The following is a 57,671-nucleotide window of genomic DNA, read 5'->3' on the forward strand; positions in this document are numbered from 1 at the left end:
GTTCAGAAGAAGATTCATCAAGATCCTCTAGCTCTTCAAACACCGCTTGTGGTTGATTAAAACGATCTCCAAGAAGGTGCTTTAATGCCGAGTGTATTGATTCAAGTCTTTTTGATATATAAGAACTAGGAGTCACATCACCGACCGCTTCATCTAATCGCTGACTGAATTCATTAAATGATTCCTTAGCGAACTCCAAATCCGTGATTAATTCTCGATAAAACGTATCAGAAGTCGACTTAACCGTAGTTGTAATTTCAGATAGCTCAACAGCCCCAAGCTCGACTCGATTTCGGCGCTTATCTTCGTCTAAGCGCTCAAGCTCTATAGCTTGCTGATATTCCCAATAGGCATAAGCTTGCTCCACGCCTAAGTCAGTCAATGGTATACAAGCAATTGGAAAAATAAGTGTTCCTTCACTATCGATACCATTGAGGCCAATAATCGCCGATATTCTTGTCTCAATACCATCTTCATCAGGCATTGGGTACAGATCATCCCAAAAGTTCTCAATTAAACTGGTTGCGAGTTTGTAGCCAACGCCCATACCACGAAAACCATACAATCGAGTTAGGGCTTCTATAAGCCAGGCAACAAATTCCAAATCTTTAGACTGATTCGTGAGTATTTCTGGGACATCTTCAATAAATACTCGCCATAAATTACTGTGGGTATAGATACTTTCTTCTTCTATAAGAGCATTACGTTCAGCGTTGCGGGCGGCCATACGCTGATCTTTCAACCGATAGTAAGCAGACTGTGGTGATACATCCTCTCTAGGATCAACACCTGTAGGATTTTCTTGAGATATAGGGGCCAACGCTTGTTCATACCAATCAAACATTTCATTACTCATAAGCTCTCCCTCTTAGAAAGACAGGTATTGTCGCGTCTTCTCTAGTTACTGTTTCGCACTCCGTTTGCGCTTGGCGAACTTTGATCAAAGCACAAGTTACGTTATCACTTGCGCCCCGAACCAAAGCCGAATGCATGAGCGCTAATCCAGCTTGGTTGACTGAGTCTGCATACAATGTCCGATGAATTTCCTCACTCGTAAGTTCCTTAGAGAGTCCATCGCTACAGAGTAGAAACTGATCGCCGTCAGCCAACTGCCCTGAAACTTGATCAATAGTGACACTTTCGTCGACCCCAACAGCTCTGGTAATAACATTTGCAAGAGGGTGAGATTCGGCATCTTCAAATGCCAATAAGCCCTGATCCACTAAGTCCATGACTTGACTATGATCACGTGTTTTTTGGACAAAATTACCACTTCTAAGCTGGTAAATTCGGCTATCACCCACCCAAAGACAGTGGTAATACCCATCCTGAATAAACAACAAAACAAGTGTTGTTCCCATCGTTTTACCGTCTAAGTGATTTTGTGCGTATTGGTAAATTTCTAAGTTCGCTTCTTGAACCACTCTTCGGATATCATCGATATTAGTATTGGAGACATCCTGCATGTGGCGCGCGACTCTATCCACTAGCATCTGGCTTGCTATATCGCCAGCACTGTGTCCACCCATTCCATCAGCAACCACCCAAATATGCTGCTCTGTCATATCCAACAGAGCATCCTCGTTATAAGGGCGTACTTTTCCTGCGTGCGATTTAGCAAAGGTAAAATAGTTCCAATTCATTCTTCTATCCTACCAATTCCACTTTTTCCAGCCGCCATCAAGCATGGCTGAAAACTGACCAATTGAAGGAAATCCACTCGTAATGAACATGCATGGTTCAACCTTCGTTGAACCTTCAGTCCACCAAAAACATGGTTTACTCAATTTCTCTTTAATGAGGAAATTCAAAAGCGTGTTTTGATCAGTATTGCCGTGATCATGAAAAACTGTAGATATTTGGCTTTGATAAAGAAACTCCAGAGGCCTCACTTCACTTGTCACATTCGCAACGAGGTCATTTTTTTCTTGAGTACTCTTATGCCAAACATCAAAGACAAAGTCGTCCTCAAGTACTGAAAGAGCAAGAGCGGCACTGTCCTCGGTCCAAGCTCTGTCACCCCAATATTGCGCAGCTTCACCTTTTACGGCACGAGCTATAGTAAAGAAAAAGTATCTACCGCATGCATCAACACTAGGAATCATGCTACCAATGTAGGTTGAGTCTTCTAAATAGCTAATATCCAAAGCAAAGTGCCACACAGGAGCCGTTAAAAAGTGCTCATTCCAGCTTTCGCCCAGTTGTTCCCTGCTGACTGCAATAACCGCCTGTTGCCAATCATGCCAACGCTCCGAGAAATCTTGTGATAAACCATCTTTCACAAAGTCCCCTTTTGCAGGCATTTTACCGATATAGCCCCAGCCTGATGTTATAAGGTTCGTGGACATCTGAACCTCTCCATTTCATTTGACCAAAACGGATTAATGGCACTAGAAGGAATAAGCTCTAGTTGCACCTTGTTTCCCTTTAAATCAATCATAACTATATTGTCTTTACGCGATTCTGGCCTTGCTTTAAGTGATTGATCCAAAAGCTTGAATATGCCCCACTCACCTTCATAGGTATGCGCAATTTCGCGTTTAGATTCAGGTGGTGTGAACACAATTCGAGTCTGATCTTGACCGGCAGGCCAACTCAACGATTTAGCTCTTGCTGGTCCATGCTTATAAACCAAATCTTGTCCACCCAACTCTAAGACAAATCGAGTAATGTGCTGGTCTAGATAAACAGGCTTCATACCAAACTCTACGCGTAATGAATTATCAGATTCAAAGAAAGACTGCCTGATACGTTGCGCTCTTTGAAAGACCATTAGTGTTTCTGGACGAACTCCAATTTCCTTTTCTAATCGCCAACGACTTTTCGAAGTATCCACAAACGGTTCGAGGTATTCTTGGAAGAATGCGTCAAGCGTGCCCCCATAACCAAAGAATCGCTTAAAGTCTTTCAATCTGACTTCTCTGCTCGCATTGGGCTCGAATGGATATCTGCCAGCAATAGTCCGCTGATAAGGGCGCACCACTTGTGTTACCCAAAGTTGATTTAGATGATCCTTCGAACCGCTCTCCGCAAACTTGACCGACTCTTGAGAAAGCTCACCTAGCCATTGATTAAATGGTCTCGGCAAAAGTTCTTTAGCACGAGCAAAGGAAGCTGCGACATCTTGTGTAACGGTTCCATCTAAAATACTTTTGTAGGCAATTTTCTGATTGTTACCAGAGCTTGATAAGTCACTTAAATACGAACGCAAGTTAATCATTGCTTGTTGAATATCATCAAAGTCTTGCTCACCAAGGCGTAAAATCTCTGAGAAATGTGATTCGACTTCTTTACCTGGCAGAGCAACATTGAAACCGTTTTCTTCAGGTAAATACATGTCTAGTCTATCTGCCGTATTTGAAAACTTAACTTTGGCAACTTTACCAGCAACTTCAGAAGCGGCTTTTTGATTTTCTGACAATGATACTTTTGATAGAGCAACCTCTTTTTGGATTGCTCTCAACAAAGATTCGATTGGTCTTTCAACTCCAGATAAAACCCTCGCTTGCTCTGTCGCAAGTTCTAGGCTCGGAGCCTGCTTCAATTGAATATCTTCGATCAACGTTTTCCATTCATTAACATAATCTTGATAGTATCGAGACTGAACGCCTTGGATGGCACTATCTTGATCAATTTCATGAGCCTTAAGATCGTCACCATAAACCCAGTTCTCTTCCATTAGGCTTTTTACTGTACGGTTGATCTGAATCTGAAAAATGCTATGAAAACCATTGTACGTGTAGAAACCCGAAATGCCTTGTGATAGCGGTTTTCCACTAGCTCGCTCGAACTGCTCAAGCCCTTTAGGTCCCAATACATCAGTCAAGCGAAATGAAGGTACATGACTCTTAGAAAATTGTATTTTCATTCGCTGATAAGCACGTTCAGGTAGAGACATTTGAGTCAACACTTCTCGAGCACTCGTCACGGCAGCAGTGTTGTAAGTAAAGCCTTGTCCATCGTTGCCTAATAAATATTGAGTGTGCTGTAGCAAGCGTCTTCTTAAGTCTGCGTTTAGCTCACCCGGATATTGACGTTCGAAATAAAAGTTAAACCAAGCCAACACTTCATCTTGTTGATATTTGTCTGGATTGAATAACATCAAATACGTTTTTAACGTTTCGTACAAATACTCACGATGCTGTTGATTGCTCTCCATTTCTGACACCAGGCTATCAAGAAGCAAAGGGGCGAAATATTGGGTCAAAGCATCAGAATATGCATTGTTTGCCGCCTGAGATACTTTGTCTCCTTGATAGAGACCAAACCTCTTTACAGAGTCGGCATCACCGTAGTTGCTTTGCTTTCCGAGAGGAAGCGTCATCAACCTATCTAATGTTTCTACAGCTGAAACAATATCCGCTTCAAAATCTAAACTTTGAGCGCCAATCAGTGCATCAATATGGCTAGCTTGTTCATTGGTATCGACAATTAACTGTGAGTTCCACTTATAACTCATAAACCAAAGCGCAGAAGCTCCTAGCAGTAGCGTTGTACATCCAATGTAAACACCTCGACGCATCCAACCTGACTGCTTTTGATAGTGACGATTAACTGTTCCTAACAGTTGCTCTTTGAAAATAACCTTGTCAAAAAGATTCTTTACGAAATAACTATGAGAACCAGTCTGACTCTTTGCTAGAGCTAAACGATTTAACCCAAGTCCATTGGTTGATTCATTCATCAGCTTATCGACTGGTAAGCCTTCTTGAACCGAACTCAACATAAACACACCACGAATCAAGGCAGGCTCTTCAAAACTGTTTTGTGCAAAAATTTCAGCTAAAAACTCGTCAAGATTAGCTTGTAGCACTCTTAATTGCTTTGGAAATTCAAAGATAAGCGCGCGTTTATCTAAATCGTCCTCAGTTTCAAGTATTCTAAGCATACGGGCATCAAGGCGCTCCAACATGCCATGAAATTCTTTGTTGAATAGAGAAATAACGCCTCTTTCATCATCCACTTCACGAGGGAACATGAAACCAAATAAATCATCTCGTTCTTCCTTACTTAAATCGGCAAAGAATTCATTGAAACCGGCAACTAAATCCATTTTGGTGAGCAATACGTAAATCGGAAACTGCATGCCTAACTGGTTTTTCAGTTCTTGAAGTCTCGACTTAATTGCTCGAGCATGAAGACTTCGCTCGGTTCGAGTCTGAGACATCACGCTGGCTAAACTTATCGTAACAATCGCACCATTAATTGGTCTTTGCGTTCTATACTTTTTCAACAATCCTAAGAAACCATGCCACGCTTTAGAGTCGACCTTTTCTTGACTGTCTTGTGTCGTATACCGGCCAGCCGTATCTATAAGAACTGCTTTATTTGCAAACCACCAATCACAGTGGCGAGTGCCACCTACACCGGCAATAGAGTCAGAGCCAAGGCTGTCTCCTAATGGAAACTCTAACCCCGACTGCTTTAATACGGTTGTTTTCCCCGTTCCAGGAGGGCCAATCAACACATACCACGGTAAGTCATACAAGCTTCTCTTGCCTTTGTGTGTTTTCGTCACTACTTTGACAGCTTGCTCAATACGCTCGCGCATTAAGTCAATTTCACTTGCTGCTTCTTTATCTGATTGGCTATCAACCTCAAGCAACGTTTGAATACTTTCGTCTTCTTTCACCTTTTGCTTATGCTGCTTGGTAACGTTAAATATCGCCCAAAGCAACACCAACACTAGAATAGTGACTAGCCGTTGAAAGTCACTCTTTAGGGGCTCATATCCCGCTATCGCAATAAGTGGACCAACAACCCAAATGAAAATAGAACAAGCAGCGACACCGATAAGACCGAGAAACCATCTTTGAGTAAATATTCTGCCAATTTCTTTAATACGCATCTCTATCTACCTATTATTAATTCGCGACAAGAAGGTCGATTTCAATCCGGCGGTTAATAGCTCGGTTTTCATCACTACTGTTTTCAACTAATGGTCTTGCATCCCCCAATCCCTCGGGTATCACTCGCCCTTCTAATGCACTATTCGAGATCAGTTGTTCAGACATAGCAGTGGCTCGAGCTAATGATAGGTGCCAGTTCGAGGGATATTTACTCGTGAAAATAGGCCTATCGTCGGTGTGACCAGTAACAATGATCTTGCCTTGGGTCGACTCCAATGTTCTCGCAAGCTTAGAAATAACGGGTTGGATGTAAGCGACAACATCAGCACTACCTGATTCAAATAGATCTTGAGACTTTAACGAAATTCTTACCCTGTCTTGCAGCGGCTCAACATTGATTAGCCCCTTACCGATCTCAGTTGCTAGATACATTGAAATCTTTTCTGCAATTGGCGCTGATTTTGATTCTGACGTTGCATCTTGGTTAAGTTGTTGCGGTTGAATCAAATTGACTAATTGAGAAAAGGTGCGATTGGATGCCTTATTTAGCTCATAGCTAAAATACATATATATGCAGACCAATAATGCCGCCGTTACAGAACATACAACCCAAAGAGGGGCTCTATCAGAAGCCTTTGAGCCATTCAAAATGTGTTGGTCGATACTATTACTTAGCTCCTGAGGGACTCCTCTCCCATAAGACTTAAGAGTAGCAATAACCTGTCTTCTCAATTTCCGGTGCGATTCCAGTCCATTTTTTTCTAAACGGTATTGACCCAGAAACCCGAGAGATAAGCACACATACATTAGTTCAAGCAAATCTAAGTTCGCATCTGGTTTCGCCATGCACTTATCAAGATGCTTAAAAAACGCTTCCCCACCTTGACTGCTGGCATAGAAGGAGCTAAGTAATGAATCGTGACTCCAGAATGAATGCCCACCCCAATTGGTGTTAAGGACAACTTCATCTAGTGAACAGCATAAACAATAACGAGCTGTATCAATGGTATCCAAATCAACGTCATGCTGACGTAATCGGTTCTCATAATCTCTAAGCTTTTGTGCCAATGTCTCTTTTAGAAACAACGGATCGGAATGAGTCGCTGTCGACCGAATTTGACCGATAATAGATAACAGGCCATTCGCCTCTGCTAGTAGAGAGTTATTCCCATAAGCGACCACTGAATCATTGTTCACCAATTCAGGGCTTTTTGAGATAACTACGGTATTATCCACAGACTTTTCTGATTGTGGTTTCGATGCGGGAGCTCTTCCACCCGGTGTTGGTTTTACTATCGTTTGTTCCATACAGAGCGCGCCTATTTATTAATACTCCAAAGCTCAAGTTCAGCATTCGGAAAATGCCCTGATAGGTGAAGCGCAATACCGCCACTATCTTTTAGCCTCATCCAAAATGGCCCTTTCTTGACAACTTCGAAATAGACATAACCCGTTTGGTAAGGAATCTGTCTCGGGACGACACTCAGCGGCACTACGTTTATACCGTTGATCTGATTATTAATTAGATCGCGAATCTGTTCTGCGGGGCCAAACTTGAGTTGCGCTGGGACCAGGCGTCTTATTTCATCTGTTGTGGTATCTGCTTTAATTGCTAGCACAAATTGGCATGACTCAAGCAAGCGTTTATCTGGAAGTGGCGTCACTTGAATACCGTACTGGCGAGGCTCCAACGGAAGTTTGGTCGCAGTTTGGTCAAGAACAACACTGAGGTACTGACTGAGTATCTGATTCAACTCGCTATAGACACTTGATACATCTAAGTGATCATACGCAAGCAAACTTGGGACTCTTTTAGTTTTATTAGAAAAAGTGGCTAACTCACCAATGTAACCTTTAAGTGTCGTCGCTAATTCCAGTGGATGTAACCTATCTAACTCACTGAAATGCTTTAACTTCGCCTCATATCGGTTCAGCATTTGGAGCATGATGAAATCAACAGCAGAAGCCGATGCAGATTTACCCTTAATCAAGCGCTGTGCAATAACGTCAGCACGCATCTTTGTCATCGCGATAACGTTACGTAGATAAGCTGACATAACTTTGTCGCTAAGGAGATTGATAAGCGGAGGAACGTACTCATCGTCTAGTATAACTTCCCCTTCAGGAGTTACCTCTTTGATCCTTAAGATAGGTAACTCCACATAACCCGCTAATTTGTCATTACTCGCTTTCAACTCTAGATTAAGGGCTGCAACTTGGATGGTTTCCTCATCTTGTCCTGTAAGGTTATCTATCACGGCGATATCTTGAAGTACATAACGAGAGACGATCGATTCGCTTACATCCGAAACGTTTTTACCTGTAACACTTGAAAGAGGGAGAGTTATTTTTACTAACGTATTTTCAGTGTTTTTATCAATAAGTAGAGGCGAAACTGAATCGTTGGATATTAACGTATTAACCAACGTCATATCTGGCAAAACAGCTTCAAGATGCTCAAGTTCAATAAGACCATCTTTTAGCGCGTGTTTTTTTACTCGACATTTCCAAACTCCCCAATTGTAAGCCCCACCTAACTGATGTAAGCCCTTGAATTCTTGAGAGGTTGCGCGTTCTTGTTGTTGGAAGTGCTGGGGACGTAAAAACATTCCTTCGCACCAAGCCGTCTTGGAGTATTGCGTCATTTATAATTAGCCAACTAAACGTTATTTAACGACCAAAGACAGATCTTCTAACAATACTTGATATGTGTTGTAACCGGTCTTATCCACTTTAATGACTTGTCGCCAATTTGAGTTTTCAATATCTCGAAACGCTACGACAATGCCTAAATATTCTGTCTTTGGAGACATACTTGCTTGATATGTTTCTTTCTGACCTGGAGTTAATGAAATTTCATATTTATTCACTAAATCAGGTCCTAAGACTTTTTCACTTTCTTCATAAATAGAAAAAAAGTCCTGGCTTTCGAAAATGGTATTTGACGTTAATTCAAATACATACACCACTACAGGAGAAGGCCTGCCGTTTGAATCAGGATTAATGTTATGACTTGCTGCTATTTCTAAATCTGAGTATGGATCAACAACTAGGTTCGCTGCTGAGCACCCAAATAAAGCCATTGAAATTAATAACAAAATATATTGGTAAAACTTTTTCATCACCCTAATTCCTAGCCTTTGTTTTTTAATGCTAATTCATAGTGCTTAGCGAAGTCTTCTAAATAGAACGGAGACTCTTTATTGATAATATCATCGGATAACTTTTCATGAATATCCTCAAACCTCTTCCAACTTTGAGCATATTTTCTAGCTGGAATAACCTTATTAATAACCGTGTCTTTCGCTAAAGCATCTGAGTATATAGAAGTAGGTTCAACAAGTGACATAACACTCGAAACCGTACCTTCAACACCTTTCATTAAGGCTTGCTCATGACTTTCGATGTCATTAAATGCTTCTTTAATGGCTGCATTTGGCTTTAAGAAGCTAGCGGTTTGACGGTTATATAAGTTATGAATCGCATCTTCTAAGTTTGCAGAAAACTTTAAAGGGTTATTTTCTGACTTACGAAATGCGGTATGACTAAGTCGATTTGTTTGTTTAAACACTGCTCTGTTATGCAGTGTTTCCATTAAACCAACTAGCATCAAAGAAAATGACTCCCCCAGTTGTTCGAACCATTCCTCTCGGTTATCGCTGGGAATCATCATTGGATCTATACCCACCCCTCTAACAAAAGCCGCAAGTTCACCCCCATTGGTATCAAAGTTGGGAGTCGATAGGTGTTCTGATTGTCGGTTAACTTTCGGTAAAGTTTCAGATACGGTGCTCTGTTTTTCGGGCTTTGGGATATCAATAAAATCATCGACTAAACCAATATCTAGCTGAAAGTCAGAAGGAACACTTTCGTTTAAGAGTTCACTAGCACTAAGGCCTAGGTCAACAAATTCTGCTTCCGATGGACTTGAGACTACTTCAGGGGGTGCGCTAGAAAGACTTTTACTTGTCTCAAGACTGAATACATCTGTATCTGTTTGAATAGAAACTGAAATTTGATAATCCCCTAAGCTAACCATATCGTCATCGCTTAGTGCTATTTCATTTCCTTGACCCACAGGAGTTACAGCATTATTTACAAAAGTACCATTAGTTGAGAGGTCTTTTATCAAGTATTTGTCACCAAACTTAATCAGTTCTCCGTGGGTTCCGGATACCACTCTTTCAGGATCTGGTAGTGTCCAATCACATTGTTCAGACCTACCAAATGTAACCTTGGCATGTTCATCACTTGATTCAAACACGAACTCACTCTCAATCTCTGGAGTAAATTTGTGAAAACTTGTTATGGTTAAAACCAACTTCATGTAAACCTCGCCAAAGACCTGCTAGATATTATTTTTAATTTTATTATTAACTGCTTTCTTATTAACAGTAAGATTAATAAAAACCTTAATACTGCCATTGAAAATCATGCACGGAATAATGAATCATTTTTTTATCAAAGCAATCACGTATTGTTCAACAATTTTAATTATCCAACCAAGTTCAAATTTTTGACACTTAGACTTTCATCAATAAAAAAACGAATGTTAGTTTGGCCGAGAAATTCTAACATAATGACTTTTCATTGAGCAGAAAGGTATATATTCCCCCATCATTTATACGGAGTTCTTGTGATGGAAGACAGTAATAAAAACAATTCTATAAATAACGAAGAAAGCGGAGATAAAACTAAAATTGTAAAGACTCAAAAACGAGACAATGCAATTAAATCAACCAAACTCACTAATAATGAAACCTCCGTTAAAAATAAAAATGAAACAAATACAAAACTGTCTCAAAAAGAAAACCCTCCGTTAGTTAATAAGAAAAAAAACAATAAAGATGACTCATTAAATAATAACAAAGATGTTATTAACGAAAGCTTAATAGGAACGACCGTTAAAAATCGGTATGAAATTGAGTCGGTTATTGGGCATGGTGGGCTTTGCGATGTTTACTTAGCTAAAGATAAGATTCTTGAATCTTCAGGTTCAGAAACACCCTACGTTGCGTTAAAAATATTACAGAAAGAGTTTGCTTCTCAACCAGAGACTGCACGCATGTTAATACGTGAAGCTCAACAAACTCAAAGGTTAAGCCACCCTAATATCATTAGGGTTTTTGATTTTGGTGTTGATGGCGAAATATACTTTTTAGTTATGGAGTATATTAACGGAGAAACATTAGAGAGTTTAATACAGCGTTCTAGGCCCCATGGGCTGAAGTTTAATGCAACTTTATCAATCCTAAATCAGGTACTCGATGCACTCTCATATGCTCACTCTCTTGGTGTAGTGCACGCCGACCTAAAGCCCGCTAATGTGATTTTAACGTCTGAGGGTAACGTTAAGTTGCTTGATTTTGGTGTATCTAAAACTCATCAATTAAAGCAGGATCAATATGCGGCTAAACGTAAATCCGAAAATGTTGAAACGCTTGGTTATACTCCCAACTATGCATCACTCAACCTGTTATCCGGTAAGGAACCGAACTTAAGCGACGATATGTTTGCTCTATTTTGTATTGCTTACGAGCTATTGAGTTGCAAACACCCTTACGCAAGAACTCCAGTTAATGAAGCTCTCAAAAAGAAGATCAAGGTCTCTAAACCAACTAACATGCCTGCATCTAAGTGGCCAATATTTTCAAGCGTATTTTCAACTGGCATCATTCCGAACGAGCTGACCCCTGAGCAGTTGAAACGCAAATTGAATATGCGCTATTGGCCTATCGCTAGCGGCGCGGCAGCGAGTATATTATTAGTTAGCGGCATTGTATTTGGTTATCAGCAGCAACAAGAAACCATCGCCAATTTGGAAACCGTTATTAGCAAGCAAAATGATCAAATTGCCGGACAAGAGTGGCAGCTTGATACGCCAGCAGAAAAAAGTTTGGCACTGATTGATAGTGAAAAAAGCTTACATCCAGTCGTTAAGGCTGGCTTATTACGCTTACACAAGACCTATATTCTCAGCGAGTTTGAATCTGAAATTGATCAGGTTTTGAATTCTGATGCCAACAACTACCCGAATTATGATGAAATTGAGTCCATACTTGATAAAGCAAAAACCTACTACCCTGACTCACATAAAATAGAAGTTCTTGCCTTAGATATTCAGTCAAGCAAGCACTCCACGTTACTTTCGATAGCAAGGCAAATCAACAGTCAACTTGAAAAGTCTCGGTACAGTAAAGAAGACGGCAGTAAATCCATCTATGAGCTCAAGGATGAGTTAAATCAGATTCATCAAGGTTATCCTTTCACGCCAAGTTCGTTATCTAGCGATGTTTTCGGTCAGCACCTCACTGAAGCACTCAAAAAGAAAGACGCAGCTGCACTTGTTGCTCTTATTAAGGTTGGGAACACCTTCTTTTCAAACGTAGAAGAGCATCAAGAGAACTTACAGATAAGTAATGCGATGAAAGATGCAGTGCTGGAAATGAAATTATATGAGACAGCGCTAGATTCCAACAGCCCTCTACCGTTTCCAGAAGATGCCGCTAGAATCCTGTTCCAAGAAGAGTTTGAAAACTTTTATTCTCGCCTAGAAAAGGCAAGGACGACAACTCATCTCGATAACTTGGTGAAGGATGTGGATCTGTTCTCGAAAAACTTTCCTATTGGTTTTCAGGATGTTAACGATTTAAGATTCAAAACTGCTGATAAATACTTACGCTTCTCCGATATATTGCTTAATAAGCGAAGGACTTCAAGCGCAAGACGCGCTATGAAGAAAGCCAACGAGCTTATGAAGCAAATAGAACAGGACTCTAAGCAAAGCTAGTAATACAAAAGGGACGCGAGTCCCTTTTTTGCCGTAGATTACTTGCCAATATGCAACTAGATTGCTAATTTATACTTGTACTTAATGAGGAGAGTTAGCCTTGACTGAAGGAATAGTCAAAGTTGGCGAACGTCTGGCGTCCGTATGTAACGATAGCCTTAAACTAGGACTGCAAGACACTTACCGACTCGGCGTTTTACTTGGAAACATCCCCTTTGCTACTTGTGTTAAAAACACGCGAGTTGAAGTTTTTTCATCCCTACATTTCGACCATTGCCGTTTGGATATAAGTCAAAATATCTTTAACAATGACTTTCTTTTTGTAAGTTTATCTCAAGCGACAAGCAAACTATTTCTGCTCAAATACTGGTTATGCCATTCATACCTTCGGCTAAGCCTTCATTATCCGAAACATTCCTCTACCTCAACGTTTAATAGGGGTATACATGATTAATTTTGATGTTCTCAATACATACATGGATAACGACGTAGATCTGATCGTCACTGTTTTTTCTACATACCTTGAAGATCACACGAATGATATAGAGCGTATAGATGAGCTATATGCAAGCAAATGTTGGTCAGAACTCTATCTATTAGCTCATAGTTTAAAGGGCATTTTAGAGAGTTTCGGAGAAGACACCGCGGTCATTGCGTTTCAAAGAATAGAAGAAAAAACCAGAAACGATACAGCGCCAGATAGCTCAGATATAGCTATAGTTACTAAAGAGCTAGCTGCAATTAATCAACAAATCTTCACTTACTTGAAGAATATGCAATAAAGAAATTCAAGGCTTAACTGGGGGAAATATGGCAATGAATAATAGCAATTTCAGGGAGTTGATTGAGTCTCTCAAAGACTTAACACCAACTCAAAAAAGGTACTTACTTAGCCGTACAAAGATGGCGCTAGATGATGAAAGTAATATGTTAAACATCAGTGATATTCTAACACCAGAAGAGTTGGAGGCGTTACTATCACCGGCACCAACAACGAATACAAAATAACAATGATATACAACGCAACCGTCAGATTAACGCTAGGGACCAAGTGAAGCAAATCGACTTTGCTTGGTTGTTAGTTTCTCTCCCTATTCCTTTTCACTACAACAAACGTATTGTTTTCGAAACCTTTTTCCAATGTAAACAGGTCAGATAATTGAGCGACTAACATCAGTCCGCGACCTGAGGAGGACCAACTATCGTCATCCATTAAGTTAGGTGCCTCAATCTGTTTATTTTTATGTTGGATGAACGTCTTTTCATTGATCGGCGCTCCGCAATCAGAGACTCTCAGTTCCACGAAACCGGACACTTGGTCATCCCCAACCCTACACTCCACTTCAATTGGTAGGCCTTCTATTTCACTGTAAGAATGAATATAAGCGTTATTCATGAGTTCAACGACACAAAGCTCCAATGATTGAATTGCATTTAAGGGGATTTGATGACCCATCAAAAACCGAACAACGTCTTTGCTCGCACTTCGTGAGTGAGTAAGGGAGCTCCCGTAAGTTCGTTTAAATTCGCTCTTTGACATTCTTTTCCTTAAAATCGAGCCTCTCACCATGCCATTTTACCTGTAAAAGGCTGGCATCATCATCAAACTCATCTTCGTTATGCCAAGATTGTACTTTTTTAAAGACGTCTCCCACTTGGTCTTCAACTGTCAGCGTGCAAACAGCTTTTATACTCGATGCCAATCGTTGTAGTGAAAACATCTCCTCACCCTGCCTCGCTTCAATCAAACCATCCGAATAAAGCCACAATGCATCGCCCTCATCCAGACTAATTTGGTTACCGATATATTCCATCGGCTGCATTGCACCAACGATAAAGTTATCGTCACCTATCTGTTCCATCGTTTTCGTACTCGTTCGCCAAACTAAGATCCTGGGGTGGCCAGCCGTGCAATAGCTAAGTTGCCCTGATTTTGTGTTAAGAATGGCGTAAGCCATAGTAAAGTAAAGTTGACTGTTTCTAGTTTGCTGATAACGCCGATTTAGCCGTTCAATCACAGATGCAGGCTCACTTACGCAATAGCCGTCATCTCTCAACTCCATCGTGATCGAATCAGGCCCCTGACTTTGAGATAGCGTCTGTTGAATAGAAAAAGCCATCAAAGCTGAAGAAATACCATGACCAGAAACATCAAATACATAAAACGCAACATGTCGTTCATCGAGCTCCAAATACCCCAACATATCACCACCAATCTGGGAGCATGGTTTGTAGACATAGCTAAAATTTACATTCTGAATAGTTGATTCAGCAGGGAGTAGTTGCTCCATCAGATGACTAGCAGACTGTAGGTCTTGGTGAATTGTTTGATAGGCCGCATCTAGCTCTTTATTTCTCTCAACGAGTTTGTTGTGCAGTTCTAAAGTACGAAACCCCGCACGGATTCTGGCCTGAAGTTCCTCTACAGACGTCTTCTTATCTACGAAATCATCTGCGCCAGCATCAATGCCTTTCACGATCGAACTTTGGTCATTTCTAGAAGACAGTAGAACAAAGAAAATGTAACGTTCGCTAACTTTAGATTTTAATTGGCGACACAATTCAATACCATTAATTCCAGGCATCATTAAATCACTCAGCACAAACTGAATATCAGGGCGGTGGGTTAGCACTTCGAGCGCCGCTCGTCCGTCTTCAACAGCAAGCACTTCATAGCCTTGCTTTTCCAATGCACTGCTGATGTAAAGCAGTACTGTTTTACTGTCATCGACCAAAAGAATGGGTTTCATCTTCCGCCTTAATACGGTTGCTTTACTGGCTAACGCAAAACACTAGTCACTGACTGCTCATTTCTAAAACGGCTGTAGTCTTCGGCTAATAATTGGTGTTGATATCGAGTGTAAGACAACGCTTCATTAGAAATTAGTATCTGATGCTCTTTTTCGATTAACTGACTTTGCAGCCTTTCAATCTGTTCATTCTGCTGTGTGTAATTGAGGTACAGTGCGAATAGACCAAAAACCGAAACCATTAACAGGGCGATTAGAATATTATTGATAGTTTTCACTTGAATACTCATGACCTCTCCTTGTCTATTATTAGACTTTCCATGATGAAAGAGAGCGTCTACGGACCAAGAGCTCAAGGCTCTAAAACGCAACGAAGCAAATTGAGGTTGTTTTTCCAATTATAGGCGATAGGAGAAAAAATAAGAAAAATCTGAAAAAATTTGAATATCCTGCTGAGTTAAGAATCGGTAAGGTGGTAGCAGCGAGCTATCATCCACTCGCTGCAATACATTAACTCTGAAATGCAGGTCTAGCTAAAATTTGGTTATACCATCGAGCAATGTTTGGCGACGTCGATAGCACATCAATTTCTAGGCCTTTAATTGCGAAACTGATCAAAATAAAGCCTGTTATATCGACGATAGTAAAATGGTCTACGGCGATAAAATCATTATGTTCAAGGCGCTTGTCTAAGACAGGCAGAAATTCGTAGACGCGTTGTTTTGATTCTTCGCCCCATGCTTCAACGCAACGTTCTCTGTCTCCATAAACTCCGGTCATGTTTCGAAACGCCTGAAATGCCGCATTTAGTCCTTGGAACTCCACCACACGATGCCACATTTCCACCTGAGCACGTTCAAGCTGGTTAGCACCAAACAGCGCCAGATCATTTTCAAACGCTTCATCTAGGTAGCGACAAATCGCCACGCTTTCGCAGATCGCTGTACCATCATCCAGTTCCAGTAAAGGCACTTTGCCGTTCACGCTTTTCGATTTAAACGGTTCAGATAGGTTATCGCCCTCACGAACGTTCAGCGCAATTCGCTCAACCTCGCCACCGATTTCCTTTAGAAAAATGCTAACTCGCTTACAACTTGGAGTCATTGCGGTTTCATAGAGCTTCATTTCACATCCTTTTATCTTTTTCTAACCGATTGGTTAGGATATACTGTAGCCAGTTTATAAACGATCAGTCAAGAACTTCACTATCAAAAATTTTCAAACAGTTGTGGGTCTGTTTGCTGAGCGAGATTTTTGATGCCGTTTGTGAGTTCACATGAATTTGGGGGCTGATACCCAAGAATAGATGGGTATTCATCATATTGGTTCAGTTCGAACGCTAGAGGTTCTCTGTACCATCCCTCCAAAGCAATTTAATTACCCGATAAGCAGACCCAGGCAGGTAATTTATGGCAAGAAAAGCCAACTTCGACCGAGATGAAAAGCTTCTCGTGGCTATGGATGTGTTTTGGCGCAAGGGCTTTGCGAACACGTCTATCTCGGATCTCACCGACGAGTTGAACATCAACCGCTTCAGTCTTTACAACACCTATGGTGACAAGCAACAGCTCTACTACGAAGCGCTCGATACCTACTTGAAAAAGGTCTCGCTACCGTCACTGAATGATTTGGAAAAAGACGACGCGTCTTTACCTGAGTTAGAATCGTTCCTCAAATCCTTTGCTGAGCTGCAGCGCAAACGTAACTGTGGGTGTTTTATCCAAAATGCGTTGATTGAGCACGCTGGCGAAGACGATGATGTGCTGCGTAAAGGGCATTTCTTATTTGACCATCTTATCGACATCATTGCAGATGCGCTGACCAATGCGCAAAAAGAAACCTTAGTGCCGAAAACGCTTAAACCAGAAGAGCTTGCTCGTTTTGTTCTCAACAACATGCAAGGCATGCGCGTACTTGGCAAAGCCAAACGTTATGCCGACTTGGATACGGCGCTTTCCTGCTTGCTGGTATTGATTAGGAAATAACATGTCGATTGAAGTGATAGCAGTACGTCTTACCAAGGGCATGGACTTAAAGCTGATCTTAGCGAAATTGGTCGAGCAGCATGGTATCAAAGCAGGCTCGATTGCCTCATGCGTTGGCTGTGTCTCTCACCTCAACCTTCGTTTGGCTGGTGCAGAGAGTACGCTCACCAAACAAGAGCCATTTGAAATCGTTTCGTTGATGGGAACCCTAACGCCTGAGCATCAGCACGTTCATATCTCGGTGTCTGATCGTGAAGGACGAGTTTGGGGTGGGCATTTGCTGGAAGGCACAGTGATTGATACTACCGCAGAATTGATCATCCATTCTTACTCAGAACTTGAGTTCACTAGAGCGATGGACGACTCGACTGGCTATACCGAACTACAAGTGAATCCTTCCAAATAGTAAAAAGCTCCAGAACCATACTTTGGTGTCTCTGGAGCTTTATTCGCATGTCCCTCACGCGAAGAATTCACTCATATCGAGCAAGCTAACTTCGGAGATCATTCTTCGACTAAATAACAAACCTGATTATCGTCAACCGTTACTTGCCACGTTTTTAGACAGTGCGCTTCGTCTTCTAAACACTGCCCGCTCTTTAAGCTGAAATGCTGTTTGTACAGTGGTGACGCAACACACATCTCTCCATCAATATCACCGACAATCCCTCGACTCATCACATAAGCCTTACCAATTGGGTCCCAATCTTGAACGGCGTAAACACCGCTATCTGGAATGTAGAATAGCGCAACGTGCTCGCCTTCAATCAATACAGTAGCACCGATAAACGGCATTAAGTCATCAAGCTGACACAATTTCACTTTGGTTAAAGCTGCCATTTACACCTCCTGTTTCACTGGAATACGCTGACCGCGCACACGTTGGTACGGCAAGACTTTGCTGCCCGACGTGCTGTTCAAGAAAGGACGGAAGCGTTGCAGTTTTTGAGGATTATCCAGCGTACTCTTCCACTCACATTGATAGGTATCTATGACTCGCGCCATTTGCTCATCCAATGAATCACATAGGTTGAGAGAGTCATCCAAAATCACTTGTTTAAGGTAATCTAGGCCCCCTTCCATGTTCTCCATCCACACCGACGTACGCTGCAAGCGATCTGCGGTGCTGACGTAGAACATCAATACTCGGTCGATCATGGTGATCAACTCTGATTTGGATAAGTCGGATGCAAATAAATCAGCGTGTCGTGGTCTCATGCCGCCATTACCACAAACGTATAGATTCCAGCCGTTTTCAGTAGCGATCACCCCAATATCTTTACTTTGCGCTTCTGCACACTCGCGAGTACAGCCCGATACGGCAAACTTAAGCTTATGGGGCGCTCGCAATCCTTTGTAGCGGTTCTCTAACTCAATGGCTAACCCAACCGAATCATCAACACCATAACGACACCAAGTAGAACCGACACAAGATTTCACGGTGCGGACCGATTTTCCGTAGGCGTGCCCTGTTTCAAAACCAGCATCGATTAAGGTTTGCCAGATTTCAGGAAGCTGTTCTAACTGCGCGCCAAATAAATCCACGCGCTGACCGCCAGTGATCTTGGTGTATAGATCGTATTGCTGAGCAACTTCGCCTAGCACGATGAGTTTGTCTGGTGTGATTTCACCGCCCGGAACACGAGGTACAATCGAGTAAGAGCCGTCTTTTTGCAGGTTTGCCATAAAGGCATCATTAGAATCTTGCAGAGATTGATGTTGAGGCTCCATGATGTGTTCATTCCACAAAGAAGCAAACACAGATGCTGCTGTCGGCTTACAGATATCACACCCATGCCCTTTGCCATGCAGTGCAATTAAGGTGTCGAAGTCTTTGATTTGTTCCACTTGGCAAATATGGAACATCTCTTGGCGACTGAGCTCAAAGTGCTCACAAAGGTGGTTGTTAACCTCTACCCCCATGGCTGCCAGTTGAGTATCCAATACCGACTTGACCATATTGCTACAGCCACCACAGCCAGTACCGGCTTTGGTGTTGGCTTTGAGGTCCGTCAGGTTGGTGGTGCCAGCTTGAATCTCGGCAACTAAGTCACCTTTTGTGACGTTGTGACAAGAACAGATGATGGCGCTGTCTGGCATCTCTCCGTCCAGCATTTCGGTATCAAATAGCAGGTTCGCAGCGTGGTCTGGCAGGACCGTTTTGTTCAAATAACACTGTAAGAGCGCATCGTAGTCGCTATTGTCACCGACGAGAATCGCACCTAGTAATTGGGTACCGCTCGCATCAACCACCAGCTTTTTGTAGATGCCTGCAACCGCATCTTGCAATACCATCTCCTGTGCGCCTTCGGTTTGCATTTGTGCATCGCCGATAGACGCCACATCCACCCCAAGTAGCTTGAGTTTGGTGCTCATGTCTGCACCTTTAAAACCTTCGCTTGGCATTCCAGTCAGGACATCGGCAGTGGTTCTCGCCATGGTGTAACCGGGTGCGACTAAACCAAAGATCTTCTGCTCCCAAAGAGCACATTCGCCAATCGCATAAATATTCTCATCGCTGGTTTGGCATTGGTTGTTAATCACAATACCGCCTCGCTCGCCTACTTCTAGCTCAGCCATTTTTGCCAGCTCATCTTGAGGGCGAATCCCTGCGGAAAAGACAATCACATCCACTTCGAGAGGATCTTTGTCTTTAAACACCATGCGATGCTTAGCCGTTTCGCCATCGCAGATTCGTTCCGTACCCGTTGAGGTGTGAACGGTTAGCCCTAGCGCCTCAATCTTCTCTTTTAGCACTAAGCCAGCACCATCATCTAACTGTACGGGCATCAGGCGAGGTGCAAACTCAATGACGTGAGTTTCTAGCCCCAACAGTTTGAGTGCGTTTGCCGCTTCTAAACCCAACAAGCCGCCGCCAATCACTGCGCCTGTTCTTGCACCTTCACATGCCTTTTTGATTTGTGAAAGATCATCAAGCGTGCGGTAGACAAACACGTTGTCGCGGTCTTTACCTTCAATTGGCGGCACAAATGGGTACGAGCCGGTCGCGAGCACGAGTTGGTCGTAACCCAGCACATCTTCACCATCAAGCAGAATGCGCTTTTGCTCTCTGTCGATGCCTGTTACTTGGCTGCCAAGTACGAGTTGGATGCCATGCATGTCGTACCATTCTTGGTTACTCAGCATCAAATCATCATGAGACTTACCCGCAAACAAAGAAGACAACTGTACACGGTCATACGCGATAAAACGCTCTGCACCAATCACGGTAATTCGGTGCTCCAAATGCGCGTTTTTCTGCACTAATTGCTCAACAAGGTGTTGCCCGACCATACCATTGCCTACCACAACGATGTGGCTCAATGCGTTCTTTACAGGGATCGTTAAAGGACTGTTCATCGCTGCCTCCTTATGCCGTTTGCGCTGCGGTTTTGGGTTTGTCTTCTTTCGAAGCAGGAATCTCGACTTTGGATTGCTTCTCGTAAAGGAACTTCAGCACCGCTTGTCGACACTTCTGATACTGCGCATCATCTGCCAGTGCGACACGCTCACGAGGGCGAGGTAGATTCACTTCTAACACTTCACCAATGGTTGCTGCCGGTCCGTTAGTCATCATCACGATTTTGTCAGATAGCAGCACCGCTTCATCCACGTCGTGGGTAATCATGATGACAGTGTTGTTTAGCTCGGCTTGAATCTTCATCAGTGCATCCTGTAGGTGTGCACGTGTCAACGCATCCAACGCGCCAAATGGTTCATCCATCAGCAAAACCTTTGGTTGAAGTGCCAGTGCTCTCGCGATGCCGACTCGCTGCTTCATACCGCCCGAGATTTCATCCGGCTTTTTGTGCGCGGCATGCTGCATTTGAATCAACTCCAAATAGTGATTCACTTGCTCCTGAATCCACGCTTTGCCCTTTTTGCCGGCAATTTGTTTTACTGCGAGCTCAACGTTTTGATATACGGTGAGCCAAGGCAACAATGAATGGTTTTGGAACACCACTGCGCGGTCTGGTCCCGGCCCTGCCACCTCTCGCCCATCGACGATCACGCCGCCGTCTGTTGGCATGTGTAGACCCGCAACTAAGTTCAATACCGTTGATTTACCGCAGCCAGAGTGGCCAATTAGGGATACAAACTCACCTTTATTGATTTGTAAATCGACGTTCTTAAGCGCGATGAACTCGCCATCTGGCGTTGGGAATCGCATCCCTAAACGCGTTAGATCTAATAATGCTTTTTCCATGATCTTTTCCCTTATCTCAACGCTTGTTGTTTATTCCAAGACAGCCACTTTTGAAGTTGCAACATGCCTCTATCGAGCATCAATCCAATAAAGCCGATTGTGATGACTGCAACCATAATACGACCCAATGATGCCGAGCTGCCGTTTTGGAACTCATCCCAAACAAATTTGCCTAACCCTGGGTTTTGCGCGAGCATCTCTGCCGCAATCAACACCATCCAAGCGATACCTAAAGAGAGACGTAAACCGGTGAAGATCATTGGAATGGCAGAAGGTAATACGATGGTGCGGATGTGCTGCCACCACGAAAGTTGGAGCACTTTGCTCACGTTGATTAAGTCTTTATCAACGCTCGTTACACCCACAGCGGTATTAATCAGCGTCGGCCATAAGCTACATAGCGCTACTGTGATCAGAGAGTTAATGAACGACTTAGCAAACATCGGGTCATCACTCACATAAGTGGCACTTACAACCATGGTAACGATGGGTAGCCAAGCTAAAGGTGATACGGGCTTGAGCAATTGAATGATTGGGTTGAACGCTTGATACAGCCCTTGATTAAGACCAAGCACGATGCCAAGCGGAATCGCGATAACCGTCGCCAGCAAAAAGCCCGCAGTTACGGTCACTAAGCTTGTTATAATTTGGTCGAAGAACGTCGGTTTACCTGTGTAGGGACGAATCTTCACTTCCGCGTCCGGGTTCTTGGCTAACTTCGCAGCATTACGTTTTTCCTGACGTTCGATAAACGCTTGTTCCTTTTCTCGCTCTTGCCAATGGTCATCGACAAGGTTGCTGAACTGCTGAAAAGTTTGCACAGGTCCCGGTAGCGTACCTAATGAAGTTTGCACTTCTCTCGTTGCTAAGTGCCACATTGCCAAAAAGATCAGCAAGCCAATGACGGGCAAAAGCACCAGCCGACTTCGGTTCACTACCTGCTTAGCAGGAAACAGGGAAATGACATTACTAGACATACTCACTCCTAAGAAATTTACATCCTTGTTGCCACAAGCGAATTCCCTCGCCTGTGGCGTTTATCGTTATGGTTAAACCTTGTCTTTTCCTTTAAGCCCGATAGAGAACTTCTCTAGATATTTATTTGGCTCGCGACCGTCATAAACGATGTTGTCGATAAAGTGTGTTTGTGGCACACGGAAACCATCTTCAGCACTAAAATCTGGGAAGTCTTTTTTGCTCAACACACCATCTTCAATTAGCGCTTGAGCTGCTTGTTGGTAGATATCTGGACGGTAAACCTCTTTCGCCACATCCATGTACCAATCATCGGATTTCTCGCTTGAGATTTGTCCCCAACGGCGCATTTGAGTCAGGTACCAAATCGCATCGCTGTAATACGGATACGTGGCGTTATGACGGAAGAACACGTTGAAGTCTGGCACGTCTCGTTTGTCGCCTTTCTCGTATTCAAATGTGCCGGTCATTGAGTTGGCGATAACTTCGGCATCGGCTCCGACGTACTCGCTTTTTGATAGCATCTTCACTGCTTCTTGGCGGTTGGCATTGTCGTTTTCATCCAACCAATGTGCCGCTCGAATCAAGGCTTTCACTACGCGAATGTGTGTGTTTGGATATTTCTCAGCCCAAGCTTTGGAAACACCAAATACTTTCTCTGGGTTGTTCTTCCAGATCTCGTAGTCGGTCACGACTGGCGTACCAATGCCTTTGAATACAGCTTGTTGGTTCCATGGTTCGCCTACGCAGTACCCTTTGATCGTGCCCGCTTCCATTGTGGCTGGCATTTGTGGTGGCGGTGTAACACTCAAAAGAACATCAGCATCCAGCTGGCCACTGTTATCGCCTGAGTCTGGTGCGTAAAAGCCTGGATGAATCCCCCCTGCCGCTAACCAGTATCGCAACTCATAGTTGTGCGTCGATACAGGGAACACCATCCCCATGTTGAACGGTTTGCCTTTATCCAGATAGCTGTCGACCACAGGCTTCAGTGCATCCGCTTTGATTGGGTGAACTGGCTTGCCATCTGGTTGCTTTGGAATGTATTGCTTCATCTGCTCCCAAGTATCATTGGAAACCGTGATTGCGTTGCCGTTCAAATCCATACTGAACGCGGTAATCACTTCTGCTTTTGTGCCAACACCAATCGTCGCGCCCAATGGCTGACCAGCAAGCATGTGCGCGCCCGCAAGCTCACCATCGATGACTCGGTCTAAAAGCACCTTCCAGTTTGCTTGCGCTTCTAAAGTGACGTACAAGCCTTCGTCTTCAAAAAAGCCTTTCTCATAAGCAACCGCCAGCGGTGCCATATCGGTTAACTTAATAAAACCAAACTTCAGGTCTTCAATTTCTGGTTCACCCAACTCTGCCTTTACGCTGACCGTGGTGAATACCGATAACGAAATTGCTGACACTTTCAGCATCGAACTCCATTTCATTGGTTTGCTCCCATAAAAAAAGCGCCACTACTCCGAAGAGCAGTAGCGCCGTTGCTAAGTCTACAATTACCGCCGTTGATAATTGAGATAAGCGATTCAACAATAAACCCAATTCTACTAATCCAATTACTGTGCCAACTTATTTTTCAAAGTAAATACAATAAATTAGTATATCTTGCCGTTTGTTATTCCCTGTTATTGCTTGCTGATAGTGCAACACGCACCACGTTAGAAAACGCACTATAACCCCAAAGTGGTAGAACGACTAATCAAGCACCTCCAAAGTAGTTATCAAATTCTTGGCAACTTGTGCGAGCGTTTGGCTCGATTGCATGGCCGAATTTCTAAGCGCTTTATAAGCCTGATCTTCATCAACGCTGTGCATCTTCATCAGCAGACCTTTGGCTTTTTCCACCAGCTTGCGCTCTTCAATCTTGTGGGTCAGCGATTCAATTTCCGATTGCATACTTTCGAATTTCGCTCTCACTAATGTCGCATGTTCAATCCAAGGTTGAAGTGCAAACTCACTATCATGTGGCATGAGAACATAGTCCATTTTTTCTGATAACCGATTGATATCATTGGATGATAATTGCTTTAAGACGATAAGAAGTGGTGCCGATTTTCTGCGGCAGAAATCGACGATCAAACGCAGTTCCGCGGTTGGTTGCTGCCATCCAACCACAACGCTTGCTGACGGTTCTCGTTGCATTAACGTTTCTAGTTGTGCCAATTGGCAACCCATGATGTTGTCGTAATCTTTGCTCAATAAGCCGGACAATCGAGCCTGCTCTTGGAGGCTATCGCAGCATACTATGATGGGTGTTTTTGACGTTGATTGAGTCATGCACATTCCTTGTTTATATCTCACTCACTAAGAGAGACATAACAAGGAATGTGCCAACTAAAGTAGACGCGCTTTAACTAGAGGCGAGATGTTCTTTGAAGAAGCCGAGTGTACGTTCCCAAGCGAGTGCTGCTTCTTCCGGTGCGTAGCGTGCTGTTGAGTCGTTATGGAAGCCGTGGTTGACGTTCTCATACATTAACGCTTGATACTGTGCGTCGGTTGCGATCAATTGCTGCTCATAAGCAGGCCATGTGTCGTTAACACGCTTATCGAGCCCTGCAAAGTGAATCATCAACGGTCCTTTGACTTGCTTTTGGATCTCTTGCGCCGCTGGTGTTCCATAAAAAGGCACACCTGCATCGAGCTCTTCAGGCATTACCGCTGCAAGCATATTGACAATGTATCCACCGAAGCAGAATCCAACCGCGCCCAATTTACCGTTGCCACCCTCGTATTGTTTGAGGAAGTTAGCGGCTGCAATAAAGTCTTGTTCGATCTTGGCTCTGTCCATCTCTTTCTGCATCGCGCGACCTTCATCGTCGTTCCCCGGATAGCCGCCGAGTGGATAAAGCGCGTCTGGAGCGAAAGCAATAAAGCCATCTTTTGCAAGTCGTCTTGCGACATCTTTGATATAAGGGTTCAGACCTCGATTTTCATGAATCACCAACACGGTCGGCGATTTTAAGGTCTTCTTCTGTGGCATCACCAAATAACCACGCCCTTCTCCATGCCCATTTGGAGATGGAAAGGTTTCGTAAGTTGCTTTGATGTCAGGATCGTTAAATGAAACTTGTTCTGCGAGTGCGTAATTCGGGGTTAACGCATCGACCAGTGCTGTCATGCTAAAGCCAAGCACCGCAAGGCCACCCAGCCTGTTAAGAAACTCACGGCGCGAGATTTTTCCGTGGGCGTATTCGTCGTACCAATCGAAGGCTTCTTGCGGGATCGGATGAGAAGCCTTTTCACTAGGAGTGGTATGCTTTAGAACCATTATCCATGTCCTCTGTGTCTTACCATATGGGATTTTCTCATTCTCAAACGCGAAGCTAAAAACGAACGCGATTGAGGCTAAAACTGCGGTTTCACCACTTTGATACGGAGCAAGGTGGTGAAACACATCATTGGCGAGCTAGGATCTTTTACCTTCTTCAAACAATAGATAATGGATTCAGATTCAACAACTTTGCGTCGTTGGTTTTACATTAATTGACAATAGTGCGTTATTGTTGGCCACAATAGGCTTGCCAGTAAGAGAAGGCACGTTCGAATGCTTTTTCTCTGTCGTGCATTTGTGCAAATAGCACCACTGTCATGGTGGCAAGAACCGTATTCGCCATTTGATTCATGTCGTCTTCTGACGTCCCAAATGGGCAATTCGCAGGCATTGGCACCTCAGACAGCATTTGCTCCGTCCAGTAGTGCGATGTCACGCCGCTTGTTTGGCTTAACCATACGGTTTGACTTACTTTCGGGTTGTATTCTGACTCACCCGACTGTCCTTTGAATGACACAACGGCATGAGCGGTTTGACCAATCTCGTATTCGACTTCAGCATGAAGTTGTTGGAATCCAGGATGGAAGCTACCACGAATACCAACCGTCGCCTGCCCCGGATTCAATGCACGAACCACGGTATTAATCGGCGTTCTAAGCCCATAACGATTCTTCCAACCGATCATGGTTTCTGCTTGGGGTGCAAACGAACTTAGCGGTAGATACACAATGTTTTGTGTTTCTAAGACACGCTTTGCGTCTTCTGCTGATTCCGCTTTCTTGATAGCAAATTTGTCGAGGTAACCTTCGGCATGCAAACGACCAGATTGACGGTCATGATAGCCGTGCATCAGCACTTTGTGGCCATTATCGGCAAGGATCTTCGCTGCCAACAGATGCCAAGGCTGACCTGCCGCTTCACGTTTGCCCGCATAACATGGCCAATCAATATCTGCACCAATAGCTGGCATGCGGGATTGGAATGCTTTCACAAAGCCAGCGATTTCTTGTTGAGTCTCGTTCTGTACGCGGATCAGCATCAATAACATCGCCATCTGATCATCATCGCACTCGCCGTTTAGGTATTCATCCATAACTCGAAACGCTTGGTCAAAGTTTAGTGGTTTTCTACCACGTTCGCCACGACCGACTGTTCTAATACATTCCAAAATGCTGCTCATATTCCCTCGTATTCCGTCACTGACTGTACGGTTTCTATTAGTTGTTCGCGCAGTTTGACAACTTCTCCCATCACAATCAATGCTGGGCTCACGCCTTTAAGTGTAATTGATAAATCATTGAGCTGATTGAGTTGGGTAACATGAACTTGTTGTTGAGGGCTGCAACCATGAGTAATGATCGCGACAGGGAAATCTTCTCTCAAACCAGAGCCTATTAAACCCGTTTGTATTTGCGATGACTTTTCTAACCCCATATAGAAGACTAACGTTTGTCCGCTTTGCATCAGTTGGCTCCACGCCTCAAATGCACCTGTTACCACTTGCCCCGTCACAAAGGTAACGCTGCGAGCTACGCCACGATGAGTCAGCGGAATCAAGCTGTTTGCTGCACATCCAATCGCAGCAGTAATTCCGGGGATGACTTCGTAAGCGATTGAGTGTTTGACGAGCACTAATGCTTCTTCGCCTCCACGGCCAAATACGAAAGGATCTCCCCCTTTTAAGCGCACAACTCGCTTTCCTTGCTGAGCGAGCGACACCATCAAATCACAGATTTCTTCCTGACCTATACTAGGTTGTCCGCATCGTTTGCCCACGTAAATCCAATCGGCTTGTGGCGAAGCCAACTCCAAAATATCTTTGTTAACCAAACGGTCGTACAGCAGAACCTCTGCCGACATAATCGCTTTCACAGCCTTCACGGTTAACAAGTCTGGATCGTGCGGCCCTGCTCCGACAATCGAGACAAAACCTTTGTGGTTCGCATCCAGGTCTAGTGAATGGTCTTCTAAAAGTTGGTTCAGTTTGCTTGCTTGATCATGCTTAGAAAAGCGAGACGAGCGTTCTTGTTTCTGACTCACTTGTCCTTTCTTAAACCAAGACTTTTGATAAGGCGCTTCCATGTGCTTATCCTCTTTATGACTTACTTTATTTGAATAGCCAAACTTTGTTGGTTCGCTTGCAGTTTGCCCTTTTGATGCTGATGGCTGTCGACCATTTGTTTGATTTGAGAAACGCACGAGCCACAGTTAGTGCCGCATTTGAGTTTGTTTTGAAGTTGAGTCAGTGACGTGCAGTCTTGTTTCTCCATCGCGTCATGTATTTGTTTATCAGTAACACGGAAACAACTACAAACCAGTTTGACGCTGCTTTGCGATTGAGTGATGGTAAGCAGTTGCGATAGCGCCATCGGTTTGCCAATCAAGCCGGTAAAGTTGGTGTAGTCGGTTTGAATCGGTTCACTAGACACCACCAAAACAGAGCGAATGATACGAACGTCTCCAACAAGGTCGTAATCCACCGCGAGCCAACCTTGGGCAATATCTATCGTAATTCTGCGGCTCTTTTCCGTTCGACAAAAACTCTGCTTCTTTGGTCGCTTATCATGTGCAAAGCGCCAAATACCCAAATGGCTTTCTGCTTGAAATGCGCTGTAGAGAAATTTACCGGAATCAAACTGTGTACCGATGAACATACCGTAGTTTTTTACCGCCGTATCTTGCACTTCAACATAAGATGACTTAAACGCAGGCTGCCCAGAAATAGGGTCTTTTGCGCTGTTTACTATCGCGTTAACACTGCTTTCGCCGCCATATCGCCCCGCCCAGTGCATTGACATAAACAGCTCCTGAAAACCCAAACCTTCATCAATGGCAACTTTGGCATATATACCGGTGTTTGAAGTAGGCTGAAACAGCTTGGTGAGTTGTCCTGCTTTTAAGCGATTTTGAGTGGCAGAGAGTGTATTCATGTACACGGTTGGTTCTAACTCAGAGGCGGCAAGGTGTGCGATATGCCCTGTGCGCGTCATGGTATGCCATTGGTCGCGTTGCCTACCCGTATTGAGCCACCAGCCTTTTGTTCTCTCTAAACGTGTTGGAGATTCACTGGTCACGACAAAACGCGCTTTTCCATCTTGGTGCGAATAGATTCCATCAGCAAAAGGACGCTCTCCTCCCCATTGTGTCGGCACCCACTCTTCGTATTCTTGCTCGGTTAAGTTGGCGTGTTGAGACAGGTCGAGCTTCAATGGCGAATCTGCATTCATGCCTGTCATCGCGGCATATTCTCTGAATACCGCCCGCTCAGAAGTAAACGCAAAGCCATTTTGTGTCTTTTCCAATGCACACAGAGCTTGTCCAACTTGGCTTATCGCCCACCAATCTGATTTTGCTTCACCCGGAGGCATTTGAAACTGACGCTGCCTTGAAAGCCGACGCTCAGAGTTGGTCACCATGCCTTGTTTCTCCCCCCAGCCAGCAGCGGGTAGCAACAGGTCTGCGTAATGCGCGACATCCGAATCCGCTGTGATATCGGAAACAATCACAAACGGACAAATCTCTAGTGCACGTTTTACCAATTGGTTATCTGGCAAAGAGACAACCGGATTGGTTGCCATGATCCACAGAACTTTAATCTCACCACGCTCTACCGCCTCAAACAGCTCAACGGCTTTTAAACCGGGCTGAGTGGCAATCTCTGGTGAATCCCAAAACGCCTGTACTTGCTTGATAGACTCTGCGTCAAAAGCACGATGAACCGCTAATTGGTTTGCCAAACCACCCACTTCTCGGCCCCCCATCGCATTCGGCTGACCTGTAATAGAAAATGGCCCGCAACCTGACTTGGCAATTTTACCTGTCGCCAAGTGTGCATTAATAATGGCATTGCCTTTATCGACACCATTTTCGGCTTGGTTAACCCCTTGGCAAAACAACGTGATTGCGGTTGGGCTTTGCGCAAACCATTGGAAGAATGTCGTGAGTTTTTCTTCTGAAATCCCAATGGAAGACGTCAAATTAGTGACATCGTAACGCAAGTCAGAAACCTCTTCTGTAAGTGCATCAAACCCGTCGGTATAGGAGTTTATGTATTGAGAATCAATGTATTGCTGCTCGATAAGAAACTTGAGCAGCCCATTGAAGAGTGACACATCACCATCGTTTTTAGTCGGTAGATGCAAATCCGCTTGCTGCGCGGTGACCGTTTCACGCGGGTCAATGACCACCAGCTTGAGGTTAGGATTGTTTTCTCTCGCTTGTTGAATACGTCGGAATAAAACAGGATGCGTCCAAGCGGTATTAGCACCGCAAATTATCAATAGCTCAGTCTTATCAATATCGTCGTAATTGACGGGAACGACATCTTCACCAAATGCTCGTACATGAGCCGCAACCGCCGAAGACATACACAAACGGGAGTTAGTATCGATGTTTGCGCTGCCAACATAGCCTTTCATGAGTTTGTTGGCGACGTAATAGTCTTCCGTCAACAACTGACCAGAAACATACATAGCGACGGAATCAGGTCCAAACTCCGCTTTCGCTTGATGAATCTTTTCTGCAATTAGATCCGTGGCTTGTTGCCATTGTACTTCTTGCCCTTGAGGTCGCTGCTTGGTAACAAGCTTTGGATACAACAAGCGCGAAGGCATATTCAAACTCTCTGCCAACGCGACACCCTTTACGCACAGTGACCCCGCATTTGCAGGATGGCACGCATCCCCAACGATTCCTTTCGCATTGACCTCGACACCACATCCAACACCACAATAGGGACAAGTGGTTTTTTTGCATCCTTGCGACATAACACCTCCAGTGCGATTCAGCCCAACTTACTAGCAAAAAAAAGCCTCTCCCGAATCGAGAGAGGCAGCAATGCCTTTAACGCTGTTAGTACATTTTCAAAAAGTAATACCCTATACCGCTCTCGCCTGCTATTGAGAGCGGCGCATCGAGTTATCGATGAACATTTATGTAAAGCAAGTGAGGTGCCAAGATTAAAAACCTTTACTATACAACGGGTTAGCTTAAAACCAATTATAGCAACGTAATGCTACGCACTGATTGTGTGCAAATTTCGGTCATTATCGTGCAGTATTACTTTACTAATTCCATGACTAACCTGGATTCTTCGTCACCAAAATAATGCGCTTCTTCTTCTAACGTTTTAAAGCCAAGGGAGAGGTATAAAGACAATGCAGGTTGGTTCTTAGGATCGACAGTCAATTTCACGCTTGAGCCTAACGTCAACGACGCAATAACGTTTTCTAGGAGGGAACGCGCAATACCTTTACCTCTATGTTGAATATCGACGGCCAATGACATGATCCAATATTGATGTGCATTTGTGCTAGTCGTTAGCAATATATACCCTGCGACCTGCTCTCCCTCTTTTGCTACCAGTAAACTCTCTCCCCAACAATCAAAAGCTTGCCGAAAGAAAAATTGAGGATAGGCGTGTTCTCCAAATAAAGTATTTTCGAGCTTATATATGGCAAATAAGTCCTCTTTTTGCGCAGACAAAATGTCCATTCAATGACTCCTTCTTTAACATGAATGGCAGCAGTATACCTAAATCTCATCTAAATGACGGGACACAAACATCTCAATTAAGTGCTTAAGAAATGTAATATTCTTCCTGAAAATTAGGCCTAACTCACTTAGAACATACATCCGTGATTAAGTTTTAACCGCAAAATCAAAAACCACACAATATTAAAATTTCAACACATACAACCATTAAATACATTAAAATTAAGAACTTTATTCTGGTTTATTGAAAAATTCATAGTTGGATAATTTACAACCACCCCAAATCCACAGCATTATTCACCAAGCTTCGCATGTGATAATAAACACTAAAACCTTTACCATTTTCAGCATTATTATTTTTATAAAAGCGAGTTTTAAAGTGAAAGAATCTCGAAATGCCTTAAATCCTAGTGAAATAAACACAACCACAGCTTGGTCAAAACATGATACACATTGGGTTCTTAGCCTATTTGGAACGGCCGTTGGCGCAGGCATCCTGTTTCTGCCAATTAACCTTGGGATTGGTGGTTTTTGGCCTTTAGTCGCGATGGCAGTACTTGCTTTTCCAATGACCTATCTTGCGCACCGTGGCTTAGCTCGTTTTGTACTATCTTCTAAGATCAAAAACGCAGACTTCACTGATGTAGTGGAAGAGCACTTCGGCGCAAAAGCAGGCCGTTCTATTTCACTGCTGTATTTTCTTTCGATCTTCCCGATCCTGTTGATATATGGGGTTGGAATAACAAACACAGTAGATAGCTTCATGGTAAATCAGGCTGATATGGCTTCTTTACCTAGACCTTTGCTTTCTGGCGTACTAGTGTTTGCACTAATTGCTATTATGATGGCGGGTGAAAAAGTAATGCTACGGGCCTTTGCCATTATGGTGTTTCCACTTGTTGCCATTCTTGCCTTTCTATCATTTTACTTAATACCGAACTGGACCATGCCTGTCATGGATGTGCCAGAAACGTCAGCTTTTGCTAGCACTATGTGGTTAGCAGTTCCTGTAGTGATTTTTTCGTTTAGTCACGCAGCTGCAATTTCAAGCTTTGCAAATGTACAACGTCGCCATTACGGTAAGCAGGCAGATGCTAAATCCGAAGTTATTCTTCGTCGCACTAGCATCATGCTGATTGCCTTTGTTCTTATTTTTGTATTTTCCTGTGTGCTAACACTGTCACCTGAACAATTGGCTCAAGCAAAAGAACAAAACGTATCCGTATTGTCTTACTTAGCGAACGCAACCGATAATCCATTTATTGCAACACTTGGTCCTTTAGTAGCGTTTGTTGCTATCACTTCATCTTTCCTTGGGCATTTTTTAGGTGCGCGTGAAAGCTTAAATGGTTTAATTAACAAGCATTTTAACCTATCTGAGAAGCGTGTTGATCGTATCAGCGTGGCAGCACTGTTCTTCTCAATCTGGGCGGCGGCGATCATGAACCCAAGTATTCTTGGTATGATGGAAGCATTGTCAGGGCCTGTTATTGCAATGATCTTATTTATTATGCCAATGTTAGCGGTGTATAAAATCGAGGCGATGAAACAATATCGAGGAAATGTCTCTACTTACTTTGTTCTAGCAGCAGGCATTGTGGCGGTAAGTGCATTGATTTTTAGCTTCTTCAGCTAATAACTAAAGACTAGCTTGGATTTTCAGGGGAATACCTTACACAAGGTTAAGGTGATTCCCTGAATTTTCTTACTCTTTAAAAGGTAATCATCGTTACCCTTGACTCTTAAATAAGAGCGAAAACACCCGCAATCATAAGTACTGAAGCGATGCAGGTACGGCCGATAATGCCGAAGTGCGAAGGTTGAATCATTTCATTATGCATAGTTAATCTCCTATTTATTATAAAAGCCATTTTTTATTGGCTTAATAACACTATGTCTAATATCCAGTTTTTTAACAACCCATACAAACATTAAATATTTATGACAGAAACGTAATTTTTTACACTTCACTCTGATTTCGAGCGATGAATCCGCGGCTTAAATCATTAGATTGAGTCCACCGAATATGCTCACTTACCTTCCATCGTTACCCTACCTATGCCATCTTCCAATCATTACATAAGTTTTCAATAGATTTTGTTTTTATAAATCATAATATTATAGAGATCCTTCTCGTCTCTCACTCCCAAAGCACTTTGCCACTGGGAATCCATCCGCACTTAACCAACAAGAAATGGTAGACTTAACTGGTATTCGGTTAAGAGATCACATTTTATTAATACGCTCATGCACTTCTCAATTAAAAAACTGGCTTGCGCACTTTGTACTGCACTTGGACTTTTCTTGCATCCGACCAACGTGCTGGCGAGTACCGAAAAGCAAGCTTATCTGGAAGAACACATTTCAGCAGAAAGCAAGCCCATGTTAAAACTCTACTTTCGCTCGATGGGTAAGCCGCGATCAATTCAAAAAGATGAGTTAAATACGCCACAGCATGCATCAGCGGAGTCTCTTGCTCTGTATTACTTTGCACGAAAGTACCTTAAGCGTTACGAAGGCGTTCCATTACCGAAAGATATGCCCGATTTAATCGAATTCGGTAAAAAGCACCATTTGGAATGGGTCGTCGCTGAAGCACAGCTCAATAAGGCAGTAACAATGATTGAGCAAGACGATAACTGGAACGCAGAATTGTTACTCCATGACGTTGTTTCTACAGCCCGTGATCTTGGTTATCTAGCATTAGAAGGCCGTGCTTACCGCTGGTTAGGCAATCTAGAAGTATCTCGAAATCAACTACGCAGTGGCCTAAAATATTATCGCAATGCCTATGAGTTATTAGAAAAAACAGTATTTGAAATACAAGTCGCGATGACACTGAACAACATTGGGACGGTCTACATCGACGCATCAGATTGGGCTCGAGCCAACAGTTACCTAACGCAAGCTCTCGACACTTACCTAGAGAGCGAATATCAATACGATAATAGCTTTTTTATGGGGGTTATCTACGCAAACCTTAGCATCGTTCACTCGAGCCTCGGAGATAACAAAGAAGCGGAATATTATTTCAATGAAGCCATTCGACTTTCAATGCAAACAGGGTCGGACACAGTCAAGCACCACTCTTTATCCAGCTTTTCACAAATGTTGAGCTCGGTAGGAAAAATTGATGATGCATTAATGGTCGCACAGCGTTGCGTAGACCTGCCCATTCCAAAAAATCTAGAAATGCTAAAAACGTCTTGTTACGAGGCATTTGCAGAGGCTTACCTCGCAAACAAACAATACGATAAAGCTATTACAACAGCACTTAACGTTCTAGAACAAACCAAATCAACCAGTGAATTAGAGCTGCGTCAGCGTATTGATATGCTTTCGGTACTGGTAAACGCTCATCAAATTCTTAATGACTATGAAGCGGCTTTTCATTATTTAACCCAATTAAGAGAGCTAGAGGCTGAGTTTTCTCATCATATTCATGGTGAAGAGATGATTAACATTAAGTTTGACCTCGAAGCTAAGTTAGCCCAGAAAGAACTCAAATTGCTAGAAACAAAAAATGCGCTACAAGCCTCTGAACTGCGTTCACAGCGCTATCGAGAAATGTTCTACTTTATCGCTATTGCGGCAATTGGAGTCGTTGGTTTTCGTTACGTACTGCGCGTTAGACGTATTAATAAAGCACTCACTCAAGAAAATACTACCGATCCATTAACTCAACTGCATAACCGTCGCTATCTTCACATTTGGTTGGACAAAATGGCTCGTAGAAGCCCAGATAGAACATTTGCCTTAGCAGTTTTAGATGTTGATCATTTTAAAACCTTTAATGATCAATATGGACACGATATTGGCGATAAAATGCTGACTCATATTGCCACGCTATTTAATGAATCCACTCGCTCTGGTGACCTACTCATTCGTTGGGGTGGAGAAGAGTTTGTCCTATTATTCGAAGTACAGCGAGTTGAAGATTGCGCTAAGTTTTTGGAGCGATTGAGATATACTGTTGAAAACACGCCATTGGTGGTTGACTCTAAACCATTAAGCGCGACAATTTCCCTTGGAGCAGTGGACAAACTGTCGGCACAAATAATTAAACAAGAATGGGATCAGTGGTTTTTCTTGGCAGACCAAGCTTTGTATGATGCGAAGCAAGCTGGCAGAAACCAGTTCATCATTCACCCTACATCATAAAAAAGCACACATGAAAAAAAATCTAATCATTATTACTTTTGCGCCTCTATTTCTTATGGCGTGCAGTAATCAGCAAGCATCTCAACTGGGAATGCGCAGCAGCAGTGTCAATGTATATGCCCAGCAAATGAGTAACACTCAACTATGTGAAACTCTCTACTACAACCGTGCAACCAACCAAACCAAAGTGGCGATTGGTGCTGAGTTCAATCGACGTGGATTAAACAAAAAGTGGTGTGATAAAGAATTCGATAAGTTGTACATTAAAAAGTGGATTGATAACGTGCTGCCTAAAGAAAAAGCCGAACCTAAGAAACCAATAGCAACTATTCAACCCGCTTCAACTAAATAACTCCCCTCTTGAAGCAGACGGTACACTCGTATTTTCTGCTTTTCACTTTTCATGCATGCTCGATGCGACATATAAAAACCTCATGGTTTCAGTAAATTAACAAAGACTTATGTTGTCCATCGAACTTTTAATGTAAACAAGTTGTAAATGGTTTTCGTCCTTATTCTTTGTCGTTAGCTTTGTTTGTTCCTGTTAGCGGAATATGAAACAGGAACTAAAAAATTCCAAACAAAGACATGAGGTCAAAAATGGAAATACGCATTAATCGCCTATTTGCTGCTATGTTGGCAGTAGGCATTGCACCTGCCGTCTCGGCGTTTGATCCACTCTATTCTGAACAATGGCACTTAGACAACACGGGGCAAACTGCGTTTGCGGCTAATCCTGCTGTTGCTGGGAACGACTTAAACACTAGGCTCACTCAGGCAATGGGGATTGCAGGTGTTGGTGTGAAAGTTGCCGTCATTGATTCTGGAGTGCAGATCGATCACCCCGACCTTGCAGGTAATATAGTTACAGGTAGCAGAAACTTCGTCGAAGACTCTTCATTCCCACCAAGTTATCCGGTTGATACTAATGGTCATGGCACTGCTGTAGCCGGTTTGATTAGCGCCGTCGGCAAAAACGGTGAAGGCGGACGCGGTGTCGCTTATCACTCTTCCCTCATCGGTTTTAACTGGTTAGCCAACCAGACATTAGAAGGCTGGTTAATCTCCCATGGCATGGACCCAGCAACACGCGATGTTCGCGTATTTAACCAAAGTTACGGTTTCAGCCCTATAAACCCGATTACTTTTGATGAAAGCGACCCTCAGCTAAAACTTGAAATGGACGTGATGAAAAACGTCAGCAACAGTAACGCCTGGGGTCGAGGTGCTGTATTTGTAAAGTCAGCAGGTAATGGTTACCGCTATTTCAATGCAGGGCGATTCTTCGTATTGCCAAGTAACTTCTTTGCTGGTGGGGACAATCAAGGCTTACCGATGCACAACTCTGCTCAGTCTTATGATAACGCCAATTACTTCAATTTAGTCACTAGTGCACTACGAGCGGATGGTACGCGAGCGAGTTACTCATCGGTGGGTTCGAACGTGTGGGTTGCAGCACCAGCAGGTGAATATGGGCAAGATTTCCCTGCTATGGTCACCACTGATTTAATGGGTTGTGAAGAAGGGCAAAATACCAGTGAAGGCCTTGGCATTAATGGGTTACACGGCGGAACGGAGCTCGATCCGAACTGTAACTATACCAGTACGATGAACGGAACCTCATCGGCTGCGCCGAACACATCGGGTGCCATCGCGGCAATCATGTCAACCAACCACGCACTTTCTGCTCGTGATGTACGTGCTTTACTAGCGGAGACAGCAAAAGTAACGGATAAAGCGCATCCAGGCGTACAGCTTGAATTTACTAACCATAAAGGTGAACAGGTTAGCTACGAGGCAATTGCCCCTTGGCAAAAAAACGCAGCAGGCGTAGATTTCCATACTTTTTATGGCTTCGGCGCTGTAGATTTAGATGAAGCGATGCAACGTGCTCGCATGACGAATCGTGTTTTGCCAACTCAAGTCATTACGCCATGGGTTAATAACGCTACAGAAGTAAGTGTACCCGATGCAAGTCTAGTTGGTGGTTCTTCAAGTATCGCCATTGCCGATGAGCTGACAGTAGAATCCGTTCAAGTGACATTGACACTGGACCACGCTCGTCTGCCCGACTTAGCTATCGAGCTCATTTCGCCATTAGGGACTCGTTCCGTTTTGCAAACACCGCGCAATGGTCTTGTTGGTCAATCTCTTGATTCATCGATTACTGGCTACAAAGATCAATTAATGTTGTCTAACCAATTTTATGGCGAAGATGCAAAAGGCGAATGGACGTTGCGAGCAATAGATACGAACGGCGATGAAGTCTATTCTTACATTGCATATTTCAACTCTTCCACCATCTATGACGTTCCGATGGCAAACAACGCTCAGCCCGGTGTTATTAAGAACTGGTCGATGCGCATATTTGGACACTAAGGAGTCAATAACATGAAATACAAATCATTTTCTATGCTGGCTCTCGTTATCATGACGTCGAGTGTATACGCTGAGCAACAGCTCTCTCAACAGCCTGCACCAGAACTGTTTGTGCCATCAGAAGCGGTTGAGATTAATGGCCAAGATTATCGAAAAGTGCAAACTGGCACTATTAGAACCCTATCTGAAGACGTAAAACTTCAAGCGGGTGATGAGGTGTTTAAGAATGCGTTTAGTAACGTATCCAAAGCCACTGGACTGGTTTATATCACCGTAAACAATCCTAACGAAGCGAAAGCAGTCGCCAAAGAGTTAAAATTAGAAGTTATCTTCGCAGAGGGGGAATCAGCGGTGTTAAAAGCATCTCAAGATCAAGATCTGCTAAGTATTAGCGACTACCTAAACGCAGACAGCCGGGTAAAAGCGTCTAAAATTGAACTAAACAGCGGTAAATACCGTGCACAATAATTCTCTAACAAGAGAAGTTGGCCTGTAAAACCATGCCTCAGCGATTGCTGAGGCATTTTTATGGGTAGGAACAGATAGGCTATTATTCTTTAATAACATTTCGCATAACCAGTATGATACCTAAACACCCTACTCGCCTGCGCCTGTCATTTCTTAAACAAAATAATTTCCGTTCTTAGCTCTTCTTCCGTGGTTTCCTTCGGGCTATTCAGATAGCGTTCGATTCCTAAAGGACTGGTTTTGACTTTCATACCACTCTGACGAACCAAGTTCATCGCTAAAGCCCATGCATTTCCCAAAAACTGATATTCACCTCGGTGTTCAACGACAAATGTTTCACTCTCAGGAATGGTACCGGTAACCGCCCCTTGAGGCGCTGGTACTGAGTTATGAAGAGGAAAGCAAGTGATAAACTCGAATGTACCTTTCTGCATATCCATCGACTGGTAATAACAAAACAATTCACCATTCACGGATAGGGTTTCGTCACTAATTAACTGTTCTAGTTGCTGAACATGCTTCTCAATTACCGAACCTAATTCCTGCAAGCTAGCCACACCCTTGATCCCAATGTAATGAATTTGAGGCAACGTTCGGTTACCTATTTCGACTAAGTCTGAATGCACTCTTCCGGTTTCAAGCTTACTTTTGAGCATGCGTAACCCACGTTGATAATCCATCTCTATCATCGACTTAAACATACTTTTCAGAAAGAACAGATACCAAGGGACGCGAGATTGCATTTGCCATTCGACTAAACAGCCATTTTGTGACGGCGTCACGATCAGAGTCACCTTTCCATGGCTCTTGATTGGGCGAAAGAAATGTAGCTCCATATCTAATCGATGCTCTTGAGTACTTTCCAGTACAATCGCGCCAGTCCCAATACGCTGACCATTCCATTGATAACCAGCTCCAACGTGGCCCTGATTATCACTGAATGTCAGCTCGCAGCTTGGTTCAAGAATGATCCATGGTGACCAGCTGGGCCAGTTATTGAAGTTCTTGAGATAGCCAATAATTTCACTTTGATTCTTATTAATTTCAATACTTCGGCTGACCTGATAAGAGAGCATAACGGTTCCTCGAGTTTCCGCTTCACTAACTTCAGTCTAATTCAAATTCCAGTTTTTTCTTGTTTGACTACGGGTTAGATGCGTACGACAAGAAAAATCCAGAGCGTTAATTCTCACTTGAATCAATACGCGCAAAGCTAAGAGCAGAACTCCACTTTTGCACTAAATCGAACACCATCATCGTCCAGTACTAACGCCCATCCCATCCGTTCACATATTCGTTGTACGATAACAAGCCCACAACCATAACCAGCGTTGTACGTCTCGTTGCCATCGTGACGATTTAGGATCTTAAGCGCATGACCTTTCAACTCAATTTCAATATCTCCCACACTATAGCTAAAGGCGTTTTTAATCAGATTGTTGATAACAATGGCCACAAAACTCTCTGGTGCCTTCACTACACCACTATGTTGTTCGTGCAAAGCGTAATTCGAATCTTGCTTGGCAAATAAAGGAGCTAGCTCTTCCAACTGTTTTTGTAAACAAGTGAGAAGCTGATGCTCTCCGTAATGCTGAGGCTCTATTTTCTCTTTACCAAGTAAGAGAAACGCTTCTGTCAGTACACGCATCTCGTCACAAGCTGACTGCATCCTCGTGATGGCTTTTTGCGCAACTCGAGGTTGGTCATGAATACGCGTCAGAATGTCTGTTGAGCCTTTAATCACCATGATTGGCGTTCTCAACTCATGCGATGCAAAACGGCTAAATTCTTGCTCTCGTTTGAAATAGCCCGCGATATCGTTTTTATTATCCAGCAAAGTTTGCTCTATCTGGCGTGTTTCGCTGAACTTAGTTTCAACTTGGAAAGCGGGTTGATCCGGTGACATTTGGCTAATTTTTTCTTCGATTTGCGCTAGTGGTCGAGACAATATTCGCACCATATAAATGCCATACCCGACCATAACAAATGAAAATAAGCCACCGAGCAGTAGCGTAAACTGATGCAGCGAGCTTTCGTATTCGTCGAGGTAATCATCGGAGTCATCTTGAAATACAATGTACATAAGCCCCTTCCCTGAGGGGTGTTTCAATACGACAAAGTGTTTGTCTTCTTCACCAAGCAGATATTCGTAAAAACCGGGCGAAGTAAAAGAGAGCAACCAATCCGGTGTCGGAGCTTCACTCCAATATGAGTTGAACTCCAATACGTTTGGCAATGGCGCATCCCAGCCCTGTTTCTCGAAATTCTCACTATAAAGCGCCGCTTCAGTATCAAGCCAGTGATGTAAACTCAGCACTTCAAGTTTGTTTTCTGCCACATAAATCAGCGACCAAAAAAGAGTAAACATCACAAACGTCATGACCCCAAAACCCCAACGGATCTTGCGATAAATGCTTGGATATTCGTTATGCTTTAAGTCGGTAACCTTGTCCATGAATAGTCTCTAATCGTGATTCTTCAAAACCTTTGTCTAGTGCGGTTCTTAAACCATAAATATGGCTACGAAGTGCATCACTTCCAGGTGGTTCGTCTCCCCACACACTATCGATCACTTCTGTGCGCGAGACCGCTGCTGGAGCACGTTGGAGGAGCAATTTTAAAATTTTAGTTTGAATTCGACTCAGCTTAATTTCTTTGTCTTTTCTCGTTACTTTTCCTGTACGCGCATCTAAACAAATATCTGCAAATTTGAGCGTTCCGATATCTTGTCTTGGACCACGATTAGCCAAAGCATGAACACGCAAACTGAGCTCTTCCATCGCAAATGGCTTCATTAAATAGTCATCTCCCCCCGCTTTAAAAGCCGCGATTTTGTCATCTAGCGTATCTTTTGCCGTTAGGAAGAGAATTGGCGTTCCACATAACTTATCTTGTCGAAGCTTCTGTACCGTACTGATGCCATCGAGCTTCGGCATCATGATATCCAGGATAATTACATCGTAATGATTTTCCTCGATTAACTTAATCGCAGCCTCTCCATGAAACGCACAATCGATAATCATGCCTTCGAGCTCAAGATAGTCTGCAATCGTCTCCGAGACGTTATGGTTGTCATCTACAATTAAAATTTTCATAAAATCACATTTCTTCACGATCTCTTCACGATATGCCCAATAAGATACAGGCAATTTCCTAAACTCGCTCGTAAATTGAGGTTAATACAATGAAAAAACTCGCTCTTATTTCTGTAGTAGGTTTGGCATTGTCTGGTTGTGGTGGTTCAGGTGGTGGCAGCAATAGCGATAGCACACCAACTCAACCAACAGTGAAACCAAGTGTAGCGATTGGCTCTGTTGAAGCGGTCAACGCTGAAGAAAGCACGTTGACCGTCAATGGACATACGTATCGTGTGTCTGAGGTGGTTTATGACGACACACAAGTGCAATTGGCCGAAGTAAAACCCAAAATGGTGGTTCGCGTGGGGTCAGATATTCGGCAAGCTTCGGACAATGGCGTCCGAGTCACACTTGAACCAACCATTACAGGACGTGTCACAGCGATTGATCATGTGAAGAAAACATTCACGGTAAACGGCATAGAGCTGCAGTTTGACGATTTAAGTGATGATATAGAAGTCAACGACTGGGTAATGGTGTCATCATTGCCAACTGCTGATGCGGGTTATCGAGTGTTGTCTGTGGTCGAACTCGACGTAGATAACGAGTACCCAGTACTTGATAACGACTACGAACTGGAAGGCCGTATTACCAGTATCGATGAAAATGCTGGAACATTTAAGTTAGGTGGAAAAGTAACGGTGGCATATAACAACGTTAACCAGCTTAGCATTGGTCAATGGATTGAAGCCGAAGGTGAAATGCAAAACGGTATCTTCATGGCACATGAGGTACAAGTTGAAGACTACGACGATCTAAAAAATGACAGCGATGTGGAAGGTATCGTGACTTGGGTTGCCAAGGATTATAGTGAGTTCTCTCTAAACTATCGAGGAGCCTTCTCCATTGATAACGCAACACGATTTGAGGATGGTAGCAAAGCTAATCTAGAACAAGGTCAAGAAGTAGAAGTGACCTCTGTGATGAAAAATGGCAAACGCACAGCTACCGTCATCGAATTTGAGCGGTCGGAGTTTGACAATGACAACCAATGGCGGGGTAAAGAGTTTGAATGTGAAGGCTATGTATCAAACTACGATGCTGATTCAAGAGTGTTTGAAGTTGAGCATTGTGAGAATGATGCTGATCAAGTACTAAGTAACACCACCGTTGTGATTGATGCACAAACACGCTTCCAAGGCATTGAAGAACTTAACCTAAATGGTGCTCGTGTCGAAGTCGAAGGTGTGATCATTAACAACCAAAATATTGCCCGTGAAGTGGAGTTAGACGTTTACGACAACTAATCCCTTCTACGCTTAAGAAAAAGTGTCACTTCGATGGCACTTTTTCTTTTCACCTTACTTTGCTTCCCAAGCTCAAACCAACAAATTCTCAGCCAAAGCCTTTTCTCTCCGTTACACTTTACCTATGTTCCACAAAATTGGTGACAACTATGAAAAAACGCAACCTCATTTTGTTAGTCTTGTTTTTTGGTTCAGCCACGAGCTTAGCTAGCGTTATGGATCCTGACTGCGATGCAGAAAAGGCAGCTAAAGCCGCTGCGACAAAAGCCGTGGTTGGTGTTGGTGGTCGCTGTACGCCTAAAGAGGCACTGAAAGATACCGCAGTTGATGCAGGAAAAGACAAATTGCCAGATGAAGGGATGGCGGGTAAAGCTGTTGATGCAATGACACCGGAAAAAGAGAAGAAAACGGTGAAAGACGTAACCAAAAAGCTCAATAAAGATTAACACCTACATCATAGATGTTTGAGCGTAAAAACATGTTCCTAGAATCAAGTGGCTATTTACCTGTTGTTTGAAGCACACGTCTAATCTTGGTTTTTTCATATTCCAAAAACTGCATTTGACCACACACTGTTTTTACTACACAAGTTCAAAAATTAGTAATAGTTTCTCCTAACTTTGAGACTTTGAGTCTAACTAAATGCGCAATGCATTGCATACAGATTGCTTGCCTATATTGTACACATACTATATCGGTTTAACGATGGTTAGAGGTTATAGTGAACAGACTCTAAAAACCGAACTGTAGTTCAATTGGCGGTACTGACTGGCTTAGATGCCGATTTGAACTTCATCAGAAACAACAGAGAAAAGGTTTTGCCTATAATCACAGGTGTCATTTTGTATCGACAGCTCAATAGACTCGACCAAAGAAAAGTCCTTGAGCAGGTACAGGCTTTAGGGAGTTCGAAATTTTTCGGTAAGATTCAAATGCTGGTAGCGCAAAGTATTGCTAAGCCAATGTGGAACCCTTGGAGCCTGTCAGATGGTGAGCTGCGCCAGTATTTTAATACTCATAAGGCAGTTGCAAATTTCCTTTCTACATGGTTTATCACCATCGATATTAAACTTGAGGTCGGCTTTATGGCAGCTGTTATATACGCACTATCAAAAGGTCAAGGGGCTGCATTGATTAAAGAAATGGCTTCAGTGCACATCGCTGAAGAGACTTTCAAAAACCTCAGCCTCTCATTAACTGCACAACAAGCTGGCGCGAGAGCATTTTTTGTAGCTGTTATTCTCACTACTGTACTCAAAGGCTTTAACGAGGCAGATGCGCTAGCTGCAAAGAAAGAGTTGTTACGACGTAATATGCTTAGAATAGAGGATTTGTAAGCTATGTTTTGGATACTGGGTCTTTTGGTTTCCTTGTTTATCATGTACTCGGATTACGCGCATTACTTCTATACCAAGCGACATGGAAAGAAATCTAGGGTTTCTCGCTTATTAAGCTTGTTGATCACGGTAACGCTCCCTATGATTGCGACTATCGAGATTTTGAACGATCTTAATGTAGAGAAAACCAGCTACCAAGTGTGTGTAGTTTTAGTCTCAGCTTTAGTTGGCCTTCTGGTCTGCTTGTCGGAACAGTATCGTTTTAAGTCAGAAAGAGATTAGTGGTATCGGGTTGTACAGCTATCAACAAAGGCATCAAATTGGTGCCTATTTTATTGTTGGTGTATTAATAACTGATCTGGCGAGTAAGGTCGACTCGAATGTCTTCTCACGTTCACCCTCGAGCACGAGACCGCTATCATGACTTCTTTAATGAAGGAAAGAGAACCTTTTGACTCGGGGAATTAGAGCTCTTGGACGTCTGAATGCACATAGTTCATACCCTCCATTGAGACGTCGGAATTATTCGCTGTACCATAATAGAAAATTATTTCTGTATTGAAACACATATACCTTGCTCGTGAATATCTAGCTGTCTCGGACATCTCAAATCTAGCCTCAACTTACATCCAAATGAAGTTGTAGTTTGTATGACCAATTGCTCATAGTTTATTTAACAAATAGAAACGAGTTCATGGGTAGCTAATACAAAAAAGAGCGCCGATTGACGCTCTTTCCGAACTTTAATAGATAACCAATTATGCAGTCTCTGCTTCACCTATCCAATGATAATGGTGGTTGGCTTTTTTCCCCACTAAACCGAGCTCTGCCAATTCTTCAAATACCTTGTCTACCTCTTCCGCAGACAGCCTAAACTGTTTAGCAACGGCTTTTTTGGTGCACGTAATTTGATGCGTTTTAAGTGCATCGCTAACTTGCTCTAACAAGGTTTTCGGTTCCTTTGGTTCTTCTGGCTCCGGCGCAGCTGGTATTTCTTGCTCTTCTTCCTCTTTTATATGAGGAAGATAACCCGCAGGCGCTGGATCTATATCGCGAACTGTTTTCAATATCATGCCCTCATTTCTGCGATAGAAATATCGGAACCGTTGCTCTTCACCAATCAAGCCAACAAAAAATGCAGCAAAGAAGTCCAAAAGAATCGAAAGAAATACAACCAAGCCAAGCTGAGCTTGTTGAGAGGTAGTACCAAATGCGTTGGCTAGGCTATCAATCAAACCAATCACTGAGCCTTGCGTCACCGGCGGTAAACTATCACGCTCCATAGCCAAGCGTTGCTGCTCTTCACGTAAGGTTTTGTTTTGATCCTGAATGCGAGTTACACCAGTCGCGATACGCTCCATCTCGATGTATTTCTGCGCTGCCATATTGTTGAGCTCAATCTGCTTATCGATTGCCGCAATCTGACGATTAAACGCTTCCACTTTCGCCTGCTCTACCGAAATATGACTTTGTGCACTATTGGTTGCACTATTAATCCCACCAATACTACCGCCAATGGAAATCGCAGCTAAAACTAAATAAAACACGAGAGCGGTTGCTGCTCCTGTGTAGTTGCGATGGGCTCGGCGCTCACCGTATTCATACCAAGCGTAAAATTTACCCGCTTCAAAAATGATCGCTAAACCACCAAATAAGGTTTGCATCATCGGGTTTTCGTCGATAGACAAAAATAGCAATAGAGAAAAAATAGTCGATGCTAAAATCGCAGCACCGGTGAATGCATATACACTCACCATGGCAAATCGACCTTTAGGGTATCGATATCCAATCTGTTGTTCGTATTTCATTTGAGAAATTTCTTAAGATTAATCGCCCCTCCGACTAAGTAGGACGGACGTTTCTGGCATGTACAAAGGAGCGCAGAATACCGTATCCTTTATTAAATTACTGTCATAATTCCGTTAATGGAAAACAAGTGAAGATTCGGTGTGCATTTTGAATCGATATCAGCCAAATCTAGCACGTAAAAACACCACCACGACACCCACTAACCGAAGCTTCAGTGACATATAAGAGAGATTAATTCGGTATCTTCAGAAGCGACTAAGCAAGACTGACAAGTTGAATTGGAGGTTGTGAATGTCAGCCGAATCAAGACATTAAAGCGTTAAAAATAGGCAACAAAACAAATAATGCACACTTGCATCACCTTTTAGTAAACTGATAATTACATTGTTTGGTTAATTTGTTAGTATCCCGCGCCGAAGAAGATAAGCACTCAATTGTATGGAAAACACTCTAATACAGCACAAACACCATCGCTTGCACGCTATTGCGGTTATTATCGCGGTGTTGTTTCAGTTGTATTTAGCGTCCACAGCCGCTCTTAATCCTACACAAGTTCACAGCACAACTTGGCTCAACAAAGTCCAAAGTGAAAAGGTTTTACTGTGTACCGCAGATGGTTTCAAATGGGTGGATATCAATACGTTGATTGAGGCTAACGCTCAATCTTCTTCTAAGCTCATCCAAGATCTTAACTTACACGACGGCTTTCAGTTTGAATGTCCGCTTCTTCAAGCTGTTCAATTCTTTCTTCTGGTTGCGATTGGGCTTTACCTGACAACCATCCATTGGCTGCGCCGAGTAAAGTATGCACTGACGACTTATCATTTTTCAAAATGCGATAAGTTCGTTTACAAACACATCGCGCCTAAGCACTCTCCGCCGAGTGTTTTTCCTGCCTAACAGGCATCTAATCATTGACAACTTTATTCAAAAATAACGATGACTCTGTTTGTTGTCCATTCAGAGAAGCTATTCATTCAAAAGGAAAAACACATGCTTAAATCATTTAAAACCGCCGCTATCGCGCTTATTGCTGTCATCGCTAGCCCACTGAGTTTAGCGCACGATTATGAAGCAGGAAAAATTCATATCGACCATCCATGGAGCCGCGAAGCGCCACCAAACGCACCTGTTATCGGTGGTTTTTTTCAATTAACCAACCACGGTGACAGTGAAGATGCATTGATCGCAGCAGAAAGCCCAATCGCAGGGCATGTCGAAATTCACACGCATAAGAAAGAAGATGGTGTGATGAAAATGATTAAGATTGACGAAGTGCGCGTTCCAGCCAATGACTCAGTGTTGTTTAAGCCAGGCAGCTTCCATTTAATGATTTTCAATCCAACACAAGCGCTCAAAGAAGGCGACCGCTTCCCTATGACGTTAACATTCAAAAACGCGGGTAAAGTGGAAGTAGAAATGGCGGTTGAAAAACAAGGTCACATGGAAAAACACATGCACCATTAATGACGTAAACAAAAATGCCCGCTGATTTAGCGGGCATTTTTATCTCAGCTTAGTCAAAATCATTATCCAATAGGTCCTAACTCGACTCTTCAGAATAATGGTGATAAATAACGCTTGGCGAAACGGCGTCATATATCATAACAGCGTGCTCGGGCAAGAGATTCTAAATCACGCTCGTTCCTCGCTATTCAGAATGACCTTGAAAGACTTAAGATCCTAAAAAGGTTCCCTACCCGCTTAAAACTCAACCTCTCGACAAAGTTATCCAACCATCACTTGGCAAGCCTAAATGAAATCATAAGTTTGGCAACAAAGACCCACGGTTAATCGGCTTTCTTTCTACTTGCAACAAACCTCGGCCCAACGAGCTAAGCCCGCAGCTATAAGCTCAATTGTTTATATATCCCGATTATCCTGACTAGATACAAATCATGCACGACCGTAAAAGTCGATATATGCCACTGGATGAGTCAGCATCTAAAGAAAGTACGTGATCGACTTCTCATTGTTGGTGTTTCTCTGTTTATTAAACTAATTTGTATTACAATAATACTCTATGTTAAATAAAAAATCCTTTCCAACTCTACAAACATGAGAGAACACCATTATGTCTACTAAAATTGCATTTATTTCTGGTGCTACTGGCGGTATCGGCTTCCAAGTGGCAAAGCGTCTTGGTCAGGATGGATACACGGTCATTCTAAACGGCATTGAAGATGAAAAAGGTTCGGAGTGTGTCTCCAAACTACATAACGCAGGAATTGAGGCTGAATACTACGGTTTTGACGTTACAGATGAACATGCCGTCGATGAAAACATCAATGCTATTGGTGAAAAATACGGCAAAATCGATGTTGTCGTTAATAACGCAGGTGGTCTTGGTGGTCGTAGTCCTATTGAAGGTATGGAAACTGCTTTTTTCCGTAAAGTCATGGCTTTAAACCTCGATAGTGCATTCTTCGTATCACGCGCAGCGATTCCATTTCTAAAAAAGTCTGATAACGCATCAATTATCAACTTCACTTCAAACGCTGCTTGGAATGCAGGTGGTCCAGGTGCAGGTATTTACGGTACATCAAAAGCCGCCGTTCATACATTAACTCGCGCTTTAGCTAAAGAGTTAGCTCCGGCTGGAATTCGAGTCAATGCAGTATCTCCTGGCACTATCGATACACCATTCCATGCTCAAATCAAAGCAACCAAGCCTGAAGTATTTGCTTCTTGGGCAGACAGTATTATGCTTGGACGCCTAGGCAAGCCAGAGGAAGTCGCCTCTGCTATCTCTTTTCTGGTAAGTAAAGATGCATCATTCATTACCGCAGAAACACTGCAAATTGGTGGTGGTCAAGCTTTAGGCATTTAGTACCAATAAGTCTTTTTACCTATCAGTAAGTACGCTTTAGTACTGATTTGATAACGGCCGCAGTATGTTTGTACTGCGGCTTATCCTTATACCACCTCGCCTTTCACCCCATTTGTAACGTTTCACCCATTTTTTGGTATGGACAGTATTCCTCTAGCTGAAACAAAACCACTTGTATTACAATAAATTTTATTTTTTACGTTATTTAAGCCTCCTAAAGGCTTTGTTCACGATAAAAATGGAAGCGTGATGAATCCGCTTTTCTTATATACACTGATGAATAAAACCCTCACAAACCTTACTTACATCTCACTTTTAGAAAAAATCCATCCCAAGCCCGCTATGCTCATAATTTTCAATTGCAAAAGCCACAATAGTCATTATGATTATCAACAAGCAATATAATCATACAATAGTATTTTTGGAGTTAAAATGACTAAACCTATCATTGGTTTCATCGGCCTAGGCTTGATGGGCGGAAACATGGTTGAAAACCTACAGAAACGTGGTTACGAAGTTGCTGTAATGGACCTCAATAAAGATGCTGTTGACGCAGTACTAGCTCGTGGAAACGCTTCTGAAGCTTCTTCAGGTAAAGAGCTAGCAGAGAAAAGTGATATCGTGATGCTGTGCCTAACAACATCTGAAGTTGTCGAAAAAATTGTTTACGGAGACACTGGTGTTCTAGCTGGCATGTCAGAAGGTAAAACACTCATCGACTTCGGTACATCTATTCCAGCTTCAACGAAGAAGATTGGCGCTGACCTCGCTAAGAAAGGGGCTGGTATGATTGATGCGCCTCTAGGTCGTACACCTGCCCACGCAAAAGATGGTTTACTAAACATCATGGCCGCAGGCGACGTCGAAACATTCAATAAGGTTAAGCCAGTACTGGACGATCAAGGTGAAAACGTATTTTACCTTGGCGCACTAGGCTCTGGTCACGTAACTAAGCTTGTGAATAACTTTATGGGTATGACAACCGTAGCAACCATGTCTCAGGCATTTGCTGTTGCTAAACGTGCTGGTGTTGATGGTCAACAATTATTCGACATCATGTCTGCAGGACCATCAAACTCACCATTTATGCAATTCTGTAAGTTTTACGCCGTAGATGGCGAAGAAAAACTAGGCTTCTCTGTTGCAAACGCAAACAAAGACCTCGGTTACTTCCTTGCTCTATGCGAAGAGCTTGGTACAACTTCCCTGATTGCAGAGGGCACTTCTAAGAGTCTACAAGCAGCAGTTGATAAAGGCCTTGGTCAAAATGACGTTCCAGTCATCTTCGACTACTTTGCAGAGCTAGAAGCTTAGTCACACTCAGTTGCAACTATAAGCCCAGCAACCAATGTAGCTGGGCTTTTTTGTTTTTCCCAAACGCTCATCACTCCTTGATACCCTAGCCACTCCTTTAAAGTTTTGCAGGGCAGCCTCTTCCAATTCTCTTATATATTTTCCACTCACACTTCAAAACCTCTCTCCTATTTCTGGCGTACGCCTCATTAAAGCTACGTCTGATTTAATGCTTTTTCTTTGCTAAGAAGGCACACATATTTATTTAAATAGACAAAGCATCAGGTTTGGGGTGTAAAGTGTAAACACGGCATGCAAAGAAAGTTAGATTGCTTTTTCGCTTTAGGCTGACGACTCTAATGTGAATATAGTCGCACCTTATTGGGAGTTCCCCAATACAACGAATAACAACAAACGATGCGCCACGCTTTCTCAGTCAGCTTGATCAAAAAATCCCACGGCTTTAACACCGCGGGATTTTTCATTGAGAGTCTTTAACTTTGGTTAGTTTTTCGCGTTAGCTAACTTTGGGCTTTTAGGCCCTCGGGCTGCGTTCACCAATAGAACACCCACCGAGAGAACAATCGCACCACACAAGATAAACAGTAGTCGACCAGATGGTTCATTTGGAATTAGAGCCATAGCTAGGATACCGAAGCCCGCTACGCTGATAAGCTTACCAAGCATGCCGCGCTGTTTTGTATCTAGGTTCTGCTGCTCTTCGCTGTCAGCCACAAGTGGCGTATTCCAGTTCTCGAACAATTGGTCCACTTCTTTCTCACGTTCAGGTGATAGACCTTTGTAGAAGCGCGTTGTCAGCAAGAAGAAACCACCGGTGAAGATAACGTGTGCCGCTAAGCTCAAGCCAACTTTCAGATCTGCCCACTCACGTCCTGTAAACGCTTGCTCTAGACCGAATAGGCGCTCTACATCTTCTGCTTGTAGTGAGATACCGAAGATGTAAGAAACAAAGCCACCAACAACCAGTGTTGCCCAACCAGCCCAATCCGGCGTCTTACGAATCCACATACCAAGTAGTATAGGAATCAGCATTGGGAAGCCAATTAATGCACCGACGTTCAGTACGATATCGAACAGGCTCAAGTGACGTAGTGAGTTAATGAATAGACCGATACCAATGATGATGAAGCCCATCACGATAGTCGTTGCTTTACTCACGATAACCAGTTCTTTTTGCGACGCTTGTGGACGCACAATCGGGCTGTAGAAGTTCATCACAAAGATGCCCGCGTTACGGTTAAGACCAGAGTCCATTGAAGACATGGTCGCCGCAAACATTGCTGACATCAGAAGACCCACCATACCTGCTGGCATTACGTTTTGTACGAATGCTAGGTATGCTGCATCACCACCTACTGAGCCGTATTGCTCTGCGAAATCAGGCATAAATGCCGCAACGTACCAAGGTGGTAGGAACCAGATGATAGGACCAACAATCATCAGCACACATGCAAGACCTGCAGCTTTACGTGCGTTTTCACTGTCTTTTGCACATAAGTAGCGGTAAGCGTTGATGCTGTTGTTCATGACACCGAACTGTTTAACAAAGATGAAGACAACCCAAAGGATAAAGATACTGAAGTAGTTCAGGTTGTTACCCAGCATGAAGTCGCCGTGGAAGTTCGACACGATGTTGCCAATACCGCCACCATGGAAGTATGCCGCCACCGCACAAGTGATCGTCACTGCCATGATAACCAGCATCTGCATAAAGTCAGATGCAACAACCGCCCAAGAGCCGCCTGTTACCGCCATTAGCATTAGCACTAAGCCCGTAACGATGATGGTCGCTTCCATAGGAATGTTGAAGACCGCTGCCACGAAAATCGCAAGACCATTCAACCAAATACCGGCCGAGATCAAGCTGTCTGGCATACCAGCCCAAGTGAAGAACTGCTCTGAAGTCTTACCAAAACGTTGACGAATTGCTTCAATCGCCGTCACTACACGTAGTTGGCGGAACTTTGGAGCAAAATAGAGGTAGTTCATAAAGTAGCCAAATGCGTTGGCTAAGAATAGGATTACAACAACGAAACCGTCGTTGAACGCGCGTCCTGCGGCACCTGTAAACGTCCATGCTGAAAATTGCGTCATGAAGGCGGTAGCACCTACCATCCACCATAACATCTTACCGCCCCCTCGGAAGTAGTCACTGGTTGAGGTAGTGAACTTACGGAACATCCAACCAATTGCAACTAAGAAGAAGAAGTAGGCAAGAACAACAAGAGTATCAATAGTCATTTTTTCAGCCTTTCAAGTTTGATCATTTTCTAACGTCTAGACTACTCTTCTCATAACCCCATTTGTACTACAATAATCTTTAATTGTGATCTGAAGCATAAGTTATTCAACGAAAAAAACACGTCAAATCCCTTACTTTCTTAGACCAATGGCTTTCTAGGAGATAATTGCCACTCAGAACACCTCAACATATTGTAATACAAATTGTCTAATTGAAATTTATTAGAGTATGGAATATTTTTCTTCTTCGCGCTTTGTCTGAAGATCAAAAATGCGCGGCATTTCTTTGAAGGAAACGTAATGAGATGTTTCGAAAAAATTGGATAGAAAGTAGGATTTATATGAATGCGATTTTTAACTCTCGCCTCTTTCAAACTTTCAAACACAAAAAAGCGAGCCCTGAGGCTCGCTTTATATTCTATTCGCTAGTTTTATCGGGGTGTTACGACACTTATGCTACGTGAGCTACTGCGTCGCGAACCAGTGTACCCAGTTCATCCCAGTTACCTTCATCGATAAGTTTTGTTGGCACCATCCAAGTACCGCCACATGCCAGTACTGAAGGGATAGACAAGTACTCGTCTACGTTACCTAGGCTCACGCCACCTGTTGGCATGAATTTCACTGGGTAAACCGCCGTTAGTGCTTTAAGCATACCAACACCGCCAGATGGCTCAGCAGGGAAGAACTTAAGTGTACGCAGACCCATTTCCATCGCTTGCTCAACTAGGCTTGGGTTGTTTACGCCAGGTACGATAGCCACGCCTTTGTCTAGGCAGTATTGAACCGTGCGAGGGTTAAAACCTGGGCTTACGATAAAGTCCACACCAGCTTCGATCGCTTGGTCTACTTGCTCGTTAGTTAGGATCGTACCTGCACCGATCAGCATTTCTGGGAACTCAGCGCGCATAGCACGAATCGCTTCTGCAGCACACTCTGTGCGGAACGTGATCTCTGCGCAAGGCATACCGTTTTCAACCAAGGTGCGACCCAGAGGGATCGCATCTTCTGCTTTGTTGATGGCAATAACAGGAATTACTTTTAGGTTTGCTAATTGTTCGTTTAATGTCGTCATAAGAGTGTACTCGTCGTCATTAACTTGAGTTCAATAAATCACTGCGGAGCGCCGATTACTCAACGCTCCGCAAAAGAATTACAAAGGAAGATCTGGCATCACTTCACGTGGAATGATGGCACCTTTATGTTGAATTACCGCGCCAGCCATACAGTGGCCAGAGTAAGCCGATTCAGCTGCATTACCGCCAGTCAAACGCTTCGCCAAGAAGCCCGCACTGAAAGAATCACCAGCCGCTGTTGTATCAATCACGTTGTCGACTTTGTTTGGCGCCACGTATTGCGCTTCGCCATTCGCCACAACCAAGCAATCTTTGCTACCACGTTTGATGATGATTTCATCCACACCCAGGGCAGAGGTTCTCTCGATGCACTGTTCTAGATGCTCGTCACCGTAAAGCATTTGCTCATCTTCAAATGTGAGCAGTGCAATATCTGTGTGCTTAAGGATCTTAAGGTACCAAGACATGGCATTCTCGCGGCTTTCCCACAATTTAGGACGGTAGTTGTTATCGAAAATAACCTTACCACCTTGTGCCTTGAAGCGCTCAAGGAAGCCAAACAGTTGCGTCTTACCTTCTTCAGTAAGGATCGCTAAAGTAATACCGCTCAAGTAAACCGCATCGTACGAGTAAAGTTTGTCGACTAATAGCGGAGACTCATTTTGTTCGAATAGGAACTTAGCGGCCGCTTCGTTACGCCAGTAGTGGAAGTAACGTTCGCCAGTTTCATCGGTTTCGATGTAGTAGATACCTGGTTGCTTTTCTTTAACGGAAAGAACGAGGCTAGTATCGATGCCCTCTTCCTGCCATGCTGATAGCATTTCTTGGCTAAAAGGATCGTTACCCAGAGCCGTTACATAGCTGGTTTTGATATCGTGAGCTTTGGTCAAACGAGATAAATACAGTGCGGTATTCAACGTATCACCACCGAATGACTGCTTTAGCTGACCTTCCTTTTTCTGTAGCTCAACCATACATTCGCCAATGACCGCGATGTTTAATGATTTCATGTTGTCACCTTAGCAACTGAGGTTGCGCTATAGATTATTTTAAGAAGTCTTCACGAGCTGGGTTGAAGATGTCTAGAAGAATGCTGTCTTGCTCTAGTGCAACCGCACCGTGCATCATGTGCTTACGAGCAAAGTATGCATCGCCTTCTTTTAGGACTTTCTTCTCGCCTTCGATTTCTGCTTCAAAGCTGCCACGTACTACGTAACCAATTTGATCATGGATTTCGTGAGTATGTGGAGCACCAATCGCCCCTTTGTCGAAACATAGGTGAACCGCCATTAGGTCATCTGTGTAAGCAACAATTTTACGTTTGATACCGCCGCCTAGCTCTTCCCACGGGTTCTCATCTAATACAAAGAAAGAATTCATCGTCATACTCCTAAAAAGTCTCTATTAAAGCGAACCCTACGGCACTTCATTCTTAACCATGCTTTTATTAAAAGGTTCTCTTAAAAAAGCGTCGTATTGATAAAAGTGAAACGCGAAGCGAAAGGGTCTGCTGTCGAATTGGTAACTAGCATATCCGATCTATTTTAATTGTCATACAATATATCTAAAAATATGTGATATTCATCAAACGGTGCTCGTTAAAGCATTCCACTTAACGATTGATAACGCCGAAACATCAGCCACAACAAGGATTGCCACAACAATACAAATCAATAAGTTAGCTAAATTCGCGTGATTTCACTCTCCCTTTTTGCCACAAAAACTACACCCAAACTTAATATTGTATTACTTTATAGAAAGTTTAAGAAAACAACACACTTCATCTGAGGGTGGTAAAGAAATGACTACACAACCGATTTTGTTGACTGAAGCAGAAGTCGAACTACTAAGAAAGGAAGTCGGAAAGCCGAGCTTAATGGGCAAGTCCATTGAAGCGAATCGCAAGGAACTTGAAGCCTTCATGCGTCTGCCTCTAGACGTACCAGGTCACGGCGAAGCAGGTGGCTACGAGCACAACCGCCACAAACAAAACTATACCTACATGAACTTAGCGGGTCGTTTGTTCTTGATCACTCAAGAAGAAAAGTACGCGCAGTTCGTTAAAGATCTTCTCGCTATTTACGCAGAGAAGTACCTCACTTTTGATTTCCACGTACAGAAAAACACTAACCCAACAGGTCGTCTTTTCCACCAGATCCTTAATGAACACTGTTGGTTAATGTTTACTAGCCTTGCTTACTCTTGCGTGGCATCAGTGATGACGGAAGAAGAGCGCACAGCCGTTGTTGAGCGCATTTTCGAACCAATGCTAGACATGTTCACAGTAAAATACGCGCACGATTTCGACCGTATTCACAACCACGGTATCTGGGCAGTTGCGGCTGTTGGTATTTGTGGTCTAGCTATTGGTAAACCTGAATATCTAGAGATGTCGGTATACGGTCAAGACCGTGATGATACCGGTGGCTTCCTAGCGCAAATCTCACAACTGTTCGCCCCTTCTGGTTACTACATGGAAGGCCCTTACTACCATCGTTATGCGATTCGTCCAACTTGTGTATTTGCAGAAGTAGTACACCGTCATATGCCTGAAGTAGACATCTACAACTACAAAGACAAAGTGATTGGCAACACAGTACAAGCGATGCTGGCAACGGCTTACCCGAATGGTGAGTTCCCTGCCCTAAACGACGCATCTCGTACCATGAGCATTACAGATATGGGTGTTCAAGTTGCGGTGAGCGTTTACAGCAAACACTACGGTATGGATGACAACATCCTAGGCATGGCGAAGATTCAAAACGCAGTTTGGATGCACCCTTGTGGTCTTGAGCTTTCTCAAGCCTATGATAAAGCCATCGCAGACCGTGAAATCGGCATGCCTTTCTGGCCGAGCGTGGAACTTAACGAAGGTCCAACTGGTAACAACGGTGCACAAGGCTTTATCCGTATGCAGGATAAAACCGGTGATGTGTCACAGCTTGTGATGAACTACGGTCAACACGGCATGGGACATGGTAACTTCGATACGCTTGGCATTACCTTCTTCAACCGTGGTCAAGAAGTGCTGCGTGAATACGGCTTCTGTCGCTGGGTAAACGTTGAGCCTAAATTCGGCGGTCGTTACGTAGACGAAAACAAATCCTACGCACGTCAAACTATCGCGCATAACGCGGTAACGATTGATGAGCAATGTCAGAATGGTTTCGATGTAGACCGCGCTGATTCAGTGCACGGTTTGCCTCACTTCTTCAAAGTAGAAGGCACTGAAATCAACGGTATGAGTGCGTTTGCGAACGACCATTACCCGAATACAGACATGCAGCGCAGTGTGTTCATGCTTAACCTCGATGAGCTTGAAGCACCGCTACTGCTAGACCTTTACCGCATCGAAGGTGAAGGCGAACATCAGTACGACTACTCTCATCAATACGATGGTCAAATCGTACGTACTAACTTTGATTACCAAAGCTTTGGTGAACTGAGCACGCTTGGCGATGATTTCGGTTATCAACACCTTTGGAAAGTAGCAAGCGGCAAAGTGCAAGATACGGCGTTGGTTAGCTGGCTACAAAACAACACCTACTACACTTGGTTAGGCACAAGCAGCAGCGCGAAACAAAACGGTGACAATGAAGTTATCTTCACTCGCACTGGCGCCAATGACCCGAGCTTTAACCTACGTAGCGAACCAGCATTCATTCTACGCAGCAAGGGCGAATCGACGCTATTTGCTTCTGTGCTAGAAACACACGGCTACTTCAACGAAGAGTTTGAGCAGTCGGTGAATGCACGTGGTCAGGTGAAAGATATCCGCGTCGTGGGTTACAACGCCGTTGGCAGCATCGTAGAAATCATGACTGAAAAATCACTGGTTACTGTGATGATCAGCAATGTGCTAGGCGCTGACGACCAAACCCCACACCAAGTAGAAATGAACGGTAAAACCTACAGCTGGAATGGCTTCTACTCTCTAGAAGTGAACGCATTCGGGCAGGAGAAATAATAATGAGCTACCAAACCCAGTCTAACCAACCGCTATTAATGAACTTTGAAGAAGCGGCAGAACTAAGCAAAGCACTTGGCACGGATAGCCTATTAGGAAATGCACTAGCACGTGACATCAAACAAACTGACGCTTACATGGCTGAGGTCGGTATTGAAGTTCCAGGTCACGGCGAAGGCGGCGGTTACGAGCACAACCGTCACAAGCAAAACTACATCCACATTGATCTAGCGGGTCGCCTATTCCTTATCACTGGCGAACAGAAGTACCGCGATTACATCGTGGACATGCTAACGGCTTACGCGAAGGTATACCCGACGCTAGAGAGCAACACCAGCCGTGACTCTAACCCTCCGGGTAAGATCTTCCACCAAAC

General features: G+C 43.5%; 51 protein-coding genes (2 of these 51 cut by a window edge). 20 read left to right on the forward strand and 31 right to left on the reverse strand.

Translation table 11 applies throughout. The features are described 5' to 3' along the window. The 8 genes in view from tssA to tagH are tightly spaced (at most 21 nt apart) and all read right to left on the reverse strand, a layout consistent with a single transcriptional unit that may run on beyond the window. Positions 1 to 856: the 5' portion of a type VI secretion system protein TssA gene (tssA, locus tag R7044_RS15005; protein ID WP_005387526.1), read on the reverse strand. It extends 260 nt beyond the left edge of the window; 856 of the gene's 1,116 nt are visible here — the first part of the coding sequence; the start codon lies at positions 854 to 856; the stop codon falls past the left edge of the window. Next, positions 849 to 1,643, reverse strand: coding sequence for a PP2C family protein-serine/threonine phosphatase (locus R7044_RS15010; RefSeq protein ID WP_033907014.1), 795 nt, complete (start codon positions 1,641 to 1,643; stop codon positions 849 to 851). Before R7044_RS15010 ends, tssA begins: the two co-directional genes overlap by 8 nt. A gap of 9 nt (positions 1,644 to 1,652) precedes the next feature. Then, positions 1,653 to 2,348: a type VI secretion system-associated protein TagF gene (gene tagF / locus R7044_RS15015; protein ID WP_033907013.1), complete on the reverse strand. Its 696-nt coding sequence runs from the start codon at positions 2,346 to 2,348 to the stop codon at positions 1,653 to 1,655. Beyond that, positions 2,330 to 5,848, reverse strand: coding sequence for a type VI secretion system membrane subunit TssM (gene tssM, locus R7044_RS15020; protein WP_033907012.1), 3,519 nt, complete (start codon positions 5,846 to 5,848; stop codon positions 2,330 to 2,332). Before tssM ends, tagF begins: the two co-directional genes overlap by 19 nt. Before the next feature lie 16 nt (positions 5,849 to 5,864). Then, complete coding sequence (gene tssL, locus R7044_RS15025; RefSeq protein ID WP_033907010.1) at positions 5,865 to 7,157, reverse strand: type VI secretion system protein TssL, long form; 1,293 nt, start codon at positions 7,155 to 7,157, stop codon at positions 5,865 to 5,867. 11 nt (positions 7,158 to 7,168) lie between these two features. Then, complete coding sequence (gene tssK / locus R7044_RS15030; RefSeq protein ID WP_081107487.1) at positions 7,169 to 8,494, reverse strand: type VI secretion system baseplate subunit TssK; 1,326 nt, start codon at positions 8,492 to 8,494, stop codon at positions 7,169 to 7,171. Positions 8,495 to 8,515: 21 nt separating this feature from the next. Beyond that, the gene (gene tssJ / locus R7044_RS15035) at positions 8,516 to 8,971 is read right to left on the reverse strand and encodes a type VI secretion system lipoprotein TssJ (protein WP_033907006.1); all 456 of its coding nucleotides are present in this window, start codon (positions 8,969 to 8,971) and stop codon (positions 8,516 to 8,518) included. An 11-nt stretch (positions 8,972 to 8,982) separates the two neighbouring features. Next, a complete protein-coding gene (gene tagH, locus R7044_RS15040; protein WP_005375931.1) occupies positions 8,983 to 10,176 on the reverse strand; it encodes a type VI secretion system-associated FHA domain protein TagH in 1,194 nt (397 codons plus the stop codon). A 312-nt stretch (positions 10,177 to 10,488) separates the two neighbouring features. Between tagH and R7044_RS15045 the strand changes: the two genes are divergently transcribed. From R7044_RS15045 to R7044_RS15055, 3 genes are all read left to right on the forward strand, one after another. Then, positions 10,489 to 12,639, forward strand: a complete 2,151-nt coding sequence (locus tag R7044_RS15045; RefSeq protein ID WP_225455657.1) for a serine/threonine-protein kinase — start codon at positions 10,489 to 10,491, stop codon at positions 12,637 to 12,639. Positions 12,640 to 13,085: 446 nt separating this feature from the next. Beyond that, positions 13,086 to 13,421, forward strand: coding sequence for an Hpt domain-containing protein (locus tag R7044_RS15050; protein ID WP_031781126.1), 336 nt, complete (start codon positions 13,086 to 13,088; stop codon positions 13,419 to 13,421). Positions 13,422 to 13,455: 34 nt separating this feature from the next. Next, positions 13,456 to 13,647 carry a hypothetical protein gene (locus R7044_RS15055; RefSeq protein ID WP_025767706.1) on the forward strand — a complete coding sequence of 64 codons (192 nt, stop codon included), beginning with the start codon at positions 13,456 to 13,458 and terminating at the stop codon, positions 13,645 to 13,647. 70 nt (positions 13,648 to 13,717) lie between these two features. On the opposite strand, the gene R7044_RS15060 is transcribed toward R7044_RS15055, so the two are convergent. The 4 genes from R7044_RS15060 to R7044_RS15075 all read right to left on the reverse strand — a co-directional run bounded on the left by R7044_RS15060 (position 13,718) and on the right by R7044_RS15075 (position 16,514). Beyond that, entirely contained in the window at positions 13,718 to 14,179 is a 462-nt protein-coding gene (locus tag R7044_RS15060) for an ATP-binding protein (protein ID WP_025998580.1), read from the reverse strand. Continuing rightward, a complete protein-coding gene (locus R7044_RS15065) occupies positions 14,160 to 15,389 on the reverse strand; it encodes a PP2C family protein-serine/threonine phosphatase (RefSeq protein WP_054574313.1) in 1,230 nt (409 codons plus the stop codon). The genes R7044_RS15060 and R7044_RS15065 overlap by 20 nt, the downstream gene beginning before the upstream one ends. A 29-nt stretch (positions 15,390 to 15,418) precedes the next feature. Then, positions 15,419 to 15,679 carry a hypothetical protein gene (locus tag R7044_RS15070; protein ID WP_017820228.1) on the reverse strand — a complete coding sequence of 87 codons (261 nt, stop codon included), beginning with the start codon at positions 15,677 to 15,679 and terminating at the stop codon, positions 15,419 to 15,421. Between the two features lie 220 nt (positions 15,680 to 15,899). Further along, positions 15,900 to 16,514, reverse strand: coding sequence for a glutathione S-transferase family protein (locus R7044_RS15075; RefSeq protein ID WP_054574314.1), 615 nt, complete (start codon positions 16,512 to 16,514; stop codon positions 15,900 to 15,902). Positions 16,515 to 16,798: 284 nt separating this feature from the next. Between R7044_RS15075 and R7044_RS15080 the strand changes: the two genes are divergently transcribed. Both R7044_RS15080 and R7044_RS15085 read left to right on the forward strand, forming a co-directional pair. Next, a complete protein-coding gene (locus R7044_RS15080) occupies positions 16,799 to 17,374 on the forward strand; it encodes a TetR/AcrR family transcriptional regulator (protein WP_005375904.1) in 576 nt (191 codons plus the stop codon). 1 nt (position 17,375) lies between these two features. Continuing rightward, on the forward strand, positions 17,376 to 17,780 hold the full coding sequence (locus tag R7044_RS15085) for a PPC domain-containing DNA-binding protein (RefSeq protein ID WP_225455658.1): 405 nt from the start codon (positions 17,376 to 17,378) through the stop codon (positions 17,778 to 17,780). 98 nt (positions 17,781 to 17,878) lie between these two features. On the opposite strand, the gene nirD is transcribed toward R7044_RS15085, so the two are convergent. The 11 genes from nirD to R7044_RS15140 all read right to left on the reverse strand — a co-directional run bounded on the left by nirD (position 17,879) and on the right by R7044_RS15140 (position 31,329). After that, complete coding sequence (nirD, locus tag R7044_RS15090; protein ID WP_017820230.1) at positions 17,879 to 18,214, reverse strand: nitrite reductase small subunit NirD; 336 nt, start codon at positions 18,212 to 18,214, stop codon at positions 17,879 to 17,881. Beyond that, positions 18,215 to 20,734, reverse strand: a complete 2,520-nt coding sequence (gene nirB / locus R7044_RS15095; protein ID WP_213874026.1) for a nitrite reductase large subunit NirB — start codon at positions 20,732 to 20,734, stop codon at positions 18,215 to 18,217. 10 nt (positions 20,735 to 20,744) lie between these two features. Continuing rightward, complete coding sequence (locus tag R7044_RS15100) at positions 20,745 to 21,581, reverse strand: ABC transporter ATP-binding protein (RefSeq protein ID WP_005450080.1); 837 nt, start codon at positions 21,579 to 21,581, stop codon at positions 20,745 to 20,747. An 11-nt stretch (positions 21,582 to 21,592) separates the two neighbouring features. Further along, the gene (locus R7044_RS15105; protein WP_225455659.1) at positions 21,593 to 22,558 is read right to left on the reverse strand and encodes an ABC transporter permease; all 966 of its coding nucleotides are present in this window, start codon (positions 22,556 to 22,558) and stop codon (positions 21,593 to 21,595) included. Between the two features lie 72 nt (positions 22,559 to 22,630). Further along, positions 22,631 to 23,995, reverse strand: coding sequence for a CmpA/NrtA family ABC transporter substrate-binding protein (locus R7044_RS15110; protein WP_158155223.1), 1,365 nt, complete (start codon positions 23,993 to 23,995; stop codon positions 22,631 to 22,633). Between the two features lie 265 nt (positions 23,996 to 24,260). Beyond that, positions 24,261 to 24,842, reverse strand: a complete 582-nt coding sequence (locus R7044_RS15115; RefSeq protein WP_054576756.1) for an ANTAR domain-containing response regulator — start codon at positions 24,840 to 24,842, stop codon at positions 24,261 to 24,263. A gap of 73 nt (positions 24,843 to 24,915) precedes the next feature. Continuing rightward, the gene (locus R7044_RS15120) at positions 24,916 to 25,833 is read right to left on the reverse strand and encodes a dienelactone hydrolase family protein (RefSeq protein WP_009704599.1); all 918 of its coding nucleotides are present in this window, start codon (positions 25,831 to 25,833) and stop codon (positions 24,916 to 24,918) included. Between the two features lie 229 nt (positions 25,834 to 26,062). Then, positions 26,063 to 27,016: a glycosyl transferase family protein gene (locus tag R7044_RS15125; protein ID WP_064376514.1), complete on the reverse strand. Its 954-nt coding sequence runs from the start codon at positions 27,014 to 27,016 to the stop codon at positions 26,063 to 26,065. Further along, positions 27,013 to 27,918 carry a uroporphyrinogen-III C-methyltransferase gene (gene cobA, locus R7044_RS15130; protein WP_064376513.1) on the reverse strand — a complete coding sequence of 302 codons (906 nt, stop codon included), beginning with the start codon at positions 27,916 to 27,918 and terminating at the stop codon, positions 27,013 to 27,015. Before cobA ends, R7044_RS15125 begins: the two co-directional genes overlap by 4 nt. Before the next feature lie 20 nt (positions 27,919 to 27,938). Beyond that, positions 27,939 to 30,602, reverse strand: coding sequence for a nitrate reductase (locus tag R7044_RS15135; RefSeq protein WP_225455660.1), 2,664 nt, complete (start codon positions 30,600 to 30,602; stop codon positions 27,939 to 27,941). 292 nt (positions 30,603 to 30,894) lie between these two features. After that, positions 30,895 to 31,329, reverse strand: a complete 435-nt coding sequence (locus R7044_RS15140) for a GNAT family N-acetyltransferase (RefSeq protein ID WP_017634213.1) — start codon at positions 31,327 to 31,329, stop codon at positions 30,895 to 30,897. Positions 31,330 to 31,708: 379 nt separating this feature from the next. On the opposite strand from R7044_RS15140, the gene R7044_RS15145 reads away from it, so the two are divergent. The 5 genes from R7044_RS15145 (at position 31,709) to R7044_RS15165 (ending at position 38,337) form a co-directional block, all read left to right on the forward strand. After that, the gene (locus R7044_RS15145; protein WP_205391148.1) at positions 31,709 to 32,965 is read left to right on the forward strand and encodes an aromatic amino acid transport family protein; all 1,257 of its coding nucleotides are present in this window, start codon (positions 31,709 to 31,711) and stop codon (positions 32,963 to 32,965) included. Between the two features lie 611 nt (positions 32,966 to 33,576). Continuing rightward, positions 33,577 to 35,490 carry a tetratricopeptide repeat-containing diguanylate cyclase gene (locus tag R7044_RS15150; RefSeq protein WP_225455661.1) on the forward strand — a complete coding sequence of 638 codons (1,914 nt, stop codon included), beginning with the start codon at positions 33,577 to 33,579 and terminating at the stop codon, positions 35,488 to 35,490. A 10-nt stretch (positions 35,491 to 35,500) separates the two neighbouring features. Further along, complete coding sequence (locus R7044_RS15155; protein WP_025767691.1) at positions 35,501 to 35,842, forward strand: hypothetical protein; 342 nt, start codon at positions 35,501 to 35,503, stop codon at positions 35,840 to 35,842. Between the two features lie 248 nt (positions 35,843 to 36,090). Further along, positions 36,091 to 37,869 carry a S8 family peptidase gene (locus tag R7044_RS15160; protein WP_205391146.1) on the forward strand — a complete coding sequence of 593 codons (1,779 nt, stop codon included), beginning with the start codon at positions 36,091 to 36,093 and terminating at the stop codon, positions 37,867 to 37,869. Between the two features lie 12 nt (positions 37,870 to 37,881). Beyond that, entirely contained in the window at positions 37,882 to 38,337 is a 456-nt protein-coding gene (locus R7044_RS15165) for a hypothetical protein (RefSeq protein ID WP_005375850.1), read from the forward strand. A gap of 146 nt (positions 38,338 to 38,483) precedes the next feature. Here R7044_RS15165 and R7044_RS15170 read toward each other — a convergent pair whose 3' ends face one another. From R7044_RS15170 to R7044_RS15180, 3 genes are all read right to left on the reverse strand, one after another. Beyond that, positions 38,484 to 39,413, reverse strand: coding sequence for an SRPBCC family protein (locus R7044_RS15170; RefSeq protein ID WP_017820241.1), 930 nt, complete (start codon positions 39,411 to 39,413; stop codon positions 38,484 to 38,486). Between the two features lie 137 nt (positions 39,414 to 39,550). Further along, the gene (locus R7044_RS15175) at positions 39,551 to 40,792 is read right to left on the reverse strand and encodes a sensor histidine kinase (RefSeq protein ID WP_033906989.1); all 1,242 of its coding nucleotides are present in this window, start codon (positions 40,790 to 40,792) and stop codon (positions 39,551 to 39,553) included. Beyond that, positions 40,764 to 41,432: a response regulator transcription factor gene (locus R7044_RS15180; protein ID WP_225455662.1), complete on the reverse strand. Its 669-nt coding sequence runs from the start codon at positions 41,430 to 41,432 to the stop codon at positions 40,764 to 40,766. The genes R7044_RS15175 and R7044_RS15180 overlap by 29 nt, the downstream gene beginning before the upstream one ends. An 89-nt stretch (positions 41,433 to 41,521) precedes the next feature. Here R7044_RS15180 and R7044_RS15185 point away from each other — a divergent pair, with 89 nt between their 5' ends. From R7044_RS15185 to R7044_RS15200, 4 genes are all read left to right on the forward strand, one after another. Further along, the gene (locus R7044_RS15185; protein ID WP_033906988.1) at positions 41,522 to 42,721 is read left to right on the forward strand and encodes a DUF5666 domain-containing protein; all 1,200 of its coding nucleotides are present in this window, start codon (positions 41,522 to 41,524) and stop codon (positions 42,719 to 42,721) included. 149 nt (positions 42,722 to 42,870) lie between these two features. Beyond that, positions 42,871 to 43,167 carry a hypothetical protein gene (locus R7044_RS15190; protein ID WP_033906987.1) on the forward strand — a complete coding sequence of 99 codons (297 nt, stop codon included), beginning with the start codon at positions 42,871 to 42,873 and terminating at the stop codon, positions 43,165 to 43,167. 309 nt (positions 43,168 to 43,476) lie between these two features. Further along, complete coding sequence (locus R7044_RS15195; RefSeq protein WP_225455663.1) at positions 43,477 to 44,058, forward strand: hypothetical protein; 582 nt, start codon at positions 43,477 to 43,479, stop codon at positions 44,056 to 44,058. A 3-nt stretch (positions 44,059 to 44,061) separates the two neighbouring features. Continuing rightward, positions 44,062 to 44,340 carry a hypothetical protein gene (locus R7044_RS15200; protein WP_033906986.1) on the forward strand — a complete coding sequence of 93 codons (279 nt, stop codon included), beginning with the start codon at positions 44,062 to 44,064 and terminating at the stop codon, positions 44,338 to 44,340. Between the two features lie 476 nt (positions 44,341 to 44,816). On the opposite strand, the gene R7044_RS15205 is transcribed toward R7044_RS15200, so the two are convergent. Then, positions 44,817 to 45,866 (reverse strand): hypothetical protein, encoded by a 1,050-nt coding sequence (locus R7044_RS15205; protein WP_017634220.1) that lies wholly within the window; start codon positions 45,864 to 45,866, stop codon positions 44,817 to 44,819. Between the two features lie 439 nt (positions 45,867 to 46,305). Between R7044_RS15205 and R7044_RS15210 the strand changes: the two genes are divergently transcribed. The 4 genes from R7044_RS15210 (at position 46,306) to R7044_RS15225 (ending at position 50,011) form a co-directional block, all read left to right on the forward strand. Next, complete coding sequence (locus R7044_RS15210; RefSeq protein WP_005375842.1) at positions 46,306 to 46,767, forward strand: hypothetical protein; 462 nt, start codon at positions 46,306 to 46,308, stop codon at positions 46,765 to 46,767. A gap of 93 nt (positions 46,768 to 46,860) precedes the next feature. Continuing rightward, positions 46,861 to 47,334, forward strand: coding sequence for a copper chaperone PCu(A)C (locus tag R7044_RS15215; RefSeq protein WP_005395626.1), 474 nt, complete (start codon positions 46,861 to 46,863; stop codon positions 47,332 to 47,334). Between the two features lie 607 nt (positions 47,335 to 47,941). Beyond that, entirely contained in the window at positions 47,942 to 48,697 is a 756-nt protein-coding gene (locus R7044_RS15220) for an SDR family NAD(P)-dependent oxidoreductase (protein WP_033906984.1), read from the forward strand. 417 nt (positions 48,698 to 49,114) lie between these two features. Further along, positions 49,115 to 50,011, forward strand: a complete 897-nt coding sequence (locus R7044_RS15225; RefSeq protein WP_309304222.1) for an NAD(P)-dependent oxidoreductase — start codon at positions 49,115 to 49,117, stop codon at positions 50,009 to 50,011. Positions 50,012 to 50,494: 483 nt separating this feature from the next. On the opposite strand, the gene R7044_RS15230 is transcribed toward R7044_RS15225, so the two are convergent. The 4 genes from R7044_RS15230 to R7044_RS15245 all read right to left on the reverse strand — a co-directional run bounded on the left by R7044_RS15230 (position 50,495) and on the right by R7044_RS15245 (position 54,708). Beyond that, positions 50,495 to 52,252 (reverse strand): sodium:solute symporter family protein, encoded by a 1,758-nt coding sequence (locus R7044_RS15230; protein ID WP_033906983.1) that lies wholly within the window; start codon positions 52,250 to 52,252, stop codon positions 50,495 to 50,497. A gap of 451 nt (positions 52,253 to 52,703) precedes the next feature. Next, a complete protein-coding gene (locus tag R7044_RS15235; RefSeq protein WP_033906982.1) occupies positions 52,704 to 53,327 on the reverse strand; it encodes a bifunctional 4-hydroxy-2-oxoglutarate aldolase/2-dehydro-3-deoxy-phosphogluconate aldolase in 624 nt (207 codons plus the stop codon). Positions 53,328 to 53,405: 78 nt separating this feature from the next. Next, the gene (locus R7044_RS15240; RefSeq protein ID WP_005437155.1) at positions 53,406 to 54,338 is read right to left on the reverse strand and encodes a sugar kinase; all 933 of its coding nucleotides are present in this window, start codon (positions 54,336 to 54,338) and stop codon (positions 53,406 to 53,408) included. 34 nt (positions 54,339 to 54,372) lie between these two features. Next, entirely contained in the window at positions 54,373 to 54,708 is a 336-nt protein-coding gene (locus R7044_RS15245) for a cupin domain-containing protein (protein WP_005450851.1), read from the reverse strand. Between the two features lie 421 nt (positions 54,709 to 55,129). Here R7044_RS15245 and R7044_RS15250 point away from each other — a divergent pair, with 421 nt between their 5' ends. Both R7044_RS15250 and R7044_RS15255 read left to right on the forward strand, forming a co-directional pair. Continuing rightward, a complete protein-coding gene (locus tag R7044_RS15250; RefSeq protein ID WP_033906980.1) occupies positions 55,130 to 57,295 on the forward strand; it encodes a heparinase II/III family protein in 2,166 nt (721 codons plus the stop codon). Positions 57,296 to 57,297: 2 nt separating this feature from the next. Further along, positions 57,298 to 57,671 carry the 5' end (the start) of a heparinase II/III family protein gene (locus R7044_RS15255; RefSeq protein WP_225455664.1) on the forward strand. 1,807 nt of this gene lie beyond the right edge of the window, so only the first 374 of its 2,181 coding nucleotides appear in the window; it begins with the start codon at positions 57,298 to 57,300; the stop codon falls past the right edge of the window.

It is taken from the genome of Vibrio sp. 1402 (assembly GCF_033340275.1).

What these genes read in the sequence shown, in the direction of transcription:
- tssJ (WP_033907006.1), bottom strand. Translation starts at nt 8,971, where the DNA reads ATGAAAAAGTTTTACCAATATATTTTGTTATTAATTTCAATGGCTTTA.
- R7044_RS15100 (WP_005450080.1), bottom strand. Translation starts at nt 21,581, where the DNA reads ATGGAAAAAGCATTATTAGATCTAACGCGTTTAGGGATGCGATTCCCA.
- R7044_RS15245 (WP_005450851.1), bottom strand. Translation starts at nt 54,708, where the DNA reads ATGAATTCTTTCTTTGTATTAGATGAGAACCCGTGGGAAGAGCTAGGC.
- R7044_RS15060 (WP_025998580.1), bottom strand. Translation starts at nt 14,179, where the DNA reads ATGTCAAAGAGCGAATTTAAACGAACTTACGGGAGCTCCCTTACTCAC.
- R7044_RS15125 (WP_064376514.1), bottom strand. Translation starts at nt 27,016, where the DNA reads ATGAGCAGCATTTTGGAATGTATTAGAACAGTCGGTCGTGGCGAACGT.
- R7044_RS15010 (WP_033907014.1), bottom strand. Translation starts at nt 1,643, where the DNA reads ATGAATTGGAACTATTTTACCTTTGCTAAATCGCACGCAGGAAAAGTA.
- tssM (WP_033907012.1), bottom strand. Translation starts at nt 5,848, where the DNA reads ATGCGTATTAAAGAAATTGGCAGAATATTTACTCAAAGATGGTTTCTC.
- tssL (WP_033907010.1), bottom strand. Translation starts at nt 7,157, where the DNA reads ATGGAACAAACGATAGTAAAACCAACACCGGGTGGAAGAGCTCCCGCA.
- R7044_RS15170 (WP_017820241.1), bottom strand. Translation starts at nt 39,413, where the DNA reads ATGCTCTCTTATCAGGTCAGCCGAAGTATTGAAATTAATAAGAATCAA.
- R7044_RS15200 (WP_033906986.1), top strand. Translation starts at nt 44,062, where the DNA reads ATGTTTTGGATACTGGGTCTTTTGGTTTCCTTGTTTATCATGTACTCG.
- R7044_RS15250 (WP_033906980.1), top strand. Translation starts at nt 55,130, where the DNA reads ATGACTACACAACCGATTTTGTTGACTGAAGCAGAAGTCGAACTACTA.
- R7044_RS15230 (WP_033906983.1), bottom strand. Translation starts at nt 52,252, where the DNA reads ATGACTATTGATACTCTTGTTGTTCTTGCCTACTTCTTCTTCTTAGTT.
- tagF (WP_033907013.1), bottom strand. Translation starts at nt 2,348, where the DNA reads ATGTCCACGAACCTTATAACATCAGGCTGGGGCTATATCGGTAAAATG.
- R7044_RS15155 (WP_025767691.1), top strand. Translation starts at nt 35,501, where the DNA reads ATGAAAAAAAATCTAATCATTATTACTTTTGCGCCTCTATTTCTTATG.
- R7044_RS15205 (WP_017634220.1), bottom strand. Translation starts at nt 45,866, where the DNA reads ATGAAATACGAACAACAGATTGGATATCGATACCCTAAAGGTCGATTT.
- R7044_RS15050 (WP_031781126.1), top strand. Translation starts at nt 13,086, where the DNA reads ATGATTAATTTTGATGTTCTCAATACATACATGGATAACGACGTAGAT.
- R7044_RS15070 (WP_017820228.1), bottom strand. Translation starts at nt 15,679, where the DNA reads ATGAGTATTCAAGTGAAAACTATCAATAATATTCTAATCGCCCTGTTA.
- R7044_RS15105 (WP_225455659.1), bottom strand. Translation starts at nt 22,558, where the DNA reads ATGTCTAGTAATGTCATTTCCCTGTTTCCTGCTAAGCAGGTAGTGAAC.
- R7044_RS15210 (WP_005375842.1), top strand. Translation starts at nt 46,306, where the DNA reads ATGGAAAACACTCTAATACAGCACAAACACCATCGCTTGCACGCTATT.
- R7044_RS15160 (WP_205391146.1), top strand. Translation starts at nt 36,091, where the DNA reads ATGGAAATACGCATTAATCGCCTATTTGCTGCTATGTTGGCAGTAGGC.
- R7044_RS15215 (WP_005395626.1), top strand. Translation starts at nt 46,861, where the DNA reads ATGCTTAAATCATTTAAAACCGCCGCTATCGCGCTTATTGCTGTCATC.
- cobA (WP_064376513.1), bottom strand. Translation starts at nt 27,918, where the DNA reads ATGGAAGCGCCTTATCAAAAGTCTTGGTTTAAGAAAGGACAAGTGAGT.
- nirB (WP_213874026.1), bottom strand. Translation starts at nt 20,734, where the DNA reads ATGAACAGTCCTTTAACGATCCCTGTAAAGAACGCATTGAGCCACATC.
- R7044_RS15120 (WP_009704599.1), bottom strand. Translation starts at nt 25,833, where the DNA reads ATGGTTCTAAAGCATACCACTCCTAGTGAAAAGGCTTCTCATCCGATC.
- R7044_RS15075 (WP_054574314.1), bottom strand. Translation starts at nt 16,514, where the DNA reads ATGAAGCTCTATGAAACCGCAATGACTCCAAGTTGTAAGCGAGTTAGC.
- R7044_RS15150 (WP_225455661.1), top strand. Translation starts at nt 33,577, where the DNA reads ATGCACTTCTCAATTAAAAAACTGGCTTGCGCACTTTGTACTGCACTT.
- R7044_RS15175 (WP_033906989.1), bottom strand. Translation starts at nt 40,792, where the DNA reads ATGGACAAGGTTACCGACTTAAAGCATAACGAATATCCAAGCATTTAT.
- R7044_RS15190 (WP_033906987.1), top strand. Translation starts at nt 42,871, where the DNA reads ATGAAAAAACGCAACCTCATTTTGTTAGTCTTGTTTTTTGGTTCAGCC.
- R7044_RS15180 (WP_225455662.1), bottom strand. Translation starts at nt 41,432, where the DNA reads ATGAAAATTTTAATTGTAGATGACAACCATAACGTCTCGGAGACGATT.
- R7044_RS15045 (WP_225455657.1), top strand. Translation starts at nt 10,489, where the DNA reads ATGGAAGACAGTAATAAAAACAATTCTATAAATAACGAAGAAAGCGGA.
- R7044_RS15115 (WP_054576756.1), bottom strand. Translation starts at nt 24,842, where the DNA reads ATGACTCAATCAACGTCAAAAACACCCATCATAGTATGCTGCGATAGC.
- tagH (WP_005375931.1), bottom strand. Translation starts at nt 10,176, where the DNA reads ATGAAGTTGGTTTTAACCATAACAAGTTTTCACAAATTTACTCCAGAG.
- nirD (WP_017820230.1), bottom strand. Translation starts at nt 18,214, where the DNA reads ATGGCAGCTTTAACCAAAGTGAAATTGTGTCAGCTTGATGACTTAATG.
- R7044_RS15165 (WP_005375850.1), top strand. Translation starts at nt 37,882, where the DNA reads ATGAAATACAAATCATTTTCTATGCTGGCTCTCGTTATCATGACGTCG.
- R7044_RS15135 (WP_225455660.1), bottom strand. Translation starts at nt 30,602, where the DNA reads ATGTCGCAAGGATGCAAAAAAACCACTTGTCCCTATTGTGGTGTTGGA.
- R7044_RS15110 (WP_158155223.1), bottom strand. Translation starts at nt 23,995, where the DNA reads ATGAAATGGAGTTCGATGCTGAAAGTGTCAGCAATTTCGTTATCGGTA.
- R7044_RS15080 (WP_005375904.1), top strand. Translation starts at nt 16,799, where the DNA reads ATGGCAAGAAAAGCCAACTTCGACCGAGATGAAAAGCTTCTCGTGGCT.
- R7044_RS15220 (WP_033906984.1), top strand. Translation starts at nt 47,942, where the DNA reads ATGTCTACTAAAATTGCATTTATTTCTGGTGCTACTGGCGGTATCGGC.
- R7044_RS15085 (WP_225455658.1), top strand. Translation starts at nt 17,376, where the DNA reads ATGTCGATTGAAGTGATAGCAGTACGTCTTACCAAGGGCATGGACTTA.
- R7044_RS15240 (WP_005437155.1), bottom strand. Translation starts at nt 54,338, where the DNA reads ATGAAATCATTAAACATCGCGGTCATTGGCGAATGTATGGTTGAGCTA.
- R7044_RS15235 (WP_033906982.1), bottom strand. Translation starts at nt 53,327, where the DNA reads ATGACGACATTAAACGAACAATTAGCAAACCTAAAAGTAATTCCTGTT.
- R7044_RS15055 (WP_025767706.1), top strand. Translation starts at nt 13,456, where the DNA reads ATGAATAATAGCAATTTCAGGGAGTTGATTGAGTCTCTCAAAGACTTA.
- R7044_RS15185 (WP_033906988.1), top strand. Translation starts at nt 41,522, where the DNA reads ATGAAAAAACTCGCTCTTATTTCTGTAGTAGGTTTGGCATTGTCTGGT.
- R7044_RS15140 (WP_017634213.1), bottom strand. Translation starts at nt 31,329, where the DNA reads ATGGACATTTTGTCTGCGCAAAAAGAGGACTTATTTGCCATATATAAG.
- tssK (WP_081107487.1), bottom strand. Translation starts at nt 8,494, where the DNA reads ATGACGCAATACTCCAAGACGGCTTGGTGCGAAGGAATGTTTTTACGT.
- R7044_RS15065 (WP_054574313.1), bottom strand. Translation starts at nt 15,389, where the DNA reads ATGAAACCCATTCTTTTGGTCGATGACAGTAAAACAGTACTGCTTTAC.